This is a genomic window from Natronoarchaeum mannanilyticum, from assembly GCF_039522665.1.
Lineage (GTDB): Archaea > Halobacteriota > Halobacteria > Halobacteriales > Natronoarchaeaceae > Natronoarchaeum > Natronoarchaeum mannanilyticum.
The window spans coordinates 872479-930149 of record NZ_BAAADV010000001.1; the positions used below are offsets into that span (position 1 = coordinate 872479).

47 protein-coding genes (2 of these 47 only partly in view) are annotated in these 57671 nt (G+C 68.2%); 30 read left to right on the forward strand and 17 right to left on the reverse strand.

The window, feature by feature from the left end:
* On the reverse strand, window positions 1-98 hold the beginning of the coding sequence (locus tag ABDZ81_RS04675) for a glutathione S-transferase N-terminal domain-containing protein (protein WP_343773369.1). 157 nt of this gene lie to the left of the window's left edge; only the first 98 of its 255 coding nucleotides appear in the window; its start codon is at window positions 96-98; its stop codon lies off the left edge, out of view.
* A gap of 132 nt (window positions 99-230) precedes the next feature.
* Between ABDZ81_RS04675 and ABDZ81_RS04680 the strand changes: the two genes are divergently transcribed.
* Window positions 231-599 carry a DUF8147 domain-containing protein gene (locus ABDZ81_RS04680; RefSeq protein ID WP_343772713.1) on the forward strand — a complete coding sequence of 123 codons (369 nt, stop codon included), beginning with the start codon at window positions 231-233 and terminating at the stop codon, window positions 597-599.
* A 189-nt stretch (window positions 600-788) separates the two neighbouring features.
* Complete coding sequence (locus ABDZ81_RS04685; RefSeq protein WP_343772714.1) at window positions 789-2663, forward strand: PINc/VapC family ATPase; 1875 nt, start codon at window positions 789-791, stop codon at window positions 2661-2663.
* A gap of 19 nt (window positions 2664-2682) precedes the next feature.
* Here ABDZ81_RS04685 and ABDZ81_RS04690 read toward each other — a convergent pair whose 3' ends face one another.
* Complete coding sequence (locus tag ABDZ81_RS04690; RefSeq protein ID WP_343772715.1) at window positions 2683-3000, reverse strand: hypothetical protein; 318 nt, start codon at window positions 2998-3000, stop codon at window positions 2683-2685.
* A gap of 667 nt (window positions 3001-3667) precedes the next feature.
* On the opposite strand from ABDZ81_RS04690, the gene hisS reads away from it, so the two are divergent.
* From hisS to ABDZ81_RS04705, 3 genes are all read left to right on the forward strand, one after another.
* Complete coding sequence (gene hisS, locus ABDZ81_RS04695; RefSeq protein ID WP_343772716.1) at window positions 3668-4975, forward strand: histidine--tRNA ligase; 1308 nt, start codon at window positions 3668-3670, stop codon at window positions 4973-4975.
* 152 nt (window positions 4976-5127) lie between these two features.
* Entirely contained in the window at window positions 5128-5640 is a 513-nt protein-coding gene (locus ABDZ81_RS04700; protein ID WP_343772717.1) for a hypothetical protein, read from the forward strand.
* Between the two features lie 232 nt (window positions 5641-5872).
* Window positions 5873-6559: a glutamine amidotransferase-related protein gene (locus ABDZ81_RS04705; RefSeq protein ID WP_343772718.1), complete on the forward strand. Its 687-nt coding sequence runs from the start codon at window positions 5873-5875 to the stop codon at window positions 6557-6559.
* Between the two features lie 21 nt (window positions 6560-6580).
* Here the strand turns inward: ABDZ81_RS04705 and ABDZ81_RS04710 are convergent, their stop codons facing one another.
* Both ABDZ81_RS04710 and ABDZ81_RS04715 read right to left on the reverse strand, forming a co-directional pair.
* Window positions 6581-7639 carry an NAD(P)-dependent glycerol-1-phosphate dehydrogenase gene (locus ABDZ81_RS04710; RefSeq protein WP_343772719.1) on the reverse strand — a complete coding sequence of 353 codons (1059 nt, stop codon included), beginning with the start codon at window positions 7637-7639 and terminating at the stop codon, window positions 6581-6583.
* Between the two features lie 71 nt (window positions 7640-7710).
* Entirely contained in the window at window positions 7711-8715 is a 1005-nt protein-coding gene (locus ABDZ81_RS04715) for an NAD-dependent epimerase/dehydratase family protein (protein ID WP_343772720.1), read from the reverse strand.
* Between the two features lie 181 nt (window positions 8716-8896).
* On the opposite strand from ABDZ81_RS04715, the gene ABDZ81_RS04720 reads away from it, so the two are divergent.
* Both ABDZ81_RS04720 and ABDZ81_RS04725 read left to right on the forward strand, forming a co-directional pair.
* Window positions 8897-10168, forward strand: coding sequence for a M48 family metallopeptidase (locus tag ABDZ81_RS04720; protein WP_343772721.1), 1272 nt, complete (start codon window positions 8897-8899; stop codon window positions 10166-10168).
* Between the two features lie 241 nt (window positions 10169-10409).
* The gene (locus ABDZ81_RS04725) at window positions 10410-11063 is read left to right on the forward strand and encodes a helix-turn-helix domain-containing protein (RefSeq protein WP_343772722.1); all 654 of its coding nucleotides are present in this window, start codon (window positions 10410-10412) and stop codon (window positions 11061-11063) included.
* A 42-nt stretch (window positions 11064-11105) separates the two neighbouring features.
* On the opposite strand, the gene gltB is transcribed toward ABDZ81_RS04725, so the two are convergent.
* Window positions 11106-15635 (reverse strand): glutamate synthase large subunit, encoded by a 4530-nt coding sequence (gene gltB / locus ABDZ81_RS04730; RefSeq protein WP_343772723.1) that lies wholly within the window; start codon window positions 15633-15635, stop codon window positions 11106-11108.
* 240 nt (window positions 15636-15875) lie between these two features.
* On the opposite strand from gltB, the gene ABDZ81_RS04735 reads away from it, so the two are divergent.
* Window positions 15876-17006 carry an ATP-binding protein gene (locus ABDZ81_RS04735; RefSeq protein WP_343772724.1) on the forward strand — a complete coding sequence of 377 codons (1131 nt, stop codon included), beginning with the start codon at window positions 15876-15878 and terminating at the stop codon, window positions 17004-17006.
* Window positions 17007-17066: 60 nt separating this feature from the next.
* On the opposite strand, the gene ABDZ81_RS04740 is transcribed toward ABDZ81_RS04735, so the two are convergent.
* Window positions 17067-18059, reverse strand: a complete 993-nt coding sequence (locus ABDZ81_RS04740) for a DUF4397 domain-containing protein (protein ID WP_343772725.1) — start codon at window positions 18057-18059, stop codon at window positions 17067-17069.
* 309 nt (window positions 18060-18368) lie between these two features.
* On the opposite strand from ABDZ81_RS04740, the gene ABDZ81_RS04745 reads away from it, so the two are divergent.
* Together ABDZ81_RS04745 and ABDZ81_RS04750 are read left to right on the forward strand one after the other, a co-directional pair.
* Window positions 18369-18899, forward strand: a complete 531-nt coding sequence (locus tag ABDZ81_RS04745; protein WP_343772726.1) for a 50S ribosomal protein L16 — start codon at window positions 18369-18371, stop codon at window positions 18897-18899.
* A gap of 131 nt (window positions 18900-19030) precedes the next feature.
* Entirely contained in the window at window positions 19031-19903 is an 873-nt protein-coding gene (locus tag ABDZ81_RS04750; RefSeq protein ID WP_343772727.1) for an ATP-grasp domain-containing protein, read from the forward strand.
* 13 nt (window positions 19904-19916) lie between these two features.
* On the opposite strand, the gene ABDZ81_RS04755 is transcribed toward ABDZ81_RS04750, so the two are convergent.
* On the reverse strand, window positions 19917-20306 hold the full coding sequence (locus ABDZ81_RS04755) for an Hsp20/alpha crystallin family protein (RefSeq protein WP_256391801.1): 390 nt from the start codon (window positions 20304-20306) through the stop codon (window positions 19917-19919).
* Window positions 20307-20404: 98 nt separating this feature from the next.
* Entirely contained in the window at window positions 20405-21460 is a 1056-nt protein-coding gene (locus ABDZ81_RS04760) for a type II glyceraldehyde-3-phosphate dehydrogenase (RefSeq protein WP_343772728.1), read from the reverse strand.
* Between the two features lie 390 nt (window positions 21461-21850).
* Here ABDZ81_RS04760 and gap point away from each other — a divergent pair, with 390 nt between their 5' ends.
* The 4 genes from gap (at window position 21851) to folP (ending at window position 29243) form a co-directional block, all read left to right on the forward strand.
* Window positions 21851-22888 (forward strand): type I glyceraldehyde-3-phosphate dehydrogenase, encoded by a 1038-nt coding sequence (gene gap / locus ABDZ81_RS04765; RefSeq protein WP_343772729.1) that lies wholly within the window; start codon window positions 21851-21853, stop codon window positions 22886-22888.
* Window positions 22889-22941: 53 nt separating this feature from the next.
* Complete coding sequence (locus ABDZ81_RS04770; RefSeq protein ID WP_343772730.1) at window positions 22942-24159, forward strand: phosphoglycerate kinase; 1218 nt, start codon at window positions 22942-22944, stop codon at window positions 24157-24159.
* A 76-nt stretch (window positions 24160-24235) separates the two neighbouring features.
* Entirely contained in the window at window positions 24236-26563 is a 2328-nt protein-coding gene (locus ABDZ81_RS04775; RefSeq protein WP_343772732.1) for a PAS domain S-box protein, read from the forward strand.
* Between the two features lie 124 nt (window positions 26564-26687).
* Entirely contained in the window at window positions 26688-29243 is a 2556-nt protein-coding gene (folP, locus tag ABDZ81_RS04780) for a dihydropteroate synthase (RefSeq protein ID WP_343772733.1), read from the forward strand.
* Window positions 29244-29255: 12 nt separating this feature from the next.
* Here the strand turns inward: folP and ABDZ81_RS04785 are convergent, their stop codons facing one another.
* Both ABDZ81_RS04785 and ABDZ81_RS04790 read right to left on the reverse strand, forming a co-directional pair.
* Window positions 29256-29432 (reverse strand): DUF7511 domain-containing protein, encoded by a 177-nt coding sequence (locus tag ABDZ81_RS04785; RefSeq protein ID WP_343772734.1) that lies wholly within the window; start codon window positions 29430-29432, stop codon window positions 29256-29258.
* 476 nt (window positions 29433-29908) lie between these two features.
* On the reverse strand, window positions 29909-30970 hold the full coding sequence (locus tag ABDZ81_RS04790; RefSeq protein ID WP_343772735.1) for a glycosyltransferase family 4 protein: 1062 nt from the start codon (window positions 30968-30970) through the stop codon (window positions 29909-29911).
* Between the two features lie 261 nt (window positions 30971-31231).
* Here ABDZ81_RS04790 and ABDZ81_RS04795 point away from each other — a divergent pair, with 261 nt between their 5' ends.
* Window positions 31232-33064 (forward strand): S9 family peptidase, encoded by a 1833-nt coding sequence (locus ABDZ81_RS04795; protein ID WP_343772736.1) that lies wholly within the window; start codon window positions 31232-31234, stop codon window positions 33062-33064.
* Window positions 33065-33115: 51 nt separating this feature from the next.
* Here ABDZ81_RS04795 and ABDZ81_RS04800 read toward each other — a convergent pair whose 3' ends face one another.
* Window positions 33116-33934: an SDR family NAD(P)-dependent oxidoreductase gene (locus ABDZ81_RS04800; RefSeq protein ID WP_343772737.1), complete on the reverse strand. Its 819-nt coding sequence runs from the start codon at window positions 33932-33934 to the stop codon at window positions 33116-33118.
* Between the two features lie 188 nt (window positions 33935-34122).
* Between ABDZ81_RS04800 and gfo6 the strand changes: the two genes are divergently transcribed.
* The 3 genes from gfo6 to pepF all read left to right on the forward strand — a co-directional run bounded on the left by gfo6 (window position 34123) and on the right by pepF (window position 37887).
* Window positions 34123-35196 (forward strand): D-xylose 1-dehydrogenase Gfo6, encoded by a 1074-nt coding sequence (gfo6, locus tag ABDZ81_RS04805; protein ID WP_343772738.1) that lies wholly within the window; start codon window positions 34123-34125, stop codon window positions 35194-35196.
* Window positions 35197-35199: 3 nt separating this feature from the next.
* Window positions 35200-36006 (forward strand): tRNA pseudouridine(38-40) synthase TruA, encoded by an 807-nt coding sequence (truA, locus tag ABDZ81_RS04810; RefSeq protein ID WP_343772739.1) that lies wholly within the window; start codon window positions 35200-35202, stop codon window positions 36004-36006.
* A gap of 90 nt (window positions 36007-36096) precedes the next feature.
* A complete protein-coding gene (pepF, locus tag ABDZ81_RS04815; protein ID WP_343772740.1) occupies window positions 36097-37887 on the forward strand; it encodes an oligoendopeptidase F in 1791 nt (596 codons plus the stop codon).
* Between the two features lie 33 nt (window positions 37888-37920).
* Here pepF and ABDZ81_RS04820 read toward each other — a convergent pair whose 3' ends face one another.
* Entirely contained in the window at window positions 37921-38997 is a 1077-nt protein-coding gene (locus ABDZ81_RS04820; protein WP_343772741.1) for a TrmB family transcriptional regulator, read from the reverse strand.
* Between the two features lie 201 nt (window positions 38998-39198).
* Between ABDZ81_RS04820 and ABDZ81_RS04825 the strand changes: the two genes are divergently transcribed.
* Entirely contained in the window at window positions 39199-41229 is a 2031-nt protein-coding gene (locus ABDZ81_RS04825; RefSeq protein WP_343772742.1) for a DUF7997 domain-containing protein, read from the forward strand.
* A gap of 196 nt (window positions 41230-41425) precedes the next feature.
* On the opposite strand, the gene ABDZ81_RS04830 is transcribed toward ABDZ81_RS04825, so the two are convergent.
* Window positions 41426-42568: an ABC transporter ATP-binding protein gene (locus ABDZ81_RS04830; RefSeq protein WP_343772743.1), complete on the reverse strand. Its 1143-nt coding sequence runs from the start codon at window positions 42566-42568 to the stop codon at window positions 41426-41428.
* Between the two features lie 443 nt (window positions 42569-43011).
* On the opposite strand from ABDZ81_RS04830, the gene ABDZ81_RS04835 reads away from it, so the two are divergent.
* From ABDZ81_RS04835 to ABDZ81_RS04865, 7 genes are all read left to right on the forward strand, one after another.
* Window positions 43012-44244 carry an extracellular solute-binding protein gene (locus ABDZ81_RS04835; protein ID WP_343772744.1) on the forward strand — a complete coding sequence of 411 codons (1233 nt, stop codon included), beginning with the start codon at window positions 43012-43014 and terminating at the stop codon, window positions 44242-44244.
* Between the two features lie 21 nt (window positions 44245-44265).
* Entirely contained in the window at window positions 44266-45231 is a 966-nt protein-coding gene (locus ABDZ81_RS04840) for a carbohydrate ABC transporter permease (RefSeq protein ID WP_343772745.1), read from the forward strand.
* A complete protein-coding gene (locus ABDZ81_RS04845) occupies window positions 45228-46259 on the forward strand; it encodes a sugar ABC transporter permease (RefSeq protein ID WP_343772747.1) in 1032 nt (343 codons plus the stop codon). Before ABDZ81_RS04840 ends, ABDZ81_RS04845 begins: the two co-directional genes overlap by 4 nt.
* Window positions 46260-46348: 89 nt before the next feature.
* Complete coding sequence (pan2, locus tag ABDZ81_RS04850; RefSeq protein ID WP_343772748.1) at window positions 46349-47587, forward strand: proteasome-activating nucleotidase Pan2; 1239 nt, start codon at window positions 46349-46351, stop codon at window positions 47585-47587.
* 174 nt (window positions 47588-47761) lie between these two features.
* On the forward strand, window positions 47762-48256 hold the full coding sequence (locus ABDZ81_RS04855) for a pyruvoyl-dependent arginine decarboxylase (protein ID WP_343772749.1): 495 nt from the start codon (window positions 47762-47764) through the stop codon (window positions 48254-48256).
* Window positions 48257-48395: 139 nt separating this feature from the next.
* The gene (locus ABDZ81_RS04860) at window positions 48396-48839 is read left to right on the forward strand and encodes a hypothetical protein (RefSeq protein WP_343772750.1); all 444 of its coding nucleotides are present in this window, start codon (window positions 48396-48398) and stop codon (window positions 48837-48839) included.
* Between the two features lie 2 nt (window positions 48840-48841).
* Window positions 48842-49561 carry a DUF7546 family protein gene (locus ABDZ81_RS04865; RefSeq protein ID WP_343772751.1) on the forward strand — a complete coding sequence of 240 codons (720 nt, stop codon included), beginning with the start codon at window positions 48842-48844 and terminating at the stop codon, window positions 49559-49561.
* Window positions 49562-49578: 17 nt separating this feature from the next.
* On the opposite strand, the gene ABDZ81_RS04870 is transcribed toward ABDZ81_RS04865, so the two are convergent.
* Window positions 49579-49845: a cytochrome C oxidase subunit IV family protein gene (locus tag ABDZ81_RS04870; RefSeq protein ID WP_343772752.1), complete on the reverse strand. Its 267-nt coding sequence runs from the start codon at window positions 49843-49845 to the stop codon at window positions 49579-49581.
* Window positions 49846-49989: 144 nt separating this feature from the next.
* On the opposite strand from ABDZ81_RS04870, the gene ABDZ81_RS04875 reads away from it, so the two are divergent.
* Window positions 49990-51405 carry a hypothetical protein gene (locus tag ABDZ81_RS04875; RefSeq protein WP_343772753.1) on the forward strand — a complete coding sequence of 472 codons (1416 nt, stop codon included), beginning with the start codon at window positions 49990-49992 and terminating at the stop codon, window positions 51403-51405.
* A gap of 6 nt (window positions 51406-51411) precedes the next feature.
* On the opposite strand, the gene ABDZ81_RS04880 is transcribed toward ABDZ81_RS04875, so the two are convergent.
* Window positions 51412-51798, reverse strand: a complete 387-nt coding sequence (locus tag ABDZ81_RS04880; RefSeq protein WP_343772754.1) for a hypothetical protein — start codon at window positions 51796-51798, stop codon at window positions 51412-51414.
* Window positions 51799-51930: 132 nt separating this feature from the next.
* Here ABDZ81_RS04880 and ABDZ81_RS04885 point away from each other — a divergent pair, with 132 nt between their 5' ends.
* Window positions 51931-52290: a DUF7410 domain-containing protein gene (locus ABDZ81_RS04885; RefSeq protein WP_343772755.1), complete on the forward strand. Its 360-nt coding sequence runs from the start codon at window positions 51931-51933 to the stop codon at window positions 52288-52290.
* 27 nt (window positions 52291-52317) lie between these two features.
* Here ABDZ81_RS04885 and ABDZ81_RS04890 read toward each other — a convergent pair whose 3' ends face one another.
* Both ABDZ81_RS04890 and coxB read right to left on the reverse strand, forming a co-directional pair.
* Complete coding sequence (locus tag ABDZ81_RS04890; protein ID WP_343772756.1) at window positions 52318-54846, reverse strand: cbb3-type cytochrome c oxidase subunit I; 2529 nt, start codon at window positions 54844-54846, stop codon at window positions 52318-52320.
* Complete coding sequence (gene coxB / locus ABDZ81_RS04895) at window positions 54843-55724, reverse strand: cytochrome c oxidase subunit II (RefSeq protein WP_343772757.1); 882 nt, start codon at window positions 55722-55724, stop codon at window positions 54843-54845. The genes ABDZ81_RS04890 and coxB overlap by 4 nt, the downstream gene beginning before the upstream one ends.
* Window positions 55725-55939: 215 nt before the next feature.
* On the opposite strand from coxB, the gene secF reads away from it, so the two are divergent.
* The gene (gene secF, locus ABDZ81_RS04900) at window positions 55940-56827 is read left to right on the forward strand and encodes a protein translocase subunit SecF (protein WP_343772758.1); all 888 of its coding nucleotides are present in this window, start codon (window positions 55940-55942) and stop codon (window positions 56825-56827) included.
* Window positions 56824-57671 carry the 5' portion of an MMPL family transporter gene (locus ABDZ81_RS04905; protein ID WP_343772759.1) on the forward strand. Its footprint extends 733 nt past the window's final position, so the window shows 848 of its 1581 coding nt (coding positions 1-848); its start codon is at window positions 56824-56826; its stop codon lies off the right edge, out of view. Before secF ends, ABDZ81_RS04905 begins: the two co-directional genes overlap by 4 nt.

Genomic DNA, 57671 nt, shown 5'->3' on the forward strand with positions numbered 1-57671 from the left:
CGCGGGTTGTGGATTACGTAGGTAACGCCCAGCTCGGCGAGTTTTTCGCGCACGTCGGTCGAGTGGGGGCAGTCCTCGTCCTGGTAGAGTTCGAGCACGTGGGCAGGTACGGCGTCCACGCCCGTCAACGCTGTTCGCCGTTGGATTGAACGTCTCGCTGACAGTCTTTTCGTGTCGCTCGACCGTCGGATGTGCGCGGTTTTTTCACGGGTCGCGCTCAGTGAGAGGATATGAACGCTCGAACCGCGCTCTCCGCGCTGGGGGTCGGCGCCGCGATATTTCTCGCCGTCGGCGCCGCGGTGACCATCGCGCTCGACGCCAACACGTCCTACTCCGCGCTCGTGGGGGTTCCATCCGGGCTGCTCGTCGGCGTCTGCGCCGGGATCTTCGCCTACGTCGCGCTCGCGCGCGGCGTCACCGCACGGTTCCGCCGCTCGCTGCTCTCGACGGCCGGCGGGGGGTACGCCGCGGTCGGCGTGCTCGTGGCCTGGAACCTCGTGCCGTCGGTGCGCGCGGCCGTCTCGGTCCGGGAGGTCGGCGCGGTCGCCGCGGCGGCGCTGGCCGTCGCCTACGTCGCGCTGGTCGTTCGGGAGCGGTGAGCGCGGACCGATAGTCCGGCCGTTTCGGATCGCTGCCATCGCGGCGCGCTGGCGCGTCGCGGTACCGCTACGGCGCCGCCGCACGATGCCGCGCCGACGCCGCCGCACGATGCCGCTGTGGCATCGACGAACGCCACCGCCGGCGGGCCGTTGGACACCCTTTTCAACGTACGGGCCCGAGATGGCCGTATGAACGTAGTTCCGGACACGAGCGTGGTCATCGACGGCCGCGTGTCCGATCGCGTCGAGAGCGGCGAGTTCGACGGTGCGACGATATCGGTCCCCGAGGCCGTGGTCGCGGAGTTAGAGGCCCAGGCCAACGAGGGCCACGACAGCGGCTGGAACGGGTTAGAGGAGCTCCAGCGGCTCGCGGAGCTGGCCGACGCGGGCGACGTCGACCTGAAGTACGTCGGCGAGCGCCCCGACGCCATCGAGCGGGGTCACGCCAGCGAGGGCGAGATCGACGCGCTCATCCGCGATCTGGCGGCCGATCTGGGGGCGACGTTCGTCACCAGCGACATCGTCCAGAGCGAGGTCGCCGAGGCCAAAGGGCTCGACGTCGAGTACATCGCCCCCGAGACCGAGGACGTCGGGACGCTGTCGGTCGAGGAGTACTTCGACGACCAGACGATGAGCGTCCACCTCAAGACCGACACGGAGCCGATGGCCAAGCGCGGCGAGATCGGCGACATGCACTACGAGTCGATCCGCGAGGGCGTCCTCTCGGAGTCGGAGATGAAGGAGATGGTCCAGGAGGTCGAGAACGCCGCCAAGGAGTCCTCCGAGGGGTTCATCGAGCTTTCCGAACCCGGGATGACGATCGTCCAGTTCCGCGACTACCGGATCGCGATGGCCCAGCCGCCGTTCGCCGACGGCGTCGAGATCACCGCGGTGCGGCCGATCGTCCAGACCGACCTCGACGACTACGAGTTCGCCGACGAGCTGCGGGATCGGCTCCAGGAGCGCCAGCGCGGCGTCCTGATCTCGGGGTCGCCCGGCGCCGGGAAGTCGACGTTCGCGCAGGCGGTCGCGCACTTCCTCGTCGACAACGACTACTCCGTCAAGACGATGGAGAAACCGCGCGACCTCCAGGTCGGCCCGGAGATCACCCAGTACACCGAGCTCGGCGGCGACATGGCGCTGACGGCCGACTCGCTGCTGATGGTCCGCCCCGACTACACGATCTACGACGAGGTCAGGAAAACGGACGACTTCGAGGTGTTCGCGGACATGCGCCTCGCGGGCGTCGGCATGATCGGCGTCGTCCACGCGACGCGGGCGATCGACGCGCTCCAGCGCCTCGTGGGCCGGGTCGAACTCGGCATGATCCCCCAGGTCGTCGACACCGTCGTCTACATCGAGGCCGGCGAGGTCCACACCGTCTACGACGTCACGACCGAGGTGAAGGTGCCCCACGGCCTGATGGAGGAGGATCTGGCTCGCCCGGTGATCGTCATCCGAGACTTCGAGACGGGCGAACCCGCCTACGAGATCTACACGTTCAACCGCCAGGTCGTCACCGTGCCGCTGAACGACGACGAGGACGGCGACGAGGCCGGCGTCGACCGCATCGCCCGCCAGGAGATCGAACGCGAGATCCGCTCGATCGCGCAGGGCCACGTCGACGTCGAACTCAAGAGTCAAAATAGCGCCGTGGTGTACGTCGAGGACGACGACATCTCGACGGTCATCGGCAAGGGCGGCGGACGCATCCAGGACGTCGAGAACCGGCTGGGCATCGACATCGACGTCAGGACGCACGACGAGAAGCCGCCGGGCGCCGGTGCGGGTGGCGGCGGCAGCGCGGGGGGCCAGTCCGGCGGAGACTCCTCGGGCGGCGGGGCCGGCCAGATCGTCCAGCCGGAGATCACCTCCCAGCACGTGATCGTCCCCGTCGAGGGCCACGCCGGCGAAACTGTGGAGATCCAGGCCGACGACGAGTACCTCTTCACCGCGACGGTGAGCCGCGGCGGGGAGGTGCAGGTCTCGCGGGGCAGCGCCATCGCGGAAGAACTCGAGCGCGCGATCGACCGCAAGCGCCGGATCACGGTCGTCCCGTCGTAAAGCGGTCGGCGCCGATCGGTTAGTTTTCGCCCGCGTCGACGCCGCCGAGCTGCGCCTCGATGTCCTGCAGTAGCACCGTCACCGCCTCGGCCCGCCGGTACTCGGCGTCGTTCGATCCGCGGGCGTCGGTGACGCGCTCGACGAGTTCCTCGTCCGGGTCGCTGTCGGACAGTTCGAGCACGCGCTCGCAGACCGTGGCGGACAGCTCGGGGACGAACGCCGAGACGCTCTCCCAGCAGTCGTCGTTCGTCGGCGCTCCGTCGGCGCGCTCGCGGGCGTCCATCACGAGGTTGTCGATCAGCGCGTCGTACTGCTCGGGGCTGTCGAGCTGTGTCATTGGCGGACGGTGGGGGCGGCGGCGGATAAAACTCGCGCAGCCGGCTAGGAGATGTTGCTACCGCAGTTGTGATCGCTGTGTTCTCCGGGATAGTACTGGTTTCCAACACCGCCCCGAAAGCCCCCGCCGCGCTCGACCGGTTGCGACTCGCTGCGCTCCTCGCCTTCGGCTGCGGTGCTTGCATCGTCTCACCGGGTCGAGCGCGGCGGCCCCTTTCATTCCACCCAAGCAGCAGCCTCGTCCTCCCCAACCGATTCGCTCGCTCCGCTCGCTCATCCCTCGCGCGACGCTGTCTCGCCACGAGGGCTCGACAGCGCGCGCCACCGCAACCGCAACGGCCCGGCGCGCCCCCCGTGGCGCGCCGACGGGGAAGGGCCGGGCCGCGCGTGGTCGCCCTTGAGCGACCCGCGCATGGCGGTTGCGGTGTTTCCTGGTGGACTGAAAGGGCGAGGTCCGGTCGACGGTTCTCGGACGGCCCTATCCGACCGAAGGGAGGATATCCGGGCGAGAACCGTCGAGCGGGCCGAGGGCTTTCGGGGTGGTATCATCAGTAGCTGTTGCAATTGCTGGGAGCGGGCCGAGGGCGTTCGAGACGTTCTCGTCAGTAGCTGCAGGAGCCCATCCTCGAAAGGCAGGTTTCAAGCGGCCCCTCGGCGAATCACTCGATATGTACGACCGCATCAAGGGCTTTCGCGACTTCTACCCCGACGAGATGCAGGCTCGCCGGCAGGTCTTCGACGAGATCGAGGACACCGTCCGTGCCTACGGGTTCCGAGAGATCGACACGCCGACCCTCGAGCCGGCCGAGATGTACATCGACAAGAGCGGCGAGGAGATCGTCGACGAGCTCTACAGCTTCGAGGACCAGGGCGGCCGTCACGTCGCCCTGACGCCCGAGCTGACGCCGACGGTCGCGCGGATGGTCGTCGCCAAGCAACAGGAGCTCTCGAAGCCGATCAAGTGGTTCTCGACGCGGCCGTTCTGGCGCTACGAGGAGCCCCAGCAGGGCCGGTTCCGCGAGTTCTACCAGACCAACGTCGACATATTCGGGTCCAGTAGTCCGGACGCCGACGCCGAGATTCTCGCGGTCGCGGGCGACATGCTGACGAACCTCGGTCTGGAACAGTCCGACTTCGAGTTCCGCGTCTCCCATCGCGACATCCTCGGCGGCCTGCTGGAGACGTTCGAGGACGATGTCGACGTGCGCGAGGCGATCCGCGCGGTCGACAAGAGCCAGAAGGTCGAGCAGGCGGAGTACCACGACCTGCTCGTCGGCGCCGGGCTGAGCTACGATCAGGCCGAGCAGTTCGACGAGCTGCTCGACGTCGAAGAAGAGAACCTCGACGAGCTGATCGAGTTCGCCGGCACCGAGCGCATCGAAGAGGCCGTCACGAACCTGCAGAACGTGCTCGACGCCGCGGACGACTTCGGCGTCCGCGAGCACTGCACGCTCTCCCTCGAAACTGCCCGCGGCCTCGATTACTACACCGGCGTCGTGTTCGAGTGCTTCGATTCGACGGGCGAAGTCTCCCGGGCCGTCTTCGGCGGGGGGCGCTACGACGACCTGATCGAGAGCTTTGGCGGCCAGCCCACGCCCGCGGTCGGCTTCGCGCCGGGCGACGCCACGCTCTCCTTGCTCCTCCAGCGCGCCGGCGTCTGGCCCGAGGAGGCCCTCTCGACCGACTACTACGTGCTGCAGGTCGGCGACACCCGGCCCGTCGCGGCGCGGATCGCCCGCGACCTGCGCGAGCGGGGCCACGTCGTCGAGACCGACGTTTCGGGCCGGAGCTTCGGCGCCCAGATGAACTACGCCGACGCGATCAACGCCGAGACGGTCGTCATTGCCGGCGAGCGCGACCTCGAAAACGGCGAGGTGACGGTCAAGGACATGGAGAGCGGCGACCAGACCACCGCGCCCGTCGACGAGTTCCCCGGCGATCGCGAGCGGCCGACGTTCGAGGACTTCGCGGAGTAGTCGCTCCGGATCGCGTTTCTAGTCCGAGAGCGACGCCGCACTGAAGCGGCAGAATATGCCGCGTATATTCAGGAATTCGCCGAGTAAACGTCCAGCGAGGCGCGAGAACCGCTACCGTCTACCGTGGCGTACTGTAGCACGGTGACGAACCAATGACTGCACAGTATCGAGCGGAGACGGCGGAGAGAGAAATTCACCACGAGGGGAGCCTCCGGATCGGCGGCCTGCTGATGGCGCTGGCCGGCGTCGCCTTTGTCGGCTACGGCGTCGCGTTCCTGGCTCGCAACTTCTTCGGGACGGGGTTCGAGCTCGGCGTCGACACGATCGGCGGGTTCACCAGGGCCGAGCTCGCCGCCCAATCCCCGGAGATCATGCACTACATCGGCCACCTCCACGTCGCCGTCGCGGCGTTCATCATCGCGACGGGGATCGCCGTGGCCGCGCTGGCGTGGTACGGCGTCCGCGGGGGGATGCTGTGGGCGTGGGCGACCGCGGTCGTCGCCTCGGTCGTGGCGCTCGGGCTGGCGCTCCCGCTGCACTACACCGGCGGGTTCGCCCACGACGCGGTGGTCCACCTCGGGCCGATCTACCTGGCGACGGGCGTGTTCCTGATCGGCACCGTGCTCGCGCTGTACTCGCTCCTGCCGACGGCGCGGGGCGCGTGACCTGGCGGCCGCGGCGATCGAGCGAGGAGAGCGACGACCGAGTCGCTCTCGACTGTTACTTCGGAAAATAAAGGAAGGTCACTTCAATTTCTACACGAAAGGAGCAAAATCCTGAGCAGTCATGTCTGTGGATCGGGACGGATCGGATTCCCTCGAGCCGGGCCCGACGTTCCGCCGCCGCGAGTTTTGCGCCGACCGGCCGCTTGATGCCGTCTCCGGACCCAGTTCCGCCGTGCACGTTCACCACCTCCAGCACGTCCCCTACGAGCCGCCCGCGGCGATCGCCGACTGGGCGCGCGACCGCGGCCACGAGCTGACGGGGACGCACCTCCACGACGGCGAACCGCTGCCCGAGCCCGACGAGTTCGACGTTCTGGTCGTGATGGGCGGACCGATGGGCGTCTACGACGACGAGGAGTACCCCCACCTCGTCGACGAGCGCGAGCTGATCCGCGCCGTCCACGAGGACGGCCGGCCCGTCCTCGGCGTCTGCCTGGGCGCCCAGCTGCTCGCCGCGGCGCTGGGCGCCGACGTCTACCCGCACGAGCGCTCCGAGATCGGCTGGTTCCCCGTCGAGGCGACCGACGCCGCCGCCGAGTCGCCGCTGGCGCCGCTGGGTGAGTCCTACGAGGCGCTCCACTGGCACGGCGACACGTACGACCTGCCCGAGGGCGCGACGCAGCTCGCCCGGACCGAGACCTGCGAACAGCAGGCCTTCACCATTGGAAACTCGCTGGGGCTGCAGTTTCACCTCGAAGCGACGCCGAAGAGCGTTCGCGATCTGGTCGACGCCGCCGGCGAGCTGGGCGACGGCGAGCACGTCCAGTCAGAGGATGAGTTGCTGGACGTCGGCGCGCCGTACGAAGCGTGTCGCGAGGGGCTGTACGAGGTGCTGGATCGGCTGGCGGCGTCGGCCTGAGAACCCCACGTCCGCCGGCGCTCAGATCACGTCCGTCTTCTCGGCGACCGACCGCGCCGCCGACTCCTCGATGCCGTCGCCCAGTATCGTGTAGCGGTCGCGGATCTCGTGACAGGTCGACAGCGCCTCGACGACCTCGTCGGGCTCCAGGTCGAGTTCCGCCGCGGTCGTCGGAGCGTCGATGCTATCCAGCGCCCGGCGGATGTCCCGCCAGATGCCGTCCTCGCCGCCGTGGAGGTAGGCCGTCATGATCGAACCGACGCCGACCTGGTGGCCGTGGAGCGCTCGACCGGGGGCGATCCGGTCGAGCTGGTGGGAAAAGAGGTGCTCGGCGCCGGAGGCCGGCCGCGAGGAGCCGGCGATCGACATCGCGACGCCGGAGGACACCAGCGCCTTCACGACGATCCACGACGATTCCTCCAGGCCGGGGCGGATCGAGTCGGCGTTGTCGACCAGGATTTCGGCGGTCATCTCCGAGAGAGCGGCGCCGTACTCGGAGTACTGGACGCTCTTGAGCCGGTCGGCCAGCCGCCAGTCCAGCACGGCGGTGTAGTTGCTGATGATGTCCGCACAGCCCGCCGTGGTCAGCTCCCAGGGCGCGTTCGCGAGGATCTCGGTGTCGGCGACGACCGCCAGCGGCGGCTCGGCGGCGACGCTGTGGCGCGTGTCGCCGTCCGGCACCGACCCGCGGTTGCTGACGATCCCGTCGTGGCTCGCCGCCGTCGGCACCGAGACGAACCCGCGGCCGACGTCGTCGCTGGCCATCTTCGCGATGTCGATCGCCTTCCCGCCGCCGACGCCGATCAGGAACCCGGGATCGACCTCGCGGGCGGTGTCGATCACGCGCTGGATCGCCTCGAAGCTGGCGTCCTCGACCTCGACGATCGCCGGGTCGACCCCCTCGGCTGCGAACTGCTCGACGATCCGGTCGGCCGCGATCTCGCGGGGCGTCGGGCTGGTGACGATCAGCGGCCGACCCTGGAGGTGGAGCTCCCGGACGGCCTCGACCGTCTGGTCGATGACGCCGTGGCCCACCAGCACGTTCCGCGGCAGGCGGATCCAGGTAGACTTCTCGAACATACTGGGGCGAAGACACCCGAGTGTGAAAAGGTTGCCCCGAGGGCGCGACAGCCCCGGCGCACCGCACGCGCTCAGAGCGTGTCGAGCACGCCGAGAACCCGTTCTTCGGCCTCCCGATCCGGCCCGTTCTCCCGTCCGGTCCGATCGCTTTCCAGGTGATCCTCGACGGCGCGCTCGATCCCTTCCTCGACCGGAACCGGCTCCCACCCCAGGTTCGCGAGCTTCTCGGTCGACATCACGTGCGGATACGATCGGTACAGCGGGAAATCGGTCAGTTCCAGACCGGCGGTCGCCAGTTCGCGCTCGCCGGCGGTGACGACCTCGACGTCGGCGTCCAGCGCGTCCGCGACCGTCTCGACGGCCTCCTGCAGCGTGAGCAGCCGTCGATCGCCCGTGTTGTACGCCTCGCCCGGTTCTCCCTCCTCGGCGACGACTCGCAGCGCGCGGGCGACCGACTCGACGTACACGCGGTGCCAGAGATTCGTCCCGTCGCCGGGGACGATCACCCGATCGTGTTCGTTCACGCGGTCGATCCAGTAGTCGAAGCGCTCGGTGTAATCGTGAGGGCCGTACACCACGGGCGGGCGGAGGCTCATCGCGTTTACGCCGCGCTCGGCCGCCGCCTCGAACACCGCCCGGTCGCCCTCGGCCTTGCGCGGGCCGTAGCTCTCGTGGGAGTCGTCGCGGGCCTGCTCCTCGGTGCACTCGCACAGCGTCGTCTCGTCCTCGCGCTTGGGAACGTCCTCCTCTCCGTACGCGGCGCCGCTGGAGACGTACACGTACGCGTCGACGTCGTCGAACAGCCGCGTCGCCGTCCGCACCTCCTTCGGTTTGTACGCGACGCAGTCGATCACCACGTCGGGATCGGCCGCCGCGGCGTCCGCGAGGTTGCCGTCGTCGGTGCGGTCGCCCTCGATGTGCTCGACGTCCGGATCGTCGGCGAAGGGGTTCTCGTGGTTCCCGCGGTTGAAGATCGTCACGTCGTAGCCGCGCTCGCGGAACTCCTCGACCGCGAACCGGCCGATGAACCGCGTGCCGCCGATGATCAGGACCGAATCGCCCGTCTCAGTGCTCATGGATCCGGATTCGTCGCGGGGGCAAAAACGGTGGCGACCGGGCGGCGAGAGCCCGGCCGTGCGGTGACGACCGAGCAGCGGCGGCTCAGGTGGGCGGCGCCGATCCGGAAGCGGCGTCCTGCGAGCGCGAACCCGTTCGCGTCCCGCCCCTTTTAGGTCGCCGCGCCGATACGAACCACCGATGATCGAGTATCACGCGCTGCTGCTGGCGCTGCTGGTCGGCTCGCAGGCGCTGTTCTCGGCGCTGGCGATCCTGAACGTTCGCCACGGCGCCCGCGAGAGCCGGGCCAACGCGGAGTGGCTCGACGAGCGGATCGGCATCGAGTCGGTCGACGAACTGATCGACTACAACCGGGCGACCGCCGGCCTGGGACAGCTCCAGAGCTGGACGCTGCTCGCGCTCCTGCTGGTCGCGCTGTACGCCGGGGCGCTCGGGGACGCCGTCGCCGCGCTGCGCGGGGCGGGGCTGGGGCCGATCACGCAAGGACTCGCCTTCTTCCTCGGCATCCTTCTGGTCCAGCGGATCGCGCAGGCGCCCTTCGACCTCTACGAGACGTTCGTGATCGACGAGCAGTTCGAGTTCAACGAGCAGACGCCGCGGCTGTGGCTGCGCGACGCCGCCGTCGGGACTGTCGTCGCGCTCGTCCTGGGCGGCGCGCTGCTGGGCGCGGTGCTGTGGGTGATCGCGGCGGCGCCGACGTGGTGGTGGGTCGGCGCGTGGCTGCTGGTCGTCGGCTTCGGGCTGGTGATGCAGATCCTCTACCCGCGCGTGATCGCGCCGCTGTTCAACGAGTTCGAGCCCGTCGCGGACGGCGAGCTCCACGACGCCGTCGTCGACGTGTTCGATCGGGCCGGCTTCGAGACCTCCGACATCTACACGATGGACGCGAGTCGCCGGTCCTCGCGGCTCAACGCCTACTTCACCGGGTTCGGCTCGACCAAGCGCGTCGTGCTGTTCGACACGCTCGTCGAGCAGCTGTCGGTTCCCGAGATCCAGAGCGTGCTCGCCCACGAGCTGGCCCACTGGAAGAAGGCCCACATCTGGAAGGGGCTGGGGGCCTCGGCGATCCGGACGGGCGTCGCGTTCGCGGCGCTGGGCTACCTCGTCGACGCGACGTGGCTGTACGCCATGTTCGACCTCCCCGCGGAGGCGACCTACGCCGGGCTGTTCGTCGCGGCGCTGTTCGTCTACCCCCTGTTCGGTCTGACGGCGCCGCTGGTCAACCGGTTCTGGCTCGGCTTCGAGCGCGAGGCCGACGCGTTCGCCGTCGACGTGATGGGCGACGGCCGCCCGATGGCCGACGCGCTCGCCGAGCTCGCCCGCGAGAACTTAGCGAACCCGTTCCCCCATCCCTGGTACGCCGCGTTCCACCACACCCACCCGCCGATCCCCGAGCGGATCAGGGCAGTTCAGTCCGAGGACGACCCTGACGACGCGGCCGCGTCGGCGTGAGCCCTCGGATGACCCCCTTCCGAGAAGCATCACCGACATGGTATGCCATGGCCGCCGACGTGATTCGGGCGGGCGAGTTGTATATTCATGGCCTGTGGTTTTAGGATATGGTCGTGAACAATTCGGTTGCCTGGATTCGGACGTCGTCTGAATCCGGTGCCTCTGACATGACCGCGGCGGGGTCGCCCCCCGCTTTTCCTGATGCCGGAATGTTTATCAATATAGCTGTCACGTACCTAATATGATCGTCGAGTTCGGGGTCGACGAGGCGCCCCTGGAGGCGGCCTTTCGGCGGGCCCCGGAGATGGAAGTCGAGATGGAGCATCTCGCGGCGACCGACGAGATCCCGCTGCGCGCGTTCTTCTGGAGCTACGGCGATCAGTTCGATCGGTTCGAGGCCGGCCTCGGCGAGGACGACGGCGTCGAACGCTGGACCTGCCTCGAGACGAAACCGGGGCGGCGGCTCTACCGGGTGACCCACCCACCGGAACTGCCGATGGTCACTCTCTACCAGCACGCCGTCGAGCACGACGCGATCATCCGCTCGGCGACGATCACGTCGGACAGGTACCGCGCCCGGATGTTCGTCCCCGACAGGGACGCGCTGGCGTCGTGGCGCGAGGCGTGCGGAGCGGACGGCCTCTCGATCGACGTTTGCGCGCTCTACGGCGCCGAGCAGACGCCGCCGGAGCGCCACCACGGCCTCTCGGAGCAACAGCGCGAGGCGCTGCTGGCCGCCGCCGACCTGGGGTATTTTTCGATCCCGCGCGAGACGTCGCTGGCCGGGCTGGCCGACCAGCTCGGCGTGTCGAGCCAGGCCGTCTCGGAGCGGCTCCGGCGGGGGATGGAGAATCTCGTCGACGGCGCGCTCGTCGAGGACGACGGACAGAAGTAGCGGGTTCTACGGCGTCGAAAAGAGAGAACTGATCGACGAGCGTCAGTCGTCCGACGCCGCGAACTCGGCGCTCGCGTCGGCGTCGGGCGTCGCGCTCGCGGGGAGCTGCTCGCGGACGTCCTCTGCGCCCTCCTCCAGCACGCGGGCGTAGGCGTCGGGCATCACCTTGACGACGTTGTCGAGTTCCTCCTCCCAGTGGTCGAGGACGTACTCGCCGCGGTCGCTGTCGGTGTGGGCGACGTGGTTCTCGACGAGACGCCGGAGCATCGTCCGGTCGCGCTCGTCGAGGTCGTGCTGGACCGTCACCATGTCGCGGTTGACGCTCTCGGGGAACTCGCCCTCGCGGTCGAGGACGTACGCGACGCCGCCGGACATGCCGGCCGCGAAGTTCTTCCCGGTGTCGCCCAGCACCGCGACGACGCCGCCGGTCATGTACTCGCAGCCGTGGTCGCCGACCGACTCGACGACGGCCTTGACGCCGGAGTTCCTGACGGCGAAGCGCTCGCCGGCCTGCCCGTTGACGTAGGCCTCGCCCTGCGTGGCGCCGTACAGCGCGACGTTGCCGATCAGGGAGTTGTCCTCGGGCTCGTAGGGCGCCTCCGGCGGCGTCTCGACGATCAGCTTGCCGCCCGAGAGGCCCTTGCCGACGTAGTCGTTGGCGCCGCCGGTCAGGCGCATCGTGACGCCGTCGGCCAGGAACGCGCCGAAGCTCTGGCCTGCGGTGCCGTGGAGGTCGACGTCGATCGTGTCCTCGGGCAGCCCGTCGCCGCCGTACTCGGCGGAGACGCGGTTCGACAGCGTCGCGCCGACCGCGCGGTCGACGTTCGAGATCTCGGACTCGACGGCGACCGGCTCCTCGTTCTCCAGGGCGGGCTTGGCGGCCTCGATCAGCTCGTGGTCGAGCTGCTCGTCGATCTCGTGGGTCTGCTCGCGGGTCTTGCGGCGCTGGTCGCCCTCGGGTTCCGCCAGCACGGCCGAGAGATCGAGATTGCGCGCCTTCGGGTGGTCGACGTCGTCGCGCTGGTCGAGCACGTCGACGCGGCCGACCATCTCGTCGACAGTTTCGAAGCCGAGCTCGGCCATGAGCTCCCGGAGCTCCTGGGCGATAAAGGTCATGTAGTTGATGACGTGCTCGGGCTGGCCGGGGAACCGCTCGCGCAGCTCCTCGCGCTGGGTGGCGACGCCGACCGGGCAGGTGTTCTTGTGGCACTGGCGGGCCATCACGCAGCCCGAGGTCACCAGCGACGCCGTGCCGAACACGTACTCCTCGGCGCCCAGCGCCGCGGCGACGGCGACGTCGCGGCCGGTCTTCATCCCGCCGTCGGCCGAGACGCGGATCCGATCGCGGAGGTCGGTTTCGACGAGCATCTGGTTGGCCTCGGCGAGGCCCAGCTCCCAGGGGAGCCCGGCGCTCTTGATCGACGTGCGCGGGCTGGCGCCCGTGCCGCCCGAGTGGCCCGAGATGTGGACCACGTCGGCGTTGGCCTTCGCGACGCCGGCGGCGATCGTGCCGATGCCGGCTTCCGAGACCAGCTTGACGTTGATGTCGGCGTCCGGACTCGCGGCCTTCAGATCGTGGATCAGCTGTTTCAGGTCCTCGATCGAGTAGATGTCGTGGAGCGGCGGCGGCGAGATCAGCCCGACGCCCGGCGTCGCGTACCGGACGTGCGCGATCATCTCGTTGACCTTCATGCCGGGGAGGTGGCCGCCCTCGCCGGGCTTGCTACCCTGAGCCATCTTGATCTGGAGCTCGTCGGCCGAAGTGAGGTACTCGGAGGTGACGCCGAAGCGCCCCGAGGCGACCTGCTTGACCGAACACTCCTTCTCGGTGCCGAACCGCTCGGGCGGCTCGCCGCCCTCGCCCGAGTTGCTCTTGCCGCCGAGCCGGCTCATCGCGATGCAGTTGTTCTCGTGGGCCTCGGGCGAGATCGACCCGAGGCTCATCGCCGCGGTCGAGAAGCGCTCGACGATCTCGTGGATCGGCTCGACGTCCTCGACGGGGATCGACTCGCGTTCCTCGGTCTCGAACTCCAGCAGCCCCCGGAGCGTCTGGAGCGTCTCTTGCTGGTCGTTGATCTCGTCGGCGAACTCCAGGTAGCGCTCGTAGTCGCCCGCCCGCACCGCCTGCTGGAGCTTGCCGACCGTGTCGGGGTTCCACTGGTGGTGGATGCCGTCCGAGCGGTGCTCGAACTCGCCGTAGCGGTCGATGTCGGCGTCCTCGTCCCAGGCGTCGGCGTGCCGGTCGACGGCGTCCTGCTCGATCTCGGCGACGCCGATGCCGCCGGTGCGGGCCTCGGTGCCCTCGAAGTACTCGGCGACGAAGTCGTCGTCGAGGCCGACGGCCTCGAAGATCTGGGCGCCCTGATAGCTCTCGACCGTCGAGATTCCCATCTTCGCCATCGTCTTCAGCAGGCCGTCCTCGACCGCGCCGACGTAGGCGTCGACGGCCTCGTCGAGGTCGGCGCCGTCCTCGCCGGCGACGACGTCCGCGATCGTCCGGTAGGCGAGGTAGGGGTCGACCGCGTCGGCGCCGTAGCCGATCAGCGTCGCGAAGTGATGCACCGTGCGCGGGGCGGCCGACTCGACGACCAGTCCGGCGTGGTTCCGCAGCCCGTTGCGCACGAGGTGGTGGTGGACCGCGCCGGTCGCCAGCAGCGCCGGGATCGGCACCCGGTCGGGGCCGGTCGCGCGGTCCGAGAGCACGACGACGTCGTTGCCGGCCTCGATCGCCGCCTCGGCGTCCTCGCGGACGCGCTCGACCGCGGCCTCCATGGCCTCGCCGCGCTCGTAGGTGATGTCGACGGTCGCGGCGGTCATGCCGTTGGCGTCGAGTTCTTTGATCGCTTCCGTCTCGGCGTCGGTGAGGATCGGCGAGTCGAGCACGAGCTGGCGGGCGTGCTCCGGGGATTCGTCGAGCAGGTTGCGCTGGAAGCCAAGTCGCGATTCGAGGCTCGTGACGAGCTCCTCGCGGATGTAGTCCAGCGGCGGGTTCGTCACCTGCGCGAACAGCTGCTTGAAGTAGCTAAAGAGCGGGCGGTTGTAGTCCGACAGCACGGACAGCGGCGTGTCGTCGCCCATTGAGCCGACGGGATCTTTCCCGTCTTTCATCATCGGCTCGATCATGTTCTCCAGCTCGTCGTGGCTGTACGCGTACGTCGACTGCTGGGCGCGCAGATCGTCGACGTCGCCGCGCGGTTCGAGATCGTCGAGATCCGCGACATCCTCCAGCGCGACCTGCTGGTCGTCGACCCACTCGCCGTACTTCTCGTCGGTCAGCTCGTCGAAGACTTCGTCGTCAGGGATGACCCGACCTTCCTCGGGGTCGGCCAGGAACAGCTGGCCGGGCTGGAGGCGGCCGCGCTCCTCGATCTCGCCGTAGTCGGGTTCGAGCGCGCCGGCCTCGCTGGCCATGATCAGCGTGTTGTCGGCGGTGACGTCGTACCGGCAGGGCCGGAGCCCGTTGCGGTCGAGCACCGCGCCGATGCGGTCGCCGTCGGTCGCACAGACCAGCGCCGGCCCGTCCCACGGCTCGACGAGCGAGGCGTGGAAGTCGTACCAGTCACGGCGGTCCTCGTCGAGCTGGTCGTTGCTCCGCCAGGCCTCCGGGATCAACATCCGGAGCGCGTGGGGGAGGTCCCGGCCGTCCTTCATCAGGAGTTCGAGCGCGTTGTCGACGGAGGCGGTGTCGGACTGCTCGGGGTCGTCGATGATCGGCTTGATCTCCTCGACGTCCTCGCCCAGCGCCTCGCTCTCGATGTCGGTCTCGCGGGCGCGCATCCAGTTGATGTTGCCCTGGATGGTGTTGAACTCGCCGTTGTGGATGATGCCGCGGTAGGGGTGGGCGAGGTGCCACGCGCCGAGCGTGTTCGTCGAGAACCGCTCGTGGACCATCGCGAACGTCGACCGCACGCGCTCGTCGGCGAGATCGGGGTAGTACGAGGCGACCTGCTCGCCTTTCAGGAGGCCCTTGTAGACCAGCGTCTGGCGGTCGAGCGAGCAGACGTAGAAGCGCTCGGCGCCCGCGGGTTCCTCGGCTTCGACTTCGTTCTCCAGCGCGCGGCGCGCGACGTACAGCGCGCGGTCGAACTCCTCGTCGGTGGCCTCGTCGGCCGGCGTCGCGAAGCACTGCCAGACATCCGGCTCGGATTCAACGGCGGTCGCCCCGAGCTCGGCGTTGTCGGTCGGCACGTCGCGCCAGGCGACGACGTCGACGCCGTACTCGGTAAGGGCGTCCTCGGTGCGTTCGCGGAGCGCGGCGGCGGCGTCAGGATCTTGTGGGAGGAAGAAGGAGCCGACAGCGTACTGGTCGGGCAGATCGACGTCGAGCTCGTCGGCGAAGAACTCGTGGGGGGTCTGAAGCATCACGCCCGCACCGTCGCCGGTCGCCTCCTCGGCGCCCGTGGTCCCGCGGTGTTCGAGGTTCTCCAGCAGTTCGATGCCGTCCGCTACCACGTCGTGCGATCGGCCGTCGTCCAGATCCATGACGACGCCGACGCCGCAGTTGGACCGCTCGTCCTCGGGGCTGGCGAGGCCCCGCGAGCCGTCCGTGTTCGTGTCTCCGTGCTGAGTCATACGTCCAGACTTGATCTTCTCCAATAAGAGGGTTCTCCTGAATGGCTAAGGGTATTATAGACACATACAAGGAAATATTAGGTCTGTGTATCTTCCGGATCGTTCGTAGAGAAATTGGACGCCCGTTCGGCACCTTTTGTAGAGTCGGCGCGCCGCGGCGGCGACGAACCCGCCGTTCTGCCGACCGCGGCAAACGAAGGCCGCCAAACGTTCAAATCGGATCGGGCACCACCCCGGACCGTGACCTTCGTCATCGGACGCGGCGCCGACGCCACCGAGCAGCGATCGTCGAACTCCGCGTCGGCATCGTCGCCCGAGCGCGACGTCGCTCGCGACGCCTCGCCCGAGTACGCCGGCAAGCTCGGAACGTACCGTGCGCTCGACGGCAGCGCCGGCGCGCCGCTGTACCTCGATCTCGACGGCCCGCACGCCGCCTTGCTCGTCGGCAAGCGCGGCTACGGCAAGTCCTACACGATGGGCGTGATCGCGGAGTCGCTGGCCCGGTCGAGCGGCGTCGCGCCCGTCGTCGTCGATCCGATGGGCGTGTTCCGCGAACTCTCGGCGCCCGCCGACGGCGAATCGGTGCCGGCCGACGTCGTCGCAAAGCCGAGCGTCGCGCCGTCCGCGCTCGACCCCCGCTCGTGGTGCTCGCTGCTCGGGCTCTCGCCGGAGAGCGGCCCCGGAAGTCTGGTCTGGCAGGCCGCGCAAGCGGCCTCGACGCTCGCGGGAGTGCGCGAGCGCGTCGAGTCGACGGACGCGCCGGCCGCCGACGTCCGCGCGGCGCACAACCACATCGAGCTCGCGGCGTCGTGGGGCGTGTTCGACCCCGACGGCCTCGATAGCGCCGATCTCGGCGGACCCGAAATCACGGTCGTCGACGTCTCCGGGCTCGACGCCGCACCGATGAACGCGGTCTGTCGCGGCGTCGCCGAGGCGCTGTACCGGGCACGCGTGACCGGGGCGATCGATCGGCTCCCCTGGCTCCTGCTCGACGAAGCCCACGCCTTCTTCGACGGCGTCGCCGAGCCCGCGCTCAGGACGATTCTGACGCGCGGTCGCGCGCCGGGCGTGAGCCTCGTCGCGGCGACCCAGCGCCCCAGCGCGGTGCCCGACGTCGGCATCGCCCAGTCGGACGTGCTCGTGGCACACCGGCTCACCGCCGGTCCGGATCTCGACGCGCTTGAGCGCGCGCAGCCGACGTACCTGAGCGGGTCGCTGGAGGAGCGGTTGCCGGCCGCCCCCGGCGAGGTCGTGGTGATCGACGACGCGACCGAAACGGTCCACGCCGCGACGGTCCGGACGCGCGACACGCCTCACGGCGGCGACAGTCCGCGAGCGCGCGACGCCGGCGGCGGACCCGGCGGCGGCTGATCGACGCACGATCGGCGCAAAAAAGAACGAGCGATTCCCGAGGGCGCTTCCGCAGCGCGATCAGCAGTCGTCGCCGCTCGACATCGCACTGCCGTTGCCGGCGCTCTCGTTGCCGTCGACGCCGACGGCGTCGTCGCTGACGTTCCCGCCGTCGGTGGCGTTGCCGTCGTCCGCGGCCGCGTCGACGTCGTCGTCGGCGGCGTCGTCGGTCGCGGCGTCTTCCTCGTCGTCCTCCGTATCGTCTTCGGCGTCCCCCTCGTCCTTGGCGTCGTCACCCTCACCCGCGTCCTCGGCGTCGTCGCCCTCGGTGTCGGGCGTCAGGGCGTCGACGTCGAGCAGCAGGTCGAACGACGGCTGGTCGTCCTCGGGTTCGAGGTAGCCGACGGCGTACGCCGAGTAGATCGTGTTCGGCGCGAGGTCGACGTCGAACTCGGCGACGGCCTCCTCGCCGTCGGCGGGCCGGATCTCCAGCGTGTACGAGTCGGCGGGCACCTCGACGTACTCGGCGTTCCCGAACTCGAGGTCGGTCACCAGCTCCTGGTCGCCGGCGACGACGTCGACCGCCGGCGCGTCCGGCGACGCGTGGACGACGCGGACGCGACTCTGGTCCTCCTCGAGCTCGTCGAGGTCCACTTCGAGCAACAGCAGTTCGAGCGGCTGGTCGCCGTCCTCGGCGGCCTCGCCGACCACGACCGCGGTGGCCGCGCCCGCCGGAACGTCGACCGACTGGTCGATCACGGCCGCGTCGGTGTCCTCGCCGGTCGGGACGACCGTCACGTCGTACTCGCCCGACAGCAAGACGAGGTAGTCGCTCACCTCGCCGAACGCCACGTCTTCGAGCACGAGCACGTCGTTGACGTACACGTCGACGTTCGGCGCGTCGGGCGACGCGTGGAACCCCTTGATGCTGGCTACGTTCCCGCCGTCGCCGTTTCCATTTTCGTCGTCCGATTCGGAGTCGTCGCCGCCGGCGGTCGCGATCCCCGTGCCGCCGAGGATGGCCGCCGCTCCCATGCCGGTCAGTACAGTGCGCCGCGTAGTGTCTCCCGTCATATGATACGGTGCTAACTAAGGATATTAAACTAAAGTGCGTTGTTATGACTATAGATTTTTAATTTAGGCGTTGGATTTGTTCAGAAGCTGAATCCATGCCGGCGGTTGCAGGGTCGCCAGCGCGTTCGGTGGGGTCACTGGCGCGCTGAGTATCGGATTGTTGCGCGACTCGGGGGAGAGAGCGCCGTAGTCCCCCGATTTCTTCTCAGGTCGCCGGCGAGATGGAGCGGCGTCGGGCCGCCGCGAGCGCGACGCCGTAGTATCCGCTTCGAAGGCTTTATCGGCGGCGTGGGCCACGCTTCGGGTAACATGGCAGAGAAACCGGCCTCGATGTACCGGAATATCGATAAGCCGCCCTACACCCGCAAGGAGTTCATGGGCGGCATCCCCGGCTCGAAGATCGCACAGCACCAGATGGGCGACCTCCAATCGGACCCCGAGGACTACCCCGTCCAGATCAGCCTCGTCACCGAGGAGGAGGTCCAGCTCCGCCACGGCTCGCTGGAAGCCTCCCGGCTGTCGGCGAACCGCCACCTCATCAAGGAACTCGGCGAGGGCAACTACAAGATGATCCTCCGCAAGTTCCCCCACCACGTCATCCGGGAGAACAAACAGGCGACCGGCGCCGGTGCGGACCGTGTTTCCGACGGGATGCGCCAGGCGTTCGGGAAGATCGTCGGCACCGCCGCCCGCATCCCCGAAGGCGACCGCATCTTCACCGCCTACTGCACCGTCGAGCAGGCCTCCGTCGTCAAGGAGGCGTTCCGCCGGTCGTACAACAAGCTCTCCCCGCCGTGTCGCATCGTCGTCGAGCGCGGCGAGGACAAGCTCGTCTCCTGAGGCCGGTCGAGCGGTTCCTCTCTCCCGGTTCTGACGCATTTACTTCTCGCAGCCCGCTGCAGTAACGCTCCGTCAGCGACGGCGCCGCGCGTTCGGCTGCCTTTTTGCCGCTCCGGTTCCCAGAGAGCGGTATGCTGACGCTCGCGGTCGCGAACCGCGCGGAGACGTTCGAGCGGATGGCCGAGCCGCTGGCCGAGCGGGGGATCGAAGCGCGCCACTGCCGGGTCTCCGAGCGGACGGTGTCGCTCACCGGCGAGAGACCGTGGTCGCCCGACGAGTTCGACGTCGGGTTCGTCTTCCCCGGACGGATGATCGAGGGCGGGGCGGCCGACGCCGCGCTCGATATCCCGTGGCTCAACGGGCGATCGGCCGTGCTCACCTCGCGGAACAAGGCGGGCGTGTTCGCCAGCCTCGACCGGGCCGGCCTGCCGGTGCCCGAGACGACGCTCGTGTCGAACCCCGTCGACGACGAGGAACTGATCGAGGCCTTCCAGCGGTTCGATCCTCCTGTGGTCGTCAAGCCCACCTCCACGACGCGCGGGGTCGGCGTCGCGCGGGTCGACGATCTGGACTCCTTCCTGGGCGTCGTCGACTACCTCGATCTCGTCCACGACTTCCAGGCGACCGGCGACAAGTCGTTCCTGATCCAGGAGTACCTGCCCGACGCGCGAGACTACCGGGCGATGGTGCTCGACGGCGAGTTCGTCGGCGCGGTCGAGCGGCGGCTCCCCGACGACGCGCTGGCGGCGGGCCAGTGGAAGCACAACGTCCACCGGGGCGCCGAGGCGACGGGCGTCGACCTGCCCGACGAGTGGCGGCGTCTGGCCGAGCGCGTCGCCGCCGAACTGGAGCTGTCGTTCGTCGGCGTCGACCTGCTCGCGAGCGGGGACCGGGTGGTCGTGAGCGAGACGAACGCCCGGCCGACGATCGACGCCGAGACGAAGTACGAGCCGGGCTTCTACGACCGGCTGGCGGCGTCGATCCGGAAGCGGGCCGAAGAGTGAGCGAGAAGAGGACTTACTCCAGGTCGATGTCTGCCGAATCGTCGGCGCGGTCGAACACGACCTCGAGGACGCCGTTGTTGTACGTCGCGTCGGCGGTGTGCTCGTCGACGCGGCTGGGCAGCGTCACCCGATCGTCGTAGGTGCGCCGTTCGCTGGCGGCGCCGATCGTCAGCACCGTCCCGTCGCACTGGAGGTCGATGTCCTCTTTCTCGACGCCGGGGATGTCCGCGATGACGCGGACCTCCTCGTCGGTCTCGTGGACGTCCACGTGAGTGTCGCTGCCGAACCCGGCGTCGTTCTCGAAGCCGACGTCGACGTCGCCCTGCCCGATCACGTCGTTCATCATCCGCTCGATTTCCCGGAAGAGATCGTCGAAGGGGTCGTCGCGGTCGTCGCGGTGCATACGCCTTGGTAGTTCCTACCCGTGCAAAAATCTTCTGTCGACCCCGGAATTCGCCGGCGCGCGATGGGTGATCCGCGCCACTCAGTTATCTGTGCCGCTCAGTCGTCGGCCGCCACCCGCGGGTCCGGGCGGGCGTCGCCGTCCCGTTCGAGTCCCAGCGCGGCGTTCGTCCGGGCGACGCTCTCCTCGGCGTCGGCCATGTCGAACATCGCCCGGAGCGCGTCGACGTTCTCGGGCACGACGTCGGCCTCCTGGTGGATCGCCTGGAAGCAGTAGAAGTCCCGTTCCTCGACTGTGATCGACTCGCCCCAGACGCAGTTCTCCCAGACGTCCCCGCGCGGGCGGCCGGCGTCGCGGGCGTACTCGCGGAGCTGGCCGCAGCTCCCGATCCCCGAGCGCTCGGGGACGACGAACAGCCGCGACTCGGCGTCGAGCAGGTCGCACACGTCGCGGGAGTCGGGCGTCGATTCGAGCGTGACGTTGACGCTGTGGAGGTGCATCAGCGTTGCAGGCACTGTGAGCCCGAGCGTGTCGATCGAGAGGTCCGGGAAGATCGTCTGCACGTCGGGACCGTGGTGGGAAGGCACCTCGACGGGGTCCGGCAGGATGTCGTTGATCGGCCCGCGATCGGACTGGGTGGGATCGCCGCCCCTGCGCACCAGCGTCGTCCGGACCTTTTCGATCCCGTAGGTCTCCGCGAGCGGTGCGAGCAGGCGCGAGAGCCCGGTCGTGTTGCAGGAGACGACCCGCACGTAGTCGGCGTCCCGTGCGTCGTCGAAGTTCGCCCGCGCGTTGAAGCTCGTCTCGGCCACGTCGGGCGCCTCGGCGCCCTGGAACACGGCTGGCGTGTCGCGGGCCTCGTACAGCGGGCGGTACTCGGCGCCGACGCCGCCCGGCGTCGCGTCGACGACGACGTCGCTGGCGTCGACCATGTCCCCGACCGTCCCGTCGACGGCGAGTCCCGCCGCGTGGAACTCGTCGACCGACTCCTCGTCGCACGCGTAGAGGGGGTAGCCCGCGGTGCGAGCCCCCTCGGCCGCGAAGTCGGGGCTCGTCTTCGTCACGCCCGCGATCGTCATATCCGGCTGTGCCCGCACCGCGTCGGCGACGCGCTTGCCGATTGTACCGTACCCGTTGACGCCCACCTGGAGCATGTATGGGGTTGCGAGAGGGACCGGGATAAATCTTCGTGTTAGTTGATAGATCCTTACTCGAAAGAGAGTTGTTAACGGTCGGACCCCGGTATGTCGGCGAGATTCGTTGATCGACCGACGGAACGATCGATTTCCGATCTCTGACACGCTTGGGATACGATACCACTCCTCACTCGGTCCCGACGCGTTCCGGCCGCCGCGAACGGCTACCAGTAAGATATCTTATGTTCGTTCGGCGGCGTCGCGTTTGTTTCTGTACGATCCTCGTTTTTTGAGGAATCGACCGGTCAGGCGCCGGTTTGTAATCCTCAACAATTAATTACAATACGGATCTGGGCGTCGACTCCTATTTAGGTAAATACTTTACTCGGAAGGTCGTACCAAGTCAGTATGAGTGACTCAGCAGACGATACGCTCCGCGTAGGGCTGAACGGGTTCGGACGCATCGGGCGCAACGTGTTCCGCGCCTCGCTGGTGACCGACGGCATCGAGGTCGTCGGCATCAACGACGTGATGGACGTCGACGACATGGCCTATCTCCTGAAGTACGACAGCGTCCACGGCCGCACCGAGGACGTCGAGATCGACGACGACGGCGACCTCGTCGTGCAGGGAACGACGATCCCGATCCTCTCGGAGAAGGATCCCGCCGAGCTCCCCTGGGACGACCTCGACGTCGACGTCGCCTTCGAGTGCACCGGCCTGTTCCGCAACTACGACGACGCCTACAAGCACGTCGAGGCCGGCGCCGACAAGACGATCATCTCCGCGCCGCCGAAGGGCGAGAAGGAGGTCCTGACGATCGTCTACGGCGTCAACCACGACGAGTACGAGGGTCAGGACGTCGTCTCGAACGCCTCCTGTACCACGAACTCCGTCGCGCCGGTCGCGAAGGTACTCGACGAGGAGTTCGGCATCGAGTCGGGCGTCCTGACGACGACCCACGCCTACACCGGCACCCAGAGCCTCGTCGACGGTCCGAATCGCAAGCGCCGCCGCGGCCGTGCCGCCGCCGAGAACATCGTCCCGACCTCGACCGGCGCCGCGCAGGCGACGACCGAAGTTCTGCCCGAACTCGAGGGCAAGCTCGACGGCATGGCGATGCGCGTGCCCGTCCCGGACGGCTCGATCACCGACCTCACGGTCAACCTCGAGGAGGACGCCTCCATCGAGGAGGTCAACGCCGCGTTCGAGGACGCCGCCGAGGGCGAGCTCGAGGGCGTCATGGGCTACACCGAGGACGAGATCGTCTCGCGGGACGTCGTCGGCCAGCCCTACTCCTCGCTGATCGACGCCGACTCGACGATGAAGGTCGGCGGTCAGGTGAAGGTGCTCGCGTGGTACGACAACGAGTACGGCTTCTCGAACCGGATGCTCGACCTCGCGGCCCACGTCGTCGAGGAGTCCGAGCTCGAAGCCTCGGCCTGACGCCGTAGCAGCCACCGAACCGCTCACTCACTCTTTCGCAGCTACCACCATTCATGTTCAACACCATCGACGACCTCGAACCCGAGCAGCGACTCCTGATGCGCGTCGACCTGAACGCGCCGGTCGACGACGGCGCGGTCCAGGACAACCGCCGCTTCGCCCGCCACGCCGAGACGATCGCCGAACTGATCGACGACGGCCACGCCGTCGCCCTGATGGCCCACCAGGGTCGCCCGGGTCGCGACACGTTCGTCACGCTCGAACAGCACGCCGACATCCTCGCCGACCACGTAGGTGAGGACGTCGACTACGTCCCCTCGACGTACGGCGACGAGGCCCTCGACGCGATCGCGGAGCTCGAATCGGGCGACGTGCTCGTCCTGGAGAACGTCCGGATGACCGACGACGAGCTCGCCGACCGCACCCCCGAGGAACACGGCGAGAGCGACCTCGTGCAGACGCTCGCGCCCGAGTTCGACGCCTACGTCAACGACGGCTACTCGGTCGCCCACCGGCCCCACGCCTCGATCGTCGGCTTCCCGCAGGTCATGGACAGCTACGCCGGCCGCGTGATGGCCGAGGAGTACGAGTACAACACCTCGATCGAACGGCGCGAGTTCGACGGCAAGGTGACGATGGTGCTGGGCGGCACCAAGGTCGAGGACGTCGTCGCCGCGATGGAGAACCTCGACGAGAAGGTCGACCAGTTCCTGCTGGGCGGGATCGTCGGCCAGCTGTTCCTCCGCTCGGAGGGGTACGAGATCGGCATCGACACGCCCGAGGGCCCCGGCCTGTACGACGAGAGCTGGGACGAAAACGAAGACACCATCCGCGAGGTCAAAGAGCGGTACGGCGACCGCATCTCGCTGCCGGTCGACGTCGCCCGCGAGGGCGAGGACGGCGAGCGCGTCACCGAGCGCGTCGAGGACGCCGCCGACCACCCCGACGAGTACCTGGACGTCGGCGAGGAAACCGTCGAGGCGTACCAGCCTCACGTCCGGGAGTCCGAGGCGGTGCTCGTGAAGGGCGCGCTCGGCGTCTTCGAGATGGAGCAGTTCAGCCACGGCACCGTCGGCGTCCTGCGGGCGGTCGCCGAGACCGACTGCTACTCGGTGGTCGGCGGCGGCGACACCTCCCGTACGGTCACGATGTACGATCTGGGCGAGGAGAACTTCGATCACCTCTCGATCGCCGGCGGCGCCTACCTGCGCGCTCTGACCGGCGCGCCGCTGCCGGCCGTCGAGGCGCTCGAAGCGGCCGCCGAGCGGTAAGGATCCCGACACTGGATTTGCAAACCGCGCAACCGGTTGCAGTCGCTTTCAAGTAGTTGGAACCCTCCTTGTGGGTATGGACGCCTCGGGGTCCTTCACAGTGCTGTACGTCGACGCCGAGCCGCCAACGTCGACATCAGTCTCCGAGGACGAACAGTTCGACGCCGCCGTCGCGACGAGCGTCGGCGACGCCGTCGGACGGGTCGTCGATAGCGAGATCGACTGCGTCGTCGTATCGGCGACGCGCGAGGATTGGCAGTCAGTCGCCGAACGGGTGCGCGACGCCGCGCCGAGGATGCCGGTAGTCCTCGTCGACGCCGTGCCGGAGGACATCGTCGACGCCGAGGACGCGGTCGACGAGTACGTCCGCGCGGACGATCCGGATCCGTCGCGCACGCTCGCTCGGCGGATCGAGGGCGTCGTCGCGCGGAGCGACGCCGACGCCCGAAACGAGGAGGCGGACGGCCGATTCTACCGCGATCTCGTCGACGAGGCGTCGGACGCGATCCTCGTCGTCGACGGGTCGAGCACGATCCGGTTCGCCAACGACACCGTCGCGGAGGTGTTCGGCTACGCGCCCGACGAGATCGAGGGCGAGCCGCTGACGATGCTGATCCCCGAATCGCTCCGCGAGAACCACCTGGCGGGGATGGAAGCGTACCTCGACTCGGGCGAGCGAACGATCGACTGGAACTACGTGGAGCTGCCGGGCCGCCACAGCGACGGCCGCGAGCTCACGCTGGCGATCTCCTTCGAGGAACACTACAGAGACGGCGAGAGGCTGTTCTCGGGAATCGTCCGGGACGTCACCGAGCGCAACGCCCGCGAGCGTCGTCTCCGGGAGTACAAGCGCCAGTTCGACGCCGTGTTCGACGATCCCGACTCCTTCATCGTGCTGTTGGACCCCGACGGGATCGTCCGCAAGGCCAACGACACCGCCCTGAAGTTCGTCGACGCGGACTTCGAGTCGGTCCACGGAGCTCCCTTCTGGAACACGCCCTGGTGGGACCACTCCGGCGCGCCGCGCGAGAAACTCGAGGAGTGGGTCGAGCGGGCCGCTGGCGGCGAGTCGGTGCGCTACGAGGCGACCCACCACGGCCCCGACGGCGAGACGGCGACGATCGACGGGACGATCCGACCGGTCACCGACGAGGACGGCCGGGTCGTCTCGCTGATCGCCGAGGGCCGGGACATCTCCGAGCGCCAGCGGATTCAGGAGGAGCTCCAGACCAGCGAGCGCTCGCTGCGCGAGCTGTACGAGGTCACGTCGAACCCCGATCTCTCCTTCGACGAGAAGCTCCACCGGATTCTCGGGATCGGCTGCTCGCGGCTGGGGCTCTCGCTGGGCTTTCTGACGCGCATCGAGGACGGCCGCCAGGAGATCCTCGCAGTCGAAGGGGACCACGAGGAGCTCCGCGAGGGCGCGACGTCGCCGCTCTCGGAAGCCTACTGCGAGGCGACGATCGAGTCCGACGATCTGGTCGGCGCCGAGGACGCCTCGACGGCCGACTGGCTCGACGCCGCAACGTACGATCGCTGGGGGCTGTCCTGTTACCTGGGCTCGAAGATCGAGGTCCACGGCGAGCTGTTCGGAACCTTCTGCTTCGCCGACGACGCCGCGCGCGAGAAGCTCTTCTCGGACTCCGAGCGAACGTTCGTCGAACTGCTCGCCCAGTGGGCCAGCCACGAACTCGAACGCGAGCGCCGACAGGAACAGCTCGAACGGGCGAACGACCAACTCGAGCGGACCAACGATCAGCTCGAACGCACGAACGACCGGCTCGAACAGTTCGCCAGCGTCGTCAGCCACGACATCCGGAACCCGCTGACGGTCGCGATGGGCCACCTCGACGTCGCCCGAGAGCGCGGTGACGGCGACGACGAGCAGCTCGAAGAGGTCGAGCGCTCGCTCGAGCGGATCGACGCGCTGATCGACGACCTGCTGACGCTCGCCCGGCAGGGCGACTCGGTCGGCGAGATCGAGGCCGTCGCTCTCGACGCCGTCGCGCGGGACGCCTGGGAGACGGCAGACACCGCCGAAGCGAGCGTCGAGTTCGACGATCCGCCGACGATCCGCGCCGACGAGTCCCGGCTGCGCCAGCTGCTGGAGAACTTCTTTCGAAATGCGATCGACCACGGCCCCGACGACGTGACCGTCGGGGTGGGCGCGCTGCCCGAGGGCGAGGGATTTTTCGTGGAGGACGACGGTCCCGGCATTCCCTCCGAGGAGCGCGAGCAGGTGTTCGAGCAGGGACACACGACCTCGCCCGACGGAACGGGGTTCGGGCTGGCGATCGTCGACCAGATCGTCGACGCCCACGACTGGGCAATCGACCTCGGCGAGAGCGAGGACGGGGGAGCGCGATTCGAGATTACCGGCGTCGAGACGGTCGCAAGCGAGTGATCGAGGCCGCGATTCGTCGCCGAGCTCGCTGACGGGGACGCCGCGCCGCCCGGTCGCGACGCCGGCGAGCGGGCGAAAGCGACCGTTCCGAAGGGCTAAAGCGCGCGGCAGAAGACGTGCGAGTATGAAGTTCCACGAGGCGGCGAACTTCCTCTACGACCTTCGGCGGTTCGGTCCGCGCCCCGGGATCGAGTCGACCGCCGACCTCCTCTCTCACCTCGACGACCCCCACGACGGGCTGGCGTGCGTGCAGATCGCGGGGTCGAACGGCAAGGGCTCGACCGCCCGGATGGTCGAGTCGATCCTGCGCGAGGCCGGACTGACGGTGGGGCTGTTCACGTCGCCCCACCTCGAGGACCTGCGCGAGCGAATCCGCGTCGACGGGCGGAAGATCCAGACGGGCGCCGTCGCCGATTTCGCCGACGAGATCGCGCCGTACGTCCGCGAGAAGGGCGCCGACGGCGTCTCGCCGACGTTCTTCGAGGCGACCACCGCGATGGCGCTGTGGCAGTTCGACCGCCGGGACGTCGACGTCGCCGTGCTCGAAGTCGGCATCGGCGGCAAGCTCGACGCGACGAGCGTCGTCGACCCGATCGCGAGCGCGGTGACGACGGTGACGCTGGAACACACCGACGTGCTCGGCGATACTATCCCCGAGATCGCACGGGACAAGGCCCACGTCGCGCCCGCCGACGCGCCGCTGGTCACCGGCGCCGAGGGCGAAGCGCTCGACGCCGTCCGCGAGGTCGCCGGCGACGTGCTGACCGTCGGTAAAGGGGACGACGTGGTGCCGTCCTACGGCGGTCGGCGGAACCACACCGAGTCGGCCGTCGCGATCGAGGGACCCGACTGGTCGGTCGACGGGCGCGTCCCGACGGTCGGCGCCTATCAGGCCGACAACGCCGGCATCGCCGCCGCGCTCGCCCGGCAGGTGACCGAGCGCCTGAGCGGCGAGCCGGTCGTCGAAGGGAAGATCGAACGCGGTCTCCGGCAGGCCCACTGGCCGGGCCGGTTCGAGGTACTGGAACGCGATCCCCTGACCGTGCTCGACGGCGCGCACAACCCCGGCGCCTGCGAGAAGCTCGCCGGCGCGCTCGCGGAGTTCGACTACGACGATCTCCACGTCGTCTTCGGGGCGATGCACGACAAGGCCCACGGAGAGATGGCCGCCGCGCTCCCGACGCCCGACCGCGTCGTCGCCTGCGAACCGGATCTCGATCGCTCCGAGGACGCCGCCGTGCTCGCGGAGGTGTTCGAGCGCGCCGGCGCCGGCGAGGTAGCGACGAGAGGCTCGGTCGAAGGCGCCGTCGCCGAGGCGCTCGCGGCCGCCGACGCGGACGACTGCGTGCTGGTGACCGGCTCGCTGTTCACCGTCGCCGAAGCCAGGACGCGCTGGTCGCGCCTGGAGATTCCCAGGCGCGTCCGCGATCTCGACGACGCGCGCTCGGTGCTCGACGGCGCGCACGTGCCGGAGGCCGAGATCGAGCGGACGGCGCCCGACGGCGTCCACCGCGTGCTGACGACGCGCGTCCGGACGCGCCAGGCCCGCCGGCTCGAAGCCGCGATGCTCGCGGTCGGGGGCGACTGCGCGCTCTCGGGCGTCAGCGAGCAGGACGACGCCGTCGTCGACGTCGCACTGCTGGGGACGCTCGCGGAGTTCGAGGCGCTCGTCGATCGGCTCGACGACCGCGACGGCGGGCTCGGATCGATCGCCGACGAGTTACGGGCGACGCTGGAGCTGGAGGGCGACGCCGCTGCTCCGGAGAGCGACATCGACGCGCGGGCCGGCTCCGCCACCGGCAGCCGCGACTACCCCTGGCAGGACGGCACCGCGGTGATGGGCATTCTAAATGTCACGCCCGATAGCTTCCACGACGGCGGCGAGTACGACGCCGTCGAGGACGCCGCGGCGCGGGCCGAACGGATGGTCGAGGAGGGCGCCGACATCGTCGACGTCGGCGGCGAGAGCACCCGGCCGGGCGCCGAGCCGGTCCCGGTCGAGGAGGAGAAAGAACGCGTCGTCCCGGTCGTCGAGCGCGTCGCCGACCTCGACGCGATGATCTCGGTCGACACTCGCCGGGCCGCGGTGGCGCGAGCCGCACTGGAGGCCGGCGCCGATATCCTCAACGACGTGTCGGGGCTGGAGGATCCGGAGATGCGCTTCGTCGCCGCGGAGTACGACGCCCCGCTCGTGGTGATGCACAGCGTGAACGCGCCCGTCGACCCCGACGCGGACGTCGAGTACGACGACGTCGTGACGGACGTGATCGACCAGCTGCGCGAGCGCGTGCTGCTGGCCGAGAAGGCCGGCCTGGATCGCGAGCGGATCATCGTCGATCCCGGACTCGGGTTCGCGAAGTCCGCGTCCGAGGAGTTCAAGCTACTCGGGCGGATCGACGAGTTCGACGCCTTCGGCTGTCCGGTGCTGGTCGGCCATTCCCACAAGTCGATGTACGCGCTCACCGGGCAGTCGGCCGGCGAGCGCGGCCCGCCGACGGTCGCGGCGTCGGCGCTGGCAGCCGACCGCGGCGCCGACATCGTGCGGGTCCACGACGTCGCGGAGAACGTCGCCGCGGTCAACGTCGCCGCGGCGGCGTCGGCGTCCAGCCGTGACGACGTCGAGACGGGGCCCGACGAGCTGCGCTCGTCGGCATCCGGCGACGAATCGGACGACGAGTGAGCGCGGGCGGGGCTACTGCCAGCGGTCGAGCGCGACGAACGACGTCTCCTCCGCGGTGATCCAGTGGGTCACCAGCTTCTCCTCCGAGCAGTTCCGCGGAAAGATCGTGCACGTTGACGGTTCGCCGTCGTTGCTCACGGTGACGTGTTCGAGCTCGCCGAGCTTCGCGGGCGCCGCGGTATCGGACATCCGTTGCGACATGGCTTGTCTCAATCGTGACTTGTACGCCGAGATTACTTACATGTTGTCCAAATATTCTGCCAATGACTCTGTAGACGTGTAGTGGATTACGAGTGTACTAGCGTATCTTACGAAAGTCTTTTACGTCAGAAGCTGGTATTCGTGAACAAGCCACACAGGAGGTGATCCGATTCGACACACAGGAACGATCGATCAAGTCCGAGTTGCACCGTCCCGGTCCGTAGGGTGCCGAACGTTGCTGAGTCATCCCGATCCAACCACTCGCGTCGGCGCCCACGACCACTTCCAGTCCGTCTGTCTTCGAGACCGAATCGCTGCCACCGGTCCTACCCGTCGCTCTTTGTCGCGTCCGTGGATAGAGATCCATCATCACCGTCGGGCAAGTCCGCGCGTGGCTCGATCCGAGCGTCGTCGCCGTGGTCCGAGAGACGACCGGCGACAAAGAGTAGACCGAGTAGTCCGGCTTACAGCAGCCCGTACTGCGCCCGCAGCTCGCGGTAGAGGTCCAGATACTGGTCGAGCACGGCGCCGCGATCGAACCCCGAGAAGTCCTCGTCGACGGCCAGCGGCTCCATCTCGCCGGCCTCGCGGATGGCGTCGGCGAGCTCCTGCTCGCTGGTCGTTCGGAAGCCCCGCTCGCGCCCCTCGACGAGCTCGTGGGCGCTGGAGTCGGCGTGGTACTCGACGATACCGACGCAGCCACACGCCAGCGCCCACAGCAGCTCGGTCGCGAACTTGCACTGTCGAGCGGTCTGGACGAACACGTGGGCGCTCCGGTAGATCGCGACGCGGTCCTCGCGGGAGAGCTCGCCGACGAACTCGATGCGATCCTCGATCCGCAGGTCCCGCGCTTGCTGCTCGTAGTTCTCGCGCTCGGGGCCGTCGCCGATTACGGTCGCGGACCACTCGAAGTCCCGCAGTTCCGCGAGGCCGAGCAGCAGGCTCTCCAGGTTGGCGCCCTCGTCGAGCCGGCGGGCGTACACGACGTGGCGCTCGTCGGCCGGCTCGGTCGAGCGGATCAGGTCGAAGTCGACGCTGTTGGAGATCACCTGCAGGCGCTCCATGTCGGCGCCGCGCTCGCGCAGGCGCGTCCGGACGAGCCGCGAGGGCGTGACGATGCGGTCGGGCGCCGTCAGCGCGCGCCGGGTGAGAAAGCCGCCGTCGGCGCCCTCGGGATCGTACCAGTCGGCCAGCAGCGGCGTCCGGGCCAGCGTCGCGCCGACGCTCGCGGCGGTGATCGCCGGCGGAAACGTCGCGCCGGCGTGAACGATGTCGGGATCCGCGCGGGCGACGGCGAACGGCGCCCGCAGGAGAAACGACTGGCGGGCCGTCTCGTCGAGAGTTACCCCGTGGTAGGTCAGCCCCGCCTCCTCGCGCGTGTCGTCGGTGTTCGACCACCACCTGGCGCAGAAGACGTGGACGTCGTGGCCCCGGTCGGCCAGCGACGACGCCACCCGCCGGAGCCGCCGTTCCGGGGGTGCGTCACGGTGGTGCGTAGTCGTCAACGAAACCAGCGCGACGCGCATACCGCCCCAGATGAAACGATCTATTAAAAATCCCGGCTATTCTCCGGCGCGGTCGGGGCGGGCGACGGTGTGGGGCGTGTCGACGTGGAGATGCGAACGTCGCGGCGACGACGGCGTCGGCAGGCCGCTGCGGCGACGGCGTCGGCAGGCCGCTGCGGCGACAACGGCGCCGGGACGCCGCTGTGACGACGGCGTCGGGACGCCCCGAGTTGCGACGCCACGCGCCGGAAGCTACTCGGATACGGCGGTGCTGGATCCGGTATGACCTACTCGATCGAGCGGTACCTCAACGTCCGCAGCGCCTACGGCTCCTCGTTCGGTCCCGAGGGCGACCGGCTGGCATTCCTGATGGACACCACCGGCGTCCCGCAGGTGTGGACGCTCGACGGGCCGCGGCGCTGGCCGACCCAGCGCACCTTCGCCGACGAGCGCGTCACCTTCGCGGACTGGTCGCCCGAGCGCAGCGAGTTGGCGTTCGGGATGGACGAGGGCGGCAACGAGCGCCAGCAGCTCTTTCTCCTGGACGCCGAAACGGGTGAGATCGACAACGTGACCGGAATGCCCGACGCCAAGCACCGCTGGGGCGGCTGGTCGAGTGACGGCGAGCGCTTCGCGTTCGCCTCCAATCGCCGCGACGAGGCCGTCTTCGACGTGTACGTCCAGCGCCGGGACGAGCGCGGCGACGAGGCCAAACTCGTCCACGAGGGCTCGGGCTGGCTCTCGGTCGCCGGCTGGAGCCCCGACGACGACCGGCTGCTCGTCCACGAGGCTCGCGCGAGCTTCGACCACGACCTGCACGTGCTCGACCTCGATTCGGGCGAGATGGAGCACGTCACGCCCCACGACGGCGACGTGCGCTACAGCGGCGCCGAGTGGGGCCCCGACGGCGAGGCGGTCTATCTGGTGACCGACGAGGGGGCCGACACCCTCTATCTCGCTCGTCTCGATCTCGCATCGAACGCGCTCGAAACCGTCGAGGAGGGCGGCGACTGGAACGTCGACGGCGTCGCGCTCGACGCCGACAGCGGGCGACTGGTCTACTCGCGCAACGTCGAGGGCTACACCGAGATCACGGCCGGCGAACTCGTCGGCCCGACCGAAATCGAGGAAGTTCCGGCGCCGGATCTCCCCGAGGGAACCGCGGGCGGCGTCGACTTCGCGCCCGGCGGCGACCGGTACGCGATCACCGCCAGCGGGCGCGGGACGAACGCGAACGTCCACGTCGTCGAGTTCGAGACCGGCGAGATCGAGCGCTGGACCGACGCGCCGACGGCGGGCATTCCCCGGGAGACGTTCCGGGCGCCCGATCTCGTGCGCTTCGAGAGTTTCGACGGGCTCGAGGTGCCGGCGTATCTCTCGCTGCCGGGGGACGCCGCAGACGGGCCTGACGCCGACGACGAATCGACGGACGGCGACGTGCCCGTGATCGTCGACATCCACGGCGGTCCCGAGAGCCAGCGCCGGCCGTCCTTCAGCTCGGTCAAGCAGTACTTCCTCGATCGGGGGTACGCCGTCTTCGAGCCGAACGTCCGCGGGTCGTCGGGCTACGGGCGGGAGTACACCCACCTCGACGACGTCCGCAAGCGGATGGATTCGGTGAAGGATATCAGGGCGGGCGTCGAGTGGCTTCACGACCACCCGGCGGTCGATCCCGATCGGATCGCCGTCATGGGCGGCTCCTACGGTGGGTTCATGACGCTGGCGTGCCTGACCGAGTACCCCGACCTCTGGGCGGCCGGCGTCGACGTCGTCGGCATCGCCAACTTCGTCACGTTCCTGGAGAACACCGGCGAGTGGCGACGCGAACTGCGGGAAGCCGAGTACGGTTCGCTCGCGGAGGACCGCGAGTTCCTGGAGTCGATCAGTCCGATCAACAACGTCGAGAAGATCGCCGCACCGTTGTTCGTGCTCCACGGCGCAAACGATCCCCGCGTGCCCGTCGGCGAGGCCGAGCAGATCGCGGAGCGGGCCGGCGAGCAGGGCGTCCCGACGCGCAAGCTGATCTTCGAGGACGAGGGCCACGGGTTCACCAAGTTGGAGAACAAGATCGAGGCGTACTCCGCGATCGCGGCGTTCCTCGACGAGCACGTCTGAGACGCAGAAAAGCGCGACCGGGCGGCGGCGTCGAGCCGCCCCGAGACGGGCTCACTCCCGCCGGTAGTCGGGCAGCGCGTCGTCCTGCAGCACCGCCGTCCGGCCGCCGTCGACGACCAGCGAGGTGCCGGTGACGAACGCGGCGTCGTCGCTCGCGAGGAACGTCACGGCGCCGGCAATGTCCTCGGGGCGGCCCAGTCGTCCGAGCGGGTGGCTCGCCTTCGCGCGCTCGTGGGTCTCCTCGTCGAGGCCCTCGGTGGTGCGCTCGATCTCGGTCCAGCCCGGCGCGACCGAGTTCACCCGGATCTCCGGGCCCAGGTCGAGCGCCATCGCGCGGGTCATCCCCTCGACGGCCGGCTTGACGGCGTTGTACGGAAACATCCCCGGCGTCGTCGCGAACGCGTGGTTCGAGGAGACGTTGACGACGGCGCCCTCCTCCATGTGCTCGGCGGCCCGTTTCACGCAGAGCCAGTACGCCCGGAGATCGGTCTCGACGACGAGGTTCCAGTCCTCCATCGTCGCCTCCTCGACGCCGGTGTAGGTCTCGACGCCGGCGTTGTTCACCACCACGTCGAGCGCGCCGTACTCCTCGGCGGCGGCGTCGATCAGCGCCGCGACGGCGTCGGGGTCGCGCAGGTCGACTTCGACGAACGTCGCTTCGCCATCGTCCTCGCGGATCGACGCCGCGACCGACTCGCCGTCCCCGACGGTGCGCCCGGAGACGACGACCGAGGCGCCCTCGGCGGCGAACCGCCGGGCGATCGTCTCGCCGAGGCCGCGCGTCGAGCCGGTGACGACGACGACGTCGCCCGCGAATCGGTCGGGACACGGCGTCTCGGACGGCGCCGGCGCGACGCGCTCGTCGGTCACGGCGCTCCCTCCGGGGTGTCGGTCGGCTTCTGCACGTCGTCCGGTTCTGACAGTGTGGCAACTCGTCGCACGGTCGACTAGTGTGCGGTACCGCCCTTCCCTCCTTCGGCGACCGGTCGTCCGCCGGCGTCGCGAAACGCGCTTCCGGTGCGTCAACGTTTATTCCCGGGGCGCTCCCAGTTCGAGCCATGCAACAGTGGCTCGACGAGTACGAGGAGCGGGACTGGCAGACGGTCGACGACGGGACGGTCAGATACGCGCTGATCGGCCTGGGCTGGTGGACGAAAGACGTCGCGATCCCGGCGATCGAGCGATCGGACCTGGGCGAGGTGAGCGTGCTGGTCAGCAGCTCGACCGAGAAGGCCGAGCGCATCGCCGACGAGAACGGCGTCGAGCGCGGGATCAGCTACGACGAGTACCACGAGGGCGCCGCGAGCGACGCCTACGACGCGGTGTACATCGGGACGCCGAACGCCTACCACCTCGAGTACGCCGAGACGGCCGCCGACCTCGGGAAGGCGGTGCTGTGCGAGAAGCCGATGGAGGCGACCGTCGAGCGCGCCGAGGCGATGGTCGAGGCCTGCGAGGACGCCGACGTGCCGCTGATGATCGCCTACCGGATGCAGACCGAGCCGGCGGTGCGCCGCGCACGCGAACTGATCGAGGAGGGGTTCATCGGCGAGCCCGCGACGGTCCAGGGCCACAACAGCCAGCGACTGCTGGAGATGATCCCCGACGAGGATCAGTGGCGCCTCGACCCCGACGTATCGGGCTACGGGACGTCGGTGATGGACCTGGGCATCTACTCGATCAACACCGCCCGCTACCTGCTCGGTCGCGACCCGGTCGCCGTCGAGTCGCGGATGTCCTCGCTCCACGACGCCTTCGAGGACGTTCCCGACGAGCGCTCCTCCTCGCTGCTCCAGCTCGAAGGCGACGTCCGGATGGTCACGACGACGAGCCAGAACGCCCAGACGGACACCCAGCTCAAGCTCACGGGGACCGAAGGGCAGATCGAACTCGATCCCGCGTTCCACGGCGACGTCGCGCTCCGGCTCACGAAGGGCGACCTCGTCGTCGACGTCGACCACCGCGAGTTCGACGCCGAGCGCGAGGTGCTGGAGCTGTTCGACTACTTCTCGGACCGCGTGCTCGGCGACGCCGAGATCGGGCCGGACGGGCGCCACGGGCTCGAAGACATGCGGATCATCCGAGCGATCCACGAGTCCGCCGAGACGGGCGAGCCGGTCGAGCTGCGGTAGGCGATGCGCGCCTACCGGATCGCCTACGACGGACAGCCGTACCGCGGCTTCCAGCGCCAGCCCGACGTTCCCACCGTCGAGGGCGAGATTCTCGACGCGCTGGACGCGCTCAGCGTGCTCGACGACCGTGAAGTTCCCGAAGGCTACGCCGCGGCCGGCCGGACCGACGCCGGCGTCTCGGCGCTGGCCCAGACGGTCGCGTTCGAGGCGCCCGACTGGCTGACGCCCGCGGCGCTCAACAGCGAGTTGCCCGCGGACGTCCGTGCGTGGGCCAGCGCGGAGGTCGACGTCGAGTTCCACGCGACCCACGACGCCGCGAGCCGGACCTACACCTACTGGCTGTACGCGGCAGACGCCGACGCGGAGCGCGCGCGTGACGCCCTCGACGCGCTCGCGGGACGCCACGACTTCCACAACCTGACGAGCGACGACGAGAACACGGTCCGAGAACTTTCGGCGTCGCTGCGCGTCGACGAACCGTTCTTCGTCCTCACGCTGCGGGCCGGCGGCTTCTGCCGACAGCTCGTTCGGCGCGTCGTCACGCTCGTCCGCGCGGTCGCCGTCGGCGACGCGTCGCTCGCGAAGATCGACCGCGTGCTCGGTGCCGACCCGATCGACGGGCCCGAGGGCGTCGGCCCGGCACCGGCCGAGCCGCTGGTGCTCGCGGACGTCGCCTACCCTGACGTGACGTTCGACCGCGACGCCGACGCGGCGGCGAGCGCCCGCCAAGTGTTCCGGGCGAAGCGGATCGAGCGGGCGGCCGGCGCACGCGTCGCGGGACGGATCGCCGAGGGCGTCGGCGAGGACTGACCGCGATCGGGCGGCGTCCCGGAACTCCGTTTTCGGCCGCACGTCGCCGGAGAAGCAAGACTTACCACCGCGACAGTCAACCGTTCGCACATGAGTTCGGTGCCCGAACGCTCCGAGATCGACGAGGAATACAAGTGGGATCTCGAGAGCATCTACGCGAGCGACGAGGACTGGGAAACGGCGTACGAGGAGACCGAAGAACGGATCGAGGAGCTGGCCAGCTACGAGGGCGAAGCGACCCGCGACGGGGAGACGCTGCTGGAGCTGTTCGAACTCTACGAGTCGGTGATGCGATCCGTCCAGCAGATCTCGGCGTACGCGCGGATGCGCCGCGACGAGGACACCCGCGACCAGGAGTACCAGGCGATGACGACGCGCGCCCAGTCGCTGGGCGCACAGGCGTCCAGCGCGGCGAGCTTCCTCGAACCCGAACTGCAGGCGCTCGATCGCGAGGAGATCGACGAGCTGATCGCGTCGACCGAGGGGCTGGAGGAGTACGGCCACTACGTCGACGACGTGATGCGGATGAAGCCCCACACCCGCTCGGCCGAGATCGAGGGGCTGCTGGCCGATCTCTCGGAGGTGACGGGCTCCCCCGGCGAGATCTACAACATCCTGACGAACGCCGACGTGGAGTTCCCGACCGTCGAAGACCCCGACGGCGAGGCCGTCGAGATCTCGCTGGCGAACTTCACGAAGCTCCAGAAGCGCCCGAACCGCGAGTTCCGCCGCGAGGTGTACGAGCAGTTCTACGACGAGTGGGGCCATATCCGCAACACGGTCGCGACGTCGTACCGCAAGAGCGTCACCGCCGACGTGAAGCTCGCCCGAGCGCGCAACTACGACACCGCCCGCGAGGCGGCGATGCACGGCCCGAACGTCCCGACGGACGTGTACGACACGCTCCTGGAGACGGTCGACGACAACCTCGACAAGCTCCACCGCCACGCGGAGCTCAAGCGGGAGGCGCTGGGCGTCGACGAGCTTCGGATGTGGGACCTGTACATGCCGATGACCGAGACCGAGAGCCCGGAGGTCCCTTACGAGGAGGCCCGCGAGCACGTCGTCGAAGCCGTCGGCGCGCTCGGCGACGACTACCGGGCCCGGGTCGACGAGGGGCTGGATTCGCGGTGGGTCGACGTCTACGAGAACCGGGGCAAGCAGTCGGGCGCGTACTCCGGCGGCACGTACGACACTCAGCCGTTCATCCTGATGAACTACCAGGACGACGTGGCGTCGATGTACACGCTAGCCCACGAGCTGGGCCACTCGCTGCACTCCCAGTACACCAGCGAGCACCAGCCCTACGTGTACAGCGACTACGAGATCTTCACCGCCGAGGTCGCCAGCACCGTCAACGAGGCGCTGCTGACCGAGCACCTCTTAGAGACCGTCGACGACCCGACGTTCCGACGCCACGTCCTCAACGAGTACCTGGAGCGGTTCCGGTCGACGCTGTACCGCCAGACGATGTTCGCCGAGTTCGAGCACCGCGCCCACGAGATCGTCGAAGAGGGCGGCGCTCTCACGCCCGACCGACTCGACGAGCTGTACCGCGAGCTCAAAGAGCGGTTCTACGAGCCGGCCGCGTTCGACGACCGGATCGACCGCGAGTGGATGCGCATCCCGCACTTCTACCGGGCGTACTACGTCTACCAGTACAGCACCGGCATCAGCGCGGCGGTGGCGCTGGCCAACGACATCCTCGCGGACGGCGATGAGTCGGCCGAGCAGTATCTGGAGTTCCTCAAGCGCGGCTCGCGGGAGTACCCGCTGGAGCTGCTCGAGGACGCCGGCGTCGACATGCGCTCGCCCGATCCGATCGAGTCGGCGCTGTCGACGTACGACGACCGACTCGACGAGATGGCCGAGCTACTCTGAGAGGGCTGCGTTCGGCGACCGCCCGGCGCGAACTTACGCGTCGGCGTCCTGCTCGTCCGGTCGCTCCAGGGTGACCTCGAACGCCTCGAAGTCCTCGACGAACGCGCCCTCGCCGCCGATGGTGAACCGGCGGTTGCCGGTGTCGATCGTGAAGGCGTTCTCGACGGGGAACGAGTTGGTCGCGGGCTTGACCAGCCCCTGCCGGACGCCGACAACCTCGCCCTCGATCGTCTCCTCGCCGTTCTCGGTCGCGACCGGCCGTCCGCGCACGGTCGCGACGACGTCCTGTCCCTGCTGCATGTGGAGCGCGACCTGCAGGACGGCGTTCCGGAAGTCCGGCGTGGACAGGGGCAGTTCGCGGGCGCGCTCGACGTGGAGCTCCTCGGCGACCGGCCAGTAGTTGCCGAGGAACGAGCCGATCAGCACCGGGACGAGCTGGCGCTGGGCCAGCGAGATGGCGTTCGAGTCGCTGTTGGACTGGGTCAGCATGTCGTTGGGCGCGATCAGGCCGAGCGAGCGATCGACCGTCAGCATCAGCGGCGCGCGCGCGTGCCACACCCTGACCGCGCTGGCGACGCCGTCGAGCTGCTCGATGGGATAGTTCTCCGCTTCGGGGCCGCTGAGCAACAGCAGGACGAGCACGCCGCGGTCGAGCGTCTCGCGCAGCGTCGGCTGGATCCGCGTCAGCAGCGACGCCGGCAGCGTCAGCGTCACTTCCTCGTCGGCGCTCTCGAGGAGCCGCTCGATGCGCTTGAGCACGGTCGGCCGGGACTTGATCACCTCGAACTGCTCGATCTCGTCGTCGGTGCTGGTGTAGCGACGTTCGAGTTCGGGCTCCATCGTCTCGATCGTCCCGTTGAGCCGCTCGATCACCTCCGACGGCGGCCGGGCCTTGATCATCGTCGGCACCGAGTGATCGTTGACCTCGACGAAGCCGCGCTCCTCTAACTCCTCGCTGATGCTGTAGACGTAGCGCTTGGAGACGTCGGCGTCGTTCGCGACTTCGCTCGCCTTGGCTTCTCCTCTGTTCAGAATCGCCAGATACGTGTCGATCTCCTTCTCCGAGAGGCCGAACTGGGACAGCAGATCGGCGAGGCCCCTTTCATCCATGATTATTGACTACATCACTCTTGCTCGCGGGCAATAATAAATGGCAAGGACCGAAGCCGCGAGGACGCGCTTGGACGAGAAGCGACGCTGACGGCGGACTAACGGCGTCCCGAGACAGTCCTACCTGCCGATCGGCGTGCAATAAACCGTGAATTAGTATTTCAACAATGTTTATATCCGACGGTCCACTGTGTCGGAACGATGAAACTGCGGACAGCGCTACGGGACTACAAAGAGCGGCGTGGCAGCGAGACGGCGTTCCCGGGGGAACGCCGTTCGACTGCCGGCATCTTCTCGGGTCTCGACGATCGCCTCGTGCACGTCGGGCCCGACGGCTCGCTCCGCGATTTCTCGTATCCTCTGACCGGGTACGGCGGCATCGAACACCTGCGCTTCGGACTGCGGGTCGACGACGAGATCCGCTGGTTCGACGAGTACGACGCAGAGCGACAGTCCTACGTCGAGGACACGGCGATCGTCGAGACCGAACGGTCCGTCGGCGATTCGACGGTCGTCCAGCGGGATCTGACGCTCGGCGACGGCCACGTCACGAACGTGCGCGTCGAGGGCGAGGCCGACGCGGTCTGCGTCTCGGCGACGTTCTCGCCGGACGACACCGGCACCCAGCTCGCGCAGCTCGACCACGGCGACGCGGTCGAGGTCTTCCACCGGCGCGAGCACGACTACTTCGCCGCGTCGACCGGCTTCGAGGAGCTCTCCGGACAAGTTCCCGAGCAGATCGACGAGGTACTGGCCGACGGCGACCCGGTCGAGTTCCCCCGGGACGTCGACGACGGCCGCTACGAGGAGAACAAGCTCGGCGGGACGGTGTACGGCGTCGCCCCGCTCGACGACGGCGCGGTAACGTTCGCGTCGCTGCTGACCGCGGTCGACGAGATCGACCGCGCCGAAGCGCTCGATCGGACGCGCTCGCTGGCGACCGACCACGACGCCGACGCGATCGCGACGGCCGGCGCGCGCCAGCTTCCCGACTGGGACACCGGCCTGTCGGGCGACGGAGGGGCGACCGACGACCTTCGCGTGCTCTCTCTGCTGTCGTGCCAGACCGGCGCGCGGATCGCCGGCCCCGACTTCGACCCGACGTACGCGTACTCGGGCGGGTACGGCTACACCTGGTTCCGCGACGACGCCGAGATCTCGCGGTTCCTGCTGGAGGCCGACGAGCGGACCGGCCTCGATCTCTCAGGGTTCCACGAGGCCAGCGCGCAGTTCTACGCCCGGACCCAGCAGCCCGACGGCACCTGGCCCCACCGCGTGTGGCCCGACGACGGCAGCCTCGCGCCGGGGTGGGCCCACGGCCGCCTCGAGGCGACCGACGGCGCCGACTATCAGGCCGACCAGACCGGCAGCGTCGCGGCGTTCCTGGCGACGTACCTCCGGGTCGGCGAACCCGAGGACCCAGCGGCGATCGAGGCGACGATCGCGGACGCGCTCGACGGGCTGGCCGCGACGACCGACGACGACGGCCTGCCCGAGACGGCCCAGAACGCCTGGGAGAACATGACCGGCCGGTTCGCCCACACGACGGCGACGTTCCTGCACGCCTACGCGGCGATCGCCCGAGCGCCCGTCGACGACGAGCTCGCTGAACGCGCCCTCGCGGGCGCGAGCGACGTCTACGAGAGCGTCGACGAGCTGTGGATGGACGATCGGGGCGCGTACGCGCTCCGGATCGAGGACGGCGAACTCGACGAGCGACTCGACTCCAGCGCGCTCGCGCTGGCCGACGCCCACCGCGAGTACGCGGCGGTCGCCGAGATCGACGACGAGCGACTCGACCGCCTGGTCAGCCACGTCGAGACGACGATCGACGGGCTGTCCCGCGATCCCGAGGACAGCGACGTCCGTGGCGTCGTCCGATTCGAGGAGGACCCCTGGCGCCGACGCGAGCAGGCCGACGAGAAGATCTGGACGGTGTCGACGGCGTGGGCGGCGAACGCCGCGACGAAGCTCGGCGCGCTGCTGGCCGAGTACGACCGCGAGGAGGCCGCCGACGCGTACGATCGGGCGGTCGAGCTGCTCGATATCATCGCGCCCGGCGGCCCGCTGTGTCTCGACAGCGGTTACCTGCCCGAGCAGATGTTCGACGACGGCACGCCCGACAGCGCGACGCCGCTCGGATGGCCCCACGCGCTCCGACTTGCGACCGACACCGAACTGCGGACCCGCGGCCCGATCGCCGACGAGGAGCCGGTCGTCGCCGACGACTGAGCCGATACCCGTTTTTTGGCGCTCGCTCGCGACAGCGCCCGCTTTTCGACTGCGGAGAGCGAGCCGACGACCTCGAACGCCGAGCGACGAGCCGACGACCTCGAACGCCGAGCGACGAGCCGGCGGCTCCGAAGAAGCGACAAAAGAATGGCAGAAGAACGGTCGTCAGATGCGTCAGTGCGACGGCGCGAGCGCGTCAGTCCGACGCTGCGGGCGCCGCGCGGGTCGCCTCGGCCGACAGCACGTCCACGCCCGTGTCCGGCGAGAACAGGTGGACGTGGTTCTCGTCGAACGTGAGCTCGATCGAATCGCCGTCCTCCGGTTCCACGTCGGCATCGACACGCGCGATGAAGTCGTCGGCGATGTCGAGGTGGAGGTAGTTGTCGCTACCGACCGGTTCGAGCACCTCGACGGTCGCCGTGAAGGACTTGTTGCTGCCCGAGCGCGTCGGGTAGACGTTCTCCGGGCGAACACCCATGGTGAACCGCTGGCCGGAGAGATCCTGCTCGAGCCCCTGAACGTACTCGGAGCTGAGGTGGTACTGGAAGCGCCCGTCGACGGACGACAACTGGACGCCGTCGTCCGTCGCGGACGCCTCGACGTCGATGAAGTTCATGCTCGGCGAGCCGATGAAGCCGCCGACGAACTCGTTGACGGGGTTCTCGTACACCTCTTTGGGCCTGCCGACCTGCTGGAGTTTGCCGTCGTTGAGGATCACGATACGGTCGCCCATCGTCATCGCCTCCTCCTGATCGTGGGTGACGTAGACGGAGGTGACGCCGAGCTTGTTCTGCAGGCGCTGGATCTCAGTGCGCATCGTCGTTCGGAGCTTGGCGTCGAGGTTCGAGAGCGGTTCGTCGAAGAGGAACACTTCGGGCTCGCGGACGATCGCCCGGCCGAGCGCGACGCGCTGTTTCTGTCCGCCCGAGAGCTCGTCCGGCTTGTCGGCGAGCAGCTCCTCGATGTCCATCATCTCGGCGGCCTGGCGGACGCGCTCGCGGCGTTCGTCTGGACCCAGGTCGGTGCTCATCCGGAGGCCGAACTCCATGTTCTCGAACACCGTCTTGTGGGGGTACAGCGCGTAGTTCTGGAACACCATCGCGATGTCGCGGTTCTTCGCGTGGACGTCCGTGACGTCCTCGTCGCCGATGTGGATCGTGCCGGACGTGGCGCGTTCGAGTCCGGCGAGCATCCGCAGGGTTGTCGTCTTCCCGCAGCCGGAGGGGCCGACGACGGTGACGAACTCCTCGTCCGCGATCTCTAGCGACAGGTCGTCGACCGCCACGATGCTCCCGGCGTCGTACTCCTTGCGCAGGTCCTGGACCGTGATACTTGCCATTATTATTTTTCGTGGTATCAAACCGTATAACTCTTGCCCAAACGAATCAAGCTGAGAGGAACGAATTCATCGTACGTGACTGCAGACGAGTGGTACCGTGGCACACGGTGGTACACAGCGGCGCAGCTGTCCCGACGCGCGGGAACATCTCGCGTGACGGTAGCTGTGAAGTGTTGCGATCGCAAGCAGTACGCGCGCGAGAGCACCATGGGTTACACGAAAATAATAAGGAGTATCGATCACACGGGTCGTAGTAGATCGTGATCACCGCGAGAGATCGCGGGGATTCTAGCATTATAGATAGTGTTATATATGACGTCTTCCAATTACTCGGATAGTTCAAGCGGGGACTCATATCAACGGTAGATCAGTTCGGCGGCGAAACGATAACCCAAACCATTAAATACACGAGGACATTATTCATCATCAATTCATCCATGCCAATGGATAGACGCAGCGTACTGAAAGGCGCGAGTGGTATTGCAGCAGCAAGCACCCTGTCGGGCTGTCTCGGCTTCCTCGGCGGCGGCGGCGGCGGCGGAAACCAGGGCGACGCGATGCTCTGGCACGCGATGACCGAGTCGGAGACGGAGACGTTCGAGGAGAGCCTCAGCATCTACAACGACGAGAACGACGCCGAGATCGTCGCCGAGGAGAACGGCGACCTCCGTAACAACGTCGAGACCACGCTCCCCACCGGCGACGGCCCCGAGATGTACCGCTGGGCGCAGGACTGGGCTGGCAACCACTACCAGCGCGACTTCCTGTACGACGCCAGCGACGACATCGACTTCAACCTCGAGGACACGTTCAGCCAAGCTGCCGTGCAGGCGATCACGGTCGGCGCCGACGACGCCGTCGTCGGGCTCCCGGTCGGCGGCGAGACAGTGACGCTGCTGTACAACAAGGACATGGTCGACTCTCCGCCCGAGACGTACGCGGAGATGGAGTCGACCATGGAGGAGTACCACGACCCGAGCAACGGACAGTACGGCCTCTCGCACCCGATCGACGCGTACTTCGTCAGCGCCTGGATGCACGCCTTCGGCGGCTACTACTTCCAGGTCAACGAGGACGGCGAGGGCGTGACCGGGCTGGACCTCGACGAGACCAAACGCGGGATGGAGTTCGTCCGCGACAGCATCTGGCCGTACGTGCCGGCCGACACCAACCCCGGCCCGCAGCAGGCGATCTTCCAGAACGGAAGCGCACCGTTCGCGGTCAACGGTCCCTGGTCCATCGCGACGTTCGAGGACAACGGCATCAACGTCGGCGTCACCTCGTTCCCGACCGTCGACGGCAACACGCCGTCGCCGTACACGGGTACCTCGATGTGGTACTTCACGACCCGCATGGCCGACGACGAGGACCGCCGCGAGTCCGCGCTGGACTACGCCAAGTGGATCTCGCAAAGCGAGGAGCGCCAGAGAGCCTACGCCGACGCTCACAGCGACGTCCCGGTGCTGAACTCGATCTCGGCCGAGGATCTCGGCGATCAGGTCGCCGGGTTCAAGGGCTCCTACGAGGGCGGGATCGCGATGCCGAACCACCCCAAGATGGGGTCGGTCTGGACGCCCACCGAGGACGCCATGAACGCAGTGCTACAGGACGACGCCGACATCGACTCCCGATTCGATGAGGCGGCCGAGACAGTCCGTAGCAACTGGGAAGAGTAACCCAGCCACCAGAAATTTTTTATGAGCCTGTCTAGCGATTCCATCGATAGATCCTGGTTAAAGGACCGCCTACCGTCCTCCGAGGACAAGGCTGGCGCGTTAGTGCTACCGGGGCTTCTCGCCTACACCGGGTTCATGCTGTTCCCGTTGTTCTACCTGTTTTTCCTGTCGTTCACTAGCGCGCAAGCTCCCGAGGACCTCATCAACAACACCTGGACGTTCATCGCCCTCGACAACTACCTCAATCTGATTCAGGAGACGCAGTTCTGGCAGTCGATGGGGATCACCTGGCTGTTCGTGTTCTGTAGCATGACGATGAAGATCGGCTTCAGCATCTTCGTCGCGCTCGTGCTCACCCACGAACGGGTCAAGGGCAAGCGCTACATGCGCGCGATCGTGATCATCCCGCTCGGTCTGCCGGGGATCTTCAAGATCACCATCTGGCGGAGCATCTTCAGCAACGCGCGATTCGGGCTGGCGAACACGCTCTACATGAACACCATGGAGACGTTGGGCCAGAGTCCGGAACCGATACAGTGGCTGGCAAACCGCTGGCTGGCGTTCGCCAGCTACGTGGTCACCGAGCTGTGGCTCGCGTACCCGTTCATGGTGATCATCATCGTGAGCGCGCTGCAGGACGTCTCCGGAGAGCTCCACGACGCGGCGAAAGTCGACGGCGCGGGCTATCTCCACCGGTTCGTCCACGTGACGCTGCCCGCGATCAAGCGGCCGGTCTGGTTCGCGTCGATCCTGACCGCGGCCGCCTCGTTCCAGCAGTTCCTGGTTCCCTACGTGTTCAACGAAGGGGGTCCAGCGAGAAACAACGAACTGATCCTCGTGTACGGATACCGCGAGGCGTTCGTCCGAACGCCACAGAACATGGCGCTGGCGTCCGCGATCATGTTTAGCGCGCTGATCTTCATCGCGATGTTCATGTGGATCAACGTCAAGAAAGGCCGTCTCGCAGACGGGGTGCAGAACGCATGAGCATGCGACAATCCATCCTTCAGAACATCCGCGACGACATCGTCCACACGCTGCGCTGGCCGATTCGCGTCGCGGAGGACGTACAGAAGACGATCATCGGCCTCCGAGAAGGTCGAGTTACGTACAGAGACGTCGCGACGACGGCCCTGGCGTCGCTCTCGGCGCTCGTGTTCGTCGTCCTGCTGATGTTCCCGGTGTACTGGGTGATCAACTCCTCGATCGCCGCCGGAACGCCCGCGGCGAACCTCTACAGTCAGGGGATCTTCGCGTCACCCGCCGAGTGGAACCTCGAATCCTACGGGTGGCTCTGGGGCGAGTCTGACTTCTTCTTCGAGGACGGATACCCCGGTGGCGGCGCCGGGTTCGGCGAGATCTGGAACGCCTTCCTCGCCTCGAATCTCGCCAACAGCCTCCGGCTCTCGATCCCGACGGTCGTGTTCTCGTTCCTGTTGATCGTCCCCGGCGCGTACACGCTGTCGCGCCACGAGTTCACTGGGCGGAAACCGCTGCTGTACGGGTACGTGATGCTGACCCAGGTCGGCGGCGGGCTCAACATCGCGGCGCTGATCGCGCTGTACGTGGTGTTCAACGCGGCTGGCCTCACCAACAGCCACCTCGCGCTCGCGATGTTCTACGCGGCCGGCGCGGTGCCGTTCAACACCTGGCTGCTGAAGACGTTCATGGACAACATCCCCGAGTCCTACACCGAGGCGGCGCTGGTCGACGGCGCCTCTCGTCGTCGGATCGTCTGGGAGGTCATCCTTCCGCTGACGAAACCCGGCCTCGCGGTGGTGCTGATCTTCACGTTCCTCGCGGGATGGAACGAGTTCATCGTCGCCCAGCTGATGCTGAGCGCCGACAGCCACCCGCTCTCGGTGGGGCTGTACTCGCTCGTCGACGAGCGCGCCACGCCGTGGTCGCAGTTCGCGGCGTACGCGCTCACCTACGCGACGCCCGTGGCGCTGATCTACTTCTTCTCCCAGCGCTACGTGGAGAGCGGCCTGTCGTTCGGCGGCATGGAAGGGTAACCCCTTCCGTCGCGGCGTTTTTCTTCGAGCGGAGAGACCTACCGGACCCAAAAGGCACTTCTTACGCCGGGGCCTACCACGGGTAACCAATGGCGCACAGTCCCTCGCTTCCTGACCGCCCCCGGCTCGAACTCGACCCCGAGATGACCGACGAGGAACGGCTGGCGGCGCTTCGGGAGCACTACGCGGACATTCTCGACGTCAACGAGGAACTCACAGAACAGCTAGACGCCGCCGATCGCCGGCGCGAGGAACTCAGGGAGAAAGCCGAGAAGCTCGAACGCCAAAACGAGGCGCTCAAAACCTCCTCCCTGTACGTCGCGACGGTCGAGGAAGTGACCGACGAGGAGGTCGTCGTCAAACAGCACGGCAACAACCAGGAGGTGCTGACCGAGGTGTCGCCGTCGCTGGCCGACGACCTGGAGGCAGGCGACCGCGTCGCGGTCAACGATTCCTTTAGCATCCAGACGACGCTCGACCAGGAGACCGACGCGCGGGCCCAGGCGATGGAGGTCGACGAGTCGCCCGACGTCACCTACGCCGACATCGGCGGCATCGACGAGCAGATCCGGGAGGTCCGGGAGGCCGTCGAGCAGCCGCTGGTCGAGCCCGAGCGCTTCGAGGAGGCCGGTATCGACCCGCCCAGCGGCGTCCTGCTGCACGGGCCGCCGGGCACCGGCAAGACGATGCTCGCGAAGGCCGTCGCCAACGAGACCGACGCGACGTTCATCAAGATGGCCGGCTCCGAGCTCGTCCGGAAGTTCATCGGCGAGGGCTCCCGGCTGGTCCGGGACCTCTTCGAGCTGGCGACCGAGCGCGAGCCGTCGATCATCTTCATCGACGAGATCGACGCGATCGCCGCCAAGCGCACCGAGTCCAAGACCTCCGGCGACGCCGAGGTCCAGCGGACGATGATGCAGCTGCTCTCGGAGATGGACGGCTTCGAGACCCGCGGCGAGGTGCGGATCATCGCGGCGACGAACCGCTTCGACATGCTCGATCGCGCGATCCTCCGGCCCGGCCGGTTCGACCGCCTCATCGAGGTGCCCGAACCGGACTTCGACGGCCGCGAGCAGATCCTGCAGATCCACACCCGCGACATGAACCTCTCGGACGATCTGGACTTCACGACGCTGGCCAGCCGGACCGAGGGCAAGAGCGGCGCCGAACTGGAGAGCCTGGCGACGGAGGCCGGGATGTTCGCCATCCGCGAGGGCCGCACCGAGGTTCGGATGCAGGACTTCGAGGAGGCCATGGAGAAACTCGAAGAGGACGACGAAGCCGGCGATCAGATCGCCTCGGCCGGCTACGCCGACTACGCGTACTGACGACGGCGTTCGTCCGCGCTGACGGGGCTGCTCGCCACTTTTCTCGCCCGCATCCGTCGCCCGACGCCATTCCCACCGTCGCGGAGCGCCGGCTCACCGCCGCGACGACAGCGTCCCGACGGTTCCGCCCGGCCGATTCGTAACGCATTATCCCGCGCGCGCACTTGTCCGGGTATGGAACCGATTCGGATCGTCTGGGGGACCGGCGAGGGCCCCACCGAGATGGCGTCGTACGACGCCGCGCTGGCCGACGCCGGGATCGAGAACTACAACCTCGTCTCGGTCTCCTCGATCGTCCCCGCGGGCGCGGAGATCGACCCCGTCGGGACCGCGCCGGACCTCGGCCCCGCGGGCGAGCGTCTCACCGTCGTCGAAGGGCGCGCGACGGCGCCACCGGCCGCGGACGCGACGGCCGCCGACACCGTCAGCGCGGGGCTCGGCTGGGTCCGCGACGACGACGGCCCGGGGCTGTTCTACGAGGCGGCCGGCCGAACGTCGCCGGACGAGGCCAGCCGCCGCGTGATCGAAGGGCTCGAAGCCGGCCAGGAGCTCCGCGACTGGGCGTTCGGCGAACCGGAGTATCAGGTCGTCAGCGCCGACGTCGCGGAGGACAGACACACGACCGTCGTCGTGATCGCGGCGTACGGCCGGAGCGAGCCGATTCTCTGAGGCCGTCGCGGCACCCGACACAGCCGTCCGGAGCGGTCGAACGGACACGTCATTTTATGCCGGACGAACGTGAAGGATTTAGTATCACACGCCGTGCCAACACCCACCATGCCGACTGGCCGGCGGACGAGGTGAAATCATGTCACAGCTGTACCTCGCGAGTACGATCGCGACCGGCGCCGCGCTGCTCGTCGTCGCGTACCTGTTCGCCCGGACGAACGAACGTCACCGCGCCGCGGCCGTCGGTTCGTTCGAATCGCGGAGACCGCAGAGCACCGGGGGAACGACCGACTCGCAACTGAGTCGGCTCGCGCGGACGCCGCTCGCCTGGTATCTGGGCTTCGCGGCGGCGGCGCTCGGCGTCGTCGGGGCGGGAATCGCCGCGGTCGCCGGCCTCGCCGGCAGCGCGGGTGCCGTCGCCGCGCTGGCGCTCGTCGCGCTCGTCGGCCTGTACCTCGTCGTCGGGACGTACGCGATGGCCAAGAGCCGCGGGCGGCCCGAGTCGCTGGCCGTCGCCGAGGGGATCGGCGTGCTCGGCGGGCTCGCGCTCCTCGGGATGGTCGTCGTCCTGGTGCTGGGCTGACCGTGCCGAGCGACGACCGACGAGCCGACGGCGGACGGGCCGAGGCGACGCCGGCGGCGGGCCATCGCCTCGCGGCGACGCTCGCGCGCCGAGACGTGCAAGCGGTCACGGCGCTGATCGTCGCGCAGGCGATACTGGTCGCGGGCTACTTCGCGGCGACGAGCGCTCGCCCGACCAGCCTCCGGTACGTTTGGTACCCGGTAGTCTGGATCACGGTCGGCGTCTGGGCGGCCGCGTCGCGCTCGACGCCGTCGGCGGATCGACGCCGCCGCGTGCTGGCGGCGGCCGTGGCCGCCGGCTACCTGCTCGTCCTCGCCCGGCTGGGAAACGTCGTCGCCCCCGCGAGCCACGGCGCCGGCGGCGTGCGCGTGATCGCGGCGTCGCCGGGATGGGGCCCGACGCTCCAGTACAGCGGCGCGGCGCTGACGGTGACCGCGATTCCGTTCGTCGTGATCGGCTACGCCGCGCTGTCGTACCTGGTGTACGCCGCGGTGCTCGACGCCAGCGGCGCGGCGCTGTCCGGACTGGTCGGACTGGCGGCCTGCGCGAGCTGTAGCCTCCCGCTGGTCGCCGCGCTGATCGCGGGCATCGCGGGCACCGGCGCCGCGAACGCGGCGTACGCTCTCTCGCTCGACGTCGCGACGCTGGCGTACCTCCTGTCGGCGGCGGGGCTGTACTGGGGGCCGGCGATCGGCGGGGCGATCGGCGGTCGGCCGTCGTGACTGGCCGAAATCGGGAGTCAGCTCCAGACCGAGAACGTCGCCGCGCCGGCGAGCAAGAGCACCATAAAGAGGCCGGTGAGCATCACGTAGGTCACCGGTCGGGGCTCCTCGCGCAGGTGCTGGAAGTAGCCCGCGATCAGGCCGATCTTGATCGCGGCGGCGACGAACGTCGCGGCGATCGCCTGCTGGTAGCTCAGGAAGGCGACTTCGAAGAACGCGAACTTCGAGATCGCCAGCGCCATCAGCACGACGTAGATCGCGAAGTACGTCCGGAGCGACGCCATCACTATCCATCTGGGTCGCCCGAAACTTATAGATTCGCCTGTGAATAACACGCACGCTACCGCGGAGCAACCGCCGTCGTGCCGCCGGATCGAGCGGAGCAGACGACAGGATGATGATGCTCGGCCGGCACGGTGCAGACGAGAATGACAGCGGGCTCACTGCGCGGACGCCGCGCCGTAGCGACGGCCGCGCTGGCGCTGACGGTCGGCGTCGCCGTCGGCAGCGACGTCGCGGCGGCGAGCAACGTCGTCAGCGGCCTGCAGGGCGGCAGCGGCACCGTGACGGTGCCGACGTGGCTGTTCTTGCTGACCGGCGGGGCGGTCATCGCGGCCTCGGGGATGCTCTCGATGCTCGTGACCGATCGGGCGTTCCTGGAGGAGATCCACAGCTGGTCGCTGACGCTGCCGGAACCCGAGGCGGTTCGGAAATGGCTCGGCAGACTGGGCGCAGCGGTCACCGCGATCGTGCTGGCGCTGGTCGTCTACACCGGCTTCACCGGCCCGCAGCTCGGGAGCGCGAGCTTCGCCGTGCTGGTCGTGTTCGTCGGCGCGCGCGCCGGGCTGACGATGGTCGCGTACGCCGTCGGGAACCCCTGGCCGGCGATCGATCCGTGGCGTCGCGTCGCCGCCGCGCTTCCCCACGGCTTCGTCGAGTACCCCGCCGACTGGAAGCGCTGGCCCGCGGTCGCCGCGCTGCTGGCGCTAATCTACGTCGAGATCGTGACACCGCTGACGCAGTCCCCCGCGACGCTCGCCTGGGCCGTGCTGGGCTACTCGGCGTTCGCGGTCGCGGGCGCCGTCGCGGTCGGGCCCGACGCCTGGGTCCGGAACGGCGACCCCGTCTCGACGTGGTTCCGGTTCTACGGAGCCGTCGGGCCGCTCCAGCGCACGGGCGAGGGCTGGTCGCTGCGCCCGCCCGGATCGCGGCTCCGCGAGGCCGATCTCGTCACCGACCTCTCGGACGTCGCCTTCGTCGTGTTGCTGGTCTGGGAGCTAACCCTGAGCGGGTTCGTCGTGACGCCGCCGGGCGAGACGGTCGTCGAGGCGCTGGTCGGCGTCGGCCTCCCGCCGGTCGTCGCGTACTTGCTGCTCCTGCTCGCCGGCTTCGCGCTATTCTTGGGCGCGTACCTGCTGGCGGCCCGCCGTTCGCGCGAGCGCGCGACGACGTACCTCACGGCTCGCTACCTCGCGCTGCGCTTCGCCCCCTCGCTGCTGGCGATCGCGGGCGGCTACCACCTCGCGCACTACTTCGCCTTCTTCGTCTCGCAGACGCCGTCGCTGTGGACCGCGCTGGTCAACCCGCTCTCGCCGCCCGCGCCGCCGGCGTTCACCCGGCTGGTGCTGCCGGGCTGGTTCGGCACGCTCGACATCGCCTTCGTGCTCGCGGGACACGTGCTGGCGGTCTGGGCGGCCCACGCGACCTCCTTCGACCTGTTCCCCGGGCGCCTGCAGGCGATCCGCAGCCAGATCCCCTTCGTCGCCGTGATGGTCGCCTACACGATGCTGTCGCTGTGGCTGCTGTCGATGCCGACCGGGACGACGCCGTTCGTGCAGGGGTGATCGAGGCTACGCGACGCCGAACTTCCCGTCGACGTCGAACGCCACGGCCAGCGCCGCCACCACCGCGGATGCGGGCAGGACGGCGAGAACGACGAGCACCTGCAACCGCGAGAACGGCGGGAGGAGGATATTTCCGAGAACGATCGAAAGGGCGACGAGGGGGATGGAGACGAGCACCGCAGTCGTGAGGAATCGAGCGACGAACTCGTGCGTCTCGTACGCTCGTTCCCCGAGCCGGAACACGATGAGGGGTACGAGAACGGCCACTGCGAGGCCGGAGAGCACTCTCAGGTAGAACTCGGAGAACGCATTCACCACCCACGGTATGAGAGCCACGGACGCGGTGAAAGCGATACTCGCGAGGACGAACTTCCGGAATTTCTCCCGCGCCATAATTCCGGCTGATTTCGAGAGCATAAATAATCTGCTGGTGCCACGCGCCCGGACTACATCCCGCGTCTGCGGTGAGTCCGGGGGTAACACATTTGGTAAGAGGGAACGAATCACACGATAATCGACCGCGCCATGTCCGCACCGACGAACGACGCCGGAACGCCCGCGGCGTCCGACGACGCCGCGGCGCAGGTATCTTCCAGTGCCGCCGGGACCGCGTCTGCGCCCGAGCCGACCGTCGCGGTGCCCGAGGGAGAACAGCCCGCGGCGCGGTGTCGCTACTGCGACCGGCCGTTTCGAGACGAGCGCCTGTACGCGCTCCACCTCGGCGAGGCCCACCCCGACGCGTGCAGCGACGCGGAGCGCGAGCGCTACGAGGCGATCTACGACGAGGAGAACCACGATCTCTTCACCTTCCACGTCAAGGTCGTCGTGACGCTGCTGGTCACCTACTTCGTCTTCACGTACCTGTACGGGTTCGTCTGGGCGTGATAGGAAAATCGAGAAAGGCGGAGCGGCCTACAGCAGATAGAACAGCGGGAACAGTAGCACCCACACGATGTCGACGAAGTGCCAGTACAGTCCGAAGTACTCGACGGGCTCGTCGTCGCCGAGATACGCCCCGCCGGCCGCGCGGTAGATCATGAACAGCGCGACCAGCATCCCGAGGATCACGTGGAACCCGTGCATCCCGGTCGTGAGGTAGTACACCGACTCCTCGATGCCCGACCACGGGTAGACGCCGATGGCGAACTCGTGGGACCACTCCCAGGCCTTGATCCCCAGGAACACTAGCCCCAGCAGGACGGTGGCGACTAAGCTGGCGACCAGCCCGCGCTTGCTCCCGCGCTCGGCGAACACCATCGCGAGGACGACGGTGAAGCTGCTGGTCAGCAACACGAGCGTGTTCACCAGCCCCGGCAGGGCGTTCGGCGGCACCGAGTGCCATTCGGTCCACCCGTAGTTGATCCGGATGAACAGGTACGCGCCGATCAGCGCGCCGAACACGACGACGTCCGACGCGAGGAAGAACCAGACGCCGAGCTTCTCCTTCTCGACGCCGTCGAACGGCCAGCGCTCGGCGATCGCCGGCTCGGGCGCGTGGAAGCTCTCCATCCCGAACTGGTAGGAGCTGTAGAGGGTGACGCCGAGCCCGACCGCCAGCGGCGCGAGGTAGACGTCCTGGACGAGTTCGCCCTGCCGAAACGCCGACAGCCCGGCGAACAGGAAGAACAGCCCGACGCCGACGCCGAGCGGCCAGATGCTCGCGTGGTCGGGCCCGTCGCCGTGGGCGGTCTCGGTCGGCGTCGGCGTCGCGGTCGCGCCGGTCGGGACGGCGGGGCGGCCGACGGCGGTTCCGCCATCCGCGGAGGGATCGCCGCCGGCACTCGCGCCCCCGTCGGCCGCGCGCGCCCGATCGTCCTCGTCGTCGACAAAGGAGAGCCCGCCGTCGGCGAACGAGACGCGCCCGGCCCAGTTCTCCAGGGGCGGCGGCGAGGGGATCGCCCACTCGGTCGTCGCGGCGTACTCCCAGGGGTTGTCGCCGGCGGGGTCGCCCGAGAGGAAGCTGTGGTACAGGTTGTAGAACATCACGAGGAACGAGCCGCCGAGGACGAACCCGCCGATCGTCGCGAGTTGGTGCCACGGCGTCAGGCCGGTGGCGTACTCGAACACGCGCCGGGGCGTCTCCCAGGCGGCGAACATCGGGAAGTACAGCAGGTTGAACCCGACGAAGTACAGCGCGAAGTGGACCTTTCCGAGGGTCTCGTCGTACATCTTCCCGGTCATCTTCGGGAACCAGTAGTAGAGCCCGCCGATCAGCGCCGTCACGCCCGCGACCATCACGTAGTGGAAGTGCGCGACTACCCAGTACGTGCCCCGGAACTCGTAGTCGAGCACGATCGCGCCGAGAAAGACGCCGGTGATCCCGCCGATGATGAACAGTATCAGCGCGCCCAGCGAGAACAGGAACGGCGTCGTGACCCGGATCTTCCCCTTCGCCATCGTGTAGATCATCGAGAACACCATCAGGTCGAAGGGCAGGGAGATCCCGATCGTCGAGGCCATCATCAGCGTCTTGATCTCCAGGTTGATCGTCGTCAGGAACATGTGGTGCATCCAGACGAGGAAGCTCTGGACCGCCACGAGGATCATCGCGAGGATCACCCACTTGCGCCCGACCAGCCGGCGCCCGCAGAACGACTGGAACGCCTCGAACATCACGCCAAGCGCCGGGAAGAACACGATGTACACCTCCGGGTGGCCGAAGAACCAGAAGATGTGGGCCCACAGCAGCGAGCCGCCCGACTCCGTCGCGGCGAGGTAGGTCGTCCCGACGATCCGGTCCGACAGCAGGATCACCAGCGCGGCCAAAAGCGCCGCGAACGCGAACAGCATCATCCAGACGGTCAGCAGGATCGACCACGAGAACATCGGGAGCTGCCACAGCCCCATCCCCTCCGCGCGCCCGCGATGGATCGTCACGAGGAAGTTGATCGTGCCGACGGTGACCGACAGGACGAACAGCGTCAGCGCCAGGATCGTCATCGTCCCGCCGATCGAGGGCGTGAACATCGGCAGCTGCCCGCCGGTGGCCTCGGCCATCTCGACGTTCAACGGGGCGTACATCGTCCAGCCGCCCTGGAACGCCCCGCCCTGGAAGAACGAGGACAGGACGAGCAGCCCCGAGAACAGGTAGAGCCAGTAGCTCAGGGCGTTGAGTCGAGGAAATGCCAGATCTTTCGCGCCGATCTGCAGGGGGACGACGTAGTTGGCGAAACCGAACGCGAAGGGCGAGAGGAACCAGAACACCATCACCAGCCCGTGAACGGTGACCGCCTGGTTGTACGCCGACGCCGAGAGGATCGAGGCGCCGGGGGACCACAGCTGGATCCGAAAGAGCAGCGCGAGAATCCCGCCGGCCACCAGGAAGAACAGCGAGGTCACGATGTAGAGGATCCCGACGTCCTTGTGGTTCGTCGTGACGAGCCAGCGCCTGACCGAGGACATCGGCGGGAGGTGGTGCTCGTGGGCGTCTTCGGTGCTCATCGACTCTCACCCCGGTCGCGGGCCGCGATCGGGGGGGACGCCCCGGACGCCGCAGCGGCGCTCGGGGCCGGCCGGGACGCTGCGACGTCGTTCGGGGTTGGCCCGGACGCCGCGGCGTCCCCGGCGTCGAGCCTGTTCGCCGAAGCGTTCGCGCCGTCGCTCTCGTTCGCCGCCGCTTCGCTGCTATCGGACTGATTCGCGAGCCACTGCTCGTAGGCCTCGGGTTCCATCACGATCACGTCGGCCGTCATGCCCGAGTGGCCGGTGCCGCAGAGCTCGAAGCACTCGGCGCGGTACTCGCCGGTTTCGCCGGTGTCGAACCACGTCGTCGACGTCTGGCCGGGGATAGCGTCGGTCTTGACGTGCTTCTCGGGGATGCCGAAGGTGTGCCAGACGTCGCCCGAGGTCGCCCGGAGCACGACCCGCTCGTTGGCGGGCACGCGCAGTTCGTTGACCGTCGTGACGCCGTTATCGTACTCGAACTGCCAGGTGAAGTCCTCGCCGGTGACGTTGATCTGTTCGGCGTCGGCGGTGTTGGGCTGGCCCTCGACGTACAGTAGCGCCGAGTACGTCCAGATGATCAGCCCGACGACGATGATCGCGCTGATCGCAAAGGAGAGGAACAGCTTCCGACCCCCGCCGCCGCCGGACGGCAGCTCGCCGATACGGGGTTGTTTCTTCGCCGCCGCGCCGTCCGCGGCATCCACGGCGGCGCCGTCGTCGCGATTCCTGTAGGCGTTGTACAGCGTGTACCCGATCACGACGACGCCGACGAGCGTCCCCAGCGCCAGGAACACCGTGAAGATGGACTGGAAGATCTCGGCGCGCGACTGTCCGGCGAACTGCAGCGGAACCGCGAGTGCGGCCGGGCTACTCACGAGCACATTACTCAAAATTCACATGGATCTCACTTATCTATTGCGGGTGTCGGTAACGCTACACACGAGAAGAGTTAACACAGATATCGACTCCGAGAGTCGGGACGGGTTCGTCAAACCGGGAGACGCAAGCGCGTTTCGTCATCCTGATCAATTGGCGCGGCGCTCGGCGAGATAAGAAGGCTTATTCGGAATCCCGACCGACGTGGCGCCATATGATTCAGTTCGAGGTACCGGAAATCGACTACGACCGGTACACGAACCGCCAGCTCGCGGCGGTGCCCCTCGCGGTACTTGCCGTGGCGCTGGTGGTGATCGCCGGGTGGTGGGTCGTCACCGGCGCGCCGGCCACGCTCGGGCTCGACTTCGTCGGCGGGACGGAGCTCCGGCTCCAGACGACCGACAGCCCCGACGAGATCAGGGAAGCGTTCGACGAGGACGTCGAATCGATCTCGACGGTCGGCGGCGAGCAGAACACCTACCTCGTCCAGTTCTCGAGTAGCGACTCCGAGACGCTGGCCCAGCAGGCCAACGACGAGCTCGAACCAGTGCCCGACGCCGAGGACGGCGAGGTCGTCAGCCAGGAGAGTTCGATCCCGCCGACGTTCGGGCAGGAGAACCAGAGCCTCGCACTGTGGGGGCTGGTCATCGCGTTCGTCGGGATGAGCGCGATCGCGTTCATCCTGTTCCGGACGTTCGTCCCGAGCATCGCGATCGTGATCTCCGCGTTCAGCGACGTGATGATCCCGCTGGCGGTGATGAACCTCGCGGGCATCCCGCTGTCGCTGGGGACCGTCGCCGCCCTGCTGATGTTGATCGGTTACAGCGTGGACTCCGATATCCTGCTGAACAACCACATCCTCCGGCGGCGCGGCGAGTTCTACGAGAGCACCTACCGCGCGATGAACACCGGCGTGACGATGACCGTCACCTCCATCGCCGCGATGACCGTGATGACGATCGTGGCGACGTTCTTCGGCATCGGGCTGCTGTCGGACATCGGCCTCGTGCTGGTCGTCGGCCTCTCCGCCGACCTGATGAACACCTACATGCTCAACCTCAGTCTGCTTCGCTGGTACAAGTTCGAGGGGGTGGCGCGATGAAGCCGATCGAACTCGTCCGGAACAACCTCCGGATCTCGATCCTCGTCGCGCTGATCGCGCTGGCGTGTTTCTTCCTGTTCGTCCCCGGCGCCGGTCTGGGCGACGACATCGGCGGCAACGAGACGGCGGTCGACACGCCGACGAACCTCAAGTACGGCATCGAGCTCGGCGGCGGCGCCCGGATCCGGGCGCCCGTCGACGGCGTCACGGCCGAGAACGTCGACGTCAGTCGGGACGAACAGGGTGAGCTCGCCGCCGCGGTGGCAAACGAGCTCGGCCTCGACCAGCCGCGGGTGGCGGTCAGCGCCGAGGGCAACACCGTCGAGGTGTTCAGCGGCAACGTCAGCGACGCCGAACTCGAAACGGCCTTACAGGAGACCGGACACGGGAGCGGCGACGTCACGATACGCAGCGGCGTCACCGCCGAGACCCGCGACACGATGGTCGAAGTGCTCGAAACCCGCGTCCAGAACACCGGCTTCACCGGCGCGACGGTGAGCGAGGTGCAGGTCGGCGACGAGTGGTACATCGTCGTCGAGGCGCCCGGCCGGAACGTCGACATCGGCGAACTCCGGGACGTCATCCAGAACCGCGGCGTCGTCGAAGTCGTCGCGCACTACCCGACCGACAACCAGAGCGGCAACGGGACCGGCTACGAACAGCAGGTCGCGCTGCGAGCCGACGGCATCACGCAGGTCGGCAACATCGAGTCACAGGAGGGCGGCGACGGCTACCAGTTCTCCGTGACGCTCACCCAGGAGGCCGCGCCCGGGTACTCGGACCTGATGGTCGAGTCCGGGATCGCGAGCAATCCCCAGTGCGCGTACTCCGAGGACACCGATCC

Bases quoted from the DNA above. Each gene is read 5' to 3' on its own strand.
- ABDZ81_RS04680 (WP_343772713.1), top strand. From the start codon at position 231: ATGAACGCTCGAACCGCGCTCTCCGCGCTGGGGGTCGGCGCCGCGATA.
- ABDZ81_RS04685 (WP_343772714.1), top strand. From the start codon at position 789: ATGAACGTAGTTCCGGACACGAGCGTGGTCATCGACGGCCGCGTGTCC.
- ABDZ81_RS04690 (WP_343772715.1), bottom strand. From the start codon at position 3,000: ATGACACAGCTCGACAGCCCCGAGCAGTACGACGCGCTGATCGACAAC.
- hisS (WP_343772716.1), top strand. From the start codon at position 3,668: ATGTACGACCGCATCAAGGGCTTTCGCGACTTCTACCCCGACGAGATG.
- ABDZ81_RS04700 (WP_343772717.1), top strand. From the start codon at position 5,128: ATGACTGCACAGTATCGAGCGGAGACGGCGGAGAGAGAAATTCACCAC.
- ABDZ81_RS04710 (WP_343772719.1), bottom strand. From the start codon at position 7,639: ATGTTCGAGAAGTCTACCTGGATCCGCCTGCCGCGGAACGTGCTGGTG.
- ABDZ81_RS04715 (WP_343772720.1), bottom strand. From the start codon at position 8,715: ATGAGCACTGAGACGGGCGATTCGGTCCTGATCATCGGCGGCACGCGG.
- ABDZ81_RS04720 (WP_343772721.1), top strand. From the start codon at position 8,897: ATGATCGAGTATCACGCGCTGCTGCTGGCGCTGCTGGTCGGCTCGCAG.
- ABDZ81_RS04725 (WP_343772722.1), top strand. From the start codon at position 10,410: ATGATCGTCGAGTTCGGGGTCGACGAGGCGCCCCTGGAGGCGGCCTTT.
- gltB (WP_343772723.1), bottom strand. From the start codon at position 15,635: ATGACTCAGCACGGAGACACGAACACGGACGGCTCGCGGGGCCTCGCC.
- ABDZ81_RS04740 (WP_343772725.1), bottom strand. From the start codon at position 18,059: ATGACGGGAGACACTACGCGGCGCACTGTACTGACCGGCATGGGAGCG.
- ABDZ81_RS04745 (WP_343772726.1), top strand. From the start codon at position 18,369: ATGGCAGAGAAACCGGCCTCGATGTACCGGAATATCGATAAGCCGCCC.
- ABDZ81_RS04750 (WP_343772727.1), top strand. From the start codon at position 19,031: ATGCTGACGCTCGCGGTCGCGAACCGCGCGGAGACGTTCGAGCGGATG.
- ABDZ81_RS04755 (WP_256391801.1), bottom strand. From the start codon at position 20,306: ATGCACCGCGACGACCGCGACGACCCCTTCGACGATCTCTTCCGGGAA.
- ABDZ81_RS04760 (WP_343772728.1), bottom strand. From the start codon at position 21,460: ATGCTCCAGGTGGGCGTCAACGGGTACGGTACAATCGGCAAGCGCGTC.
- gap (WP_343772729.1), top strand. From the start codon at position 21,851: ATGAGTGACTCAGCAGACGATACGCTCCGCGTAGGGCTGAACGGGTTC.
- ABDZ81_RS04770 (WP_343772730.1), top strand. From the start codon at position 22,942: ATGTTCAACACCATCGACGACCTCGAACCCGAGCAGCGACTCCTGATG.
- ABDZ81_RS04775 (WP_343772732.1), top strand. From the start codon at position 24,236: ATGGACGCCTCGGGGTCCTTCACAGTGCTGTACGTCGACGCCGAGCCG.
- folP (WP_343772733.1), top strand. From the start codon at position 26,688: ATGAAGTTCCACGAGGCGGCGAACTTCCTCTACGACCTTCGGCGGTTC.
- ABDZ81_RS04785 (WP_343772734.1), bottom strand. From the start codon at position 29,432: ATGTCCGATACCGCGGCGCCCGCGAAGCTCGGCGAGCTCGAACACGTC.
- ABDZ81_RS04790 (WP_343772735.1), bottom strand. From the start codon at position 30,970: ATGCGCGTCGCGCTGGTTTCGTTGACGACTACGCACCACCGTGACGCA.
- ABDZ81_RS04795 (WP_343772736.1), top strand. From the start codon at position 31,232: ATGACCTACTCGATCGAGCGGTACCTCAACGTCCGCAGCGCCTACGGC.
- gfo6 (WP_343772738.1), top strand. From the start codon at position 34,123: ATGCAACAGTGGCTCGACGAGTACGAGGAGCGGGACTGGCAGACGGTC.
- truA (WP_343772739.1), top strand. From the start codon at position 35,200: ATGCGCGCCTACCGGATCGCCTACGACGGACAGCCGTACCGCGGCTTC.
- pepF (WP_343772740.1), top strand. From the start codon at position 36,097: ATGAGTTCGGTGCCCGAACGCTCCGAGATCGACGAGGAATACAAGTGG.
- ABDZ81_RS04820 (WP_343772741.1), bottom strand. From the start codon at position 38,997: ATGGATGAAAGGGGCCTCGCCGATCTGCTGTCCCAGTTCGGCCTCTCG.
- ABDZ81_RS04825 (WP_343772742.1), top strand. From the start codon at position 39,199: ATGAAACTGCGGACAGCGCTACGGGACTACAAAGAGCGGCGTGGCAGC.
- ABDZ81_RS04830 (WP_343772743.1), bottom strand. From the start codon at position 42,568: ATGGCAAGTATCACGGTCCAGGACCTGCGCAAGGAGTACGACGCCGGG.
- ABDZ81_RS04835 (WP_343772744.1), top strand. From the start codon at position 43,012: ATGGATAGACGCAGCGTACTGAAAGGCGCGAGTGGTATTGCAGCAGCA.
- ABDZ81_RS04840 (WP_343772745.1), top strand. From the start codon at position 44,266: ATGAGCCTGTCTAGCGATTCCATCGATAGATCCTGGTTAAAGGACCGC.
- ABDZ81_RS04845 (WP_343772747.1), top strand. From the start codon at position 45,228: ATGAGCATGCGACAATCCATCCTTCAGAACATCCGCGACGACATCGTC.
- pan2 (WP_343772748.1), top strand. From the start codon at position 46,349: ATGGCGCACAGTCCCTCGCTTCCTGACCGCCCCCGGCTCGAACTCGAC.
- ABDZ81_RS04855 (WP_343772749.1), top strand. From the start codon at position 47,762: ATGGAACCGATTCGGATCGTCTGGGGGACCGGCGAGGGCCCCACCGAG.
- ABDZ81_RS04860 (WP_343772750.1), top strand. From the start codon at position 48,396: ATGTCACAGCTGTACCTCGCGAGTACGATCGCGACCGGCGCCGCGCTG.
- ABDZ81_RS04870 (WP_343772752.1), bottom strand. From the start codon at position 49,845: ATGGCGTCGCTCCGGACGTACTTCGCGATCTACGTCGTGCTGATGGCG.
- ABDZ81_RS04875 (WP_343772753.1), top strand. From the start codon at position 49,990: ATGACAGCGGGCTCACTGCGCGGACGCCGCGCCGTAGCGACGGCCGCG.
- ABDZ81_RS04880 (WP_343772754.1), bottom strand. From the start codon at position 51,798: ATGGCGCGGGAGAAATTCCGGAAGTTCGTCCTCGCGAGTATCGCTTTC.
- ABDZ81_RS04885 (WP_343772755.1), top strand. From the start codon at position 51,931: ATGTCCGCACCGACGAACGACGCCGGAACGCCCGCGGCGTCCGACGAC.
- ABDZ81_RS04890 (WP_343772756.1), bottom strand. From the start codon at position 54,846: ATGAGCACCGAAGACGCCCACGAGCACCACCTCCCGCCGATGTCCTCG.
- secF (WP_343772758.1), top strand. From the start codon at position 55,940: ATGATTCAGTTCGAGGTACCGGAAATCGACTACGACCGGTACACGAAC.